Source organism: Acinetobacter sp. ME22 (assembly GCF_022012315.1).
Lineage (GTDB): Bacteria > Pseudomonadota > Gammaproteobacteria > Pseudomonadales > Moraxellaceae > Acinetobacter > Acinetobacter brisouii_A.
Map to the genome: position 1 here is coordinate 1 of NZ_JAKLTL010000010.1, position 57,671 is coordinate 57,671.

51 protein-coding genes (1 of these 51 running past the window's edge) are annotated in these 57,671 nt (G+C 40.9%); 26 read left to right on the top strand and 25 right to left on the bottom strand.

Annotated elements, in window-relative coordinates:
* Positions 1–33 precede the first annotated feature (33 nt).
* The gene (locus tag LVY74_RS13090; protein ID WP_237815426.1) at positions 34–1,791 is read left to right on the top strand and encodes a GTPase; all 1,758 of its coding nucleotides are present in this window, start codon (positions 34–36) and stop codon (positions 1,789–1,791) included.
* Complete coding sequence (locus LVY74_RS13095) at positions 1,788–3,890, top strand: EAL domain-containing protein (RefSeq protein ID WP_237815427.1); 2,103 nt, start codon at positions 1,788–1,790, stop codon at positions 3,888–3,890. Before LVY74_RS13090 ends, LVY74_RS13095 begins: the two co-directional genes overlap by 4 nt.
* 71 nt (positions 3,891–3,961) lie before the next feature.
* Here the strand turns inward: LVY74_RS13095 and rpmE are convergent, their stop codons facing one another.
* The 3 genes from rpmE to LVY74_RS13110 all read right to left on the bottom strand — a co-directional run bounded on the left by rpmE (position 3,962) and on the right by LVY74_RS13110 (position 6,967).
* On the bottom strand, positions 3,962–4,189 hold the full coding sequence (rpmE, locus tag LVY74_RS13100; protein ID WP_151710265.1) for a 50S ribosomal protein L31: 228 nt from the start codon (positions 4,187–4,189) through the stop codon (positions 3,962–3,964).
* Positions 4,190–4,401: 212 nt separating this feature from the next.
* A complete protein-coding gene (gene gloA, locus LVY74_RS13105) occupies positions 4,402–4,803 on the bottom strand; it encodes a lactoylglutathione lyase (RefSeq protein WP_237815428.1) in 402 nt (133 codons plus the stop codon).
* 4 nt (positions 4,804–4,807) lie between these two features.
* Positions 4,808–6,967, bottom strand: a complete 2,160-nt coding sequence (locus LVY74_RS13110; protein WP_237815429.1) for an AmpG family muropeptide MFS transporter — start codon at positions 6,965–6,967, stop codon at positions 4,808–4,810.
* Between the two features lie 181 nt (positions 6,968–7,148).
* On the opposite strand from LVY74_RS13110, the gene LVY74_RS13115 reads away from it, so the two are divergent.
* Entirely contained in the window at positions 7,149–9,776 is a 2,628-nt protein-coding gene (locus LVY74_RS13115) for a Lon protease family protein (RefSeq protein WP_237815430.1), read from the top strand.
* Between the two features lie 70 nt (positions 9,777–9,846).
* Here the strand turns inward: LVY74_RS13115 and LVY74_RS13120 are convergent, their stop codons facing one another.
* Together LVY74_RS13120 and LVY74_RS13125 are read right to left on the bottom strand one after the other, a co-directional pair.
* Positions 9,847–11,085, bottom strand: coding sequence for a dihydroorotase (locus tag LVY74_RS13120; protein WP_237815431.1), 1,239 nt, complete (start codon positions 11,083–11,085; stop codon positions 9,847–9,849).
* Between the two features lie 11 nt (positions 11,086–11,096).
* Positions 11,097–12,113, bottom strand: a complete 1,017-nt coding sequence (locus LVY74_RS13125) for an aspartate carbamoyltransferase catalytic subunit (protein ID WP_237815432.1) — start codon at positions 12,111–12,113, stop codon at positions 11,097–11,099.
* A gap of 318 nt (positions 12,114–12,431) precedes the next feature.
* Here LVY74_RS13125 and rlmKL point away from each other — a divergent pair, with 318 nt between their 5' ends.
* Entirely contained in the window at positions 12,432–14,633 is a 2,202-nt protein-coding gene (rlmKL, locus tag LVY74_RS13130) for a bifunctional 23S rRNA (guanine(2069)-N(7))-methyltransferase RlmK/23S rRNA (guanine(2445)-N(2))-methyltransferase RlmL (protein WP_237815433.1), read from the top strand.
* 62 nt (positions 14,634–14,695) lie between these two features.
* Here the strand turns inward: rlmKL and LVY74_RS13135 are convergent, their stop codons facing one another.
* The 3 genes from LVY74_RS13135 to LVY74_RS13145 form a co-directional block, all read right to left on the bottom strand.
* Entirely contained in the window at positions 14,696–15,991 is a 1,296-nt protein-coding gene (locus LVY74_RS13135) for a DUF945 family protein (RefSeq protein WP_237815434.1), read from the bottom strand.
* A 161-nt stretch (positions 15,992–16,152) separates the two neighbouring features.
* Positions 16,153–18,735, bottom strand: a complete 2,583-nt coding sequence (gene clpB, locus LVY74_RS13140) for an ATP-dependent chaperone ClpB (protein ID WP_237815435.1) — start codon at positions 18,733–18,735, stop codon at positions 16,153–16,155.
* Between the two features lie 218 nt (positions 18,736–18,953).
* Positions 18,954–19,379 carry an OsmC family protein gene (locus tag LVY74_RS13145; protein ID WP_237815436.1) on the bottom strand — a complete coding sequence of 142 codons (426 nt, stop codon included), beginning with the start codon at positions 19,377–19,379 and terminating at the stop codon, positions 18,954–18,956.
* Between the two features lie 139 nt (positions 19,380–19,518).
* On the opposite strand from LVY74_RS13145, the gene crp reads away from it, so the two are divergent.
* A complete protein-coding gene (gene crp, locus LVY74_RS13150) occupies positions 19,519–20,214 on the top strand; it encodes a cAMP-activated global transcriptional regulator CRP (protein WP_151709861.1) in 696 nt (231 codons plus the stop codon).
* An 80-nt stretch (positions 20,215–20,294) separates the two neighbouring features.
* The gene (locus LVY74_RS13155; RefSeq protein ID WP_237815437.1) at positions 20,295–21,347 is read left to right on the top strand and encodes an NADP(H)-dependent aldo-keto reductase; all 1,053 of its coding nucleotides are present in this window, start codon (positions 20,295–20,297) and stop codon (positions 21,345–21,347) included.
* A gap of 40 nt (positions 21,348–21,387) precedes the next feature.
* Here LVY74_RS13155 and LVY74_RS13160 read toward each other — a convergent pair whose 3' ends face one another.
* From LVY74_RS13160 to LVY74_RS13180, 5 genes are all read right to left on the bottom strand, one after another.
* Positions 21,388–22,167: a M48 family metallopeptidase gene (locus LVY74_RS13160; RefSeq protein WP_237815438.1), complete on the bottom strand. Its 780-nt coding sequence runs from the start codon at positions 22,165–22,167 to the stop codon at positions 21,388–21,390.
* Between the two features lie 214 nt (positions 22,168–22,381).
* Complete coding sequence (locus LVY74_RS13165; RefSeq protein WP_151710717.1) at positions 22,382–22,699, bottom strand: hypothetical protein; 318 nt, start codon at positions 22,697–22,699, stop codon at positions 22,382–22,384.
* A gap of 129 nt (positions 22,700–22,828) precedes the next feature.
* On the bottom strand, positions 22,829–24,148 hold the full coding sequence (locus tag LVY74_RS13170; protein ID WP_237815439.1) for an adenylosuccinate synthase: 1,320 nt from the start codon (positions 24,146–24,148) through the stop codon (positions 22,829–22,831).
* Positions 24,149–24,218: 70 nt separating this feature from the next.
* Entirely contained in the window at positions 24,219–25,385 is a 1,167-nt protein-coding gene (locus LVY74_RS13175; protein ID WP_151710712.1) for an ATP phosphoribosyltransferase regulatory subunit, read from the bottom strand.
* A gap of 129 nt (positions 25,386–25,514) precedes the next feature.
* Positions 25,515–26,072, bottom strand: coding sequence for a cysteine hydrolase family protein (locus LVY74_RS13180; protein WP_237815440.1), 558 nt, complete (start codon positions 26,070–26,072; stop codon positions 25,515–25,517).
* 115 nt (positions 26,073–26,187) lie between these two features.
* Between LVY74_RS13180 and LVY74_RS13185 the strand changes: the two genes are divergently transcribed.
* Together LVY74_RS13185 and LVY74_RS13190 are read left to right on the top strand one after the other, a co-directional pair.
* On the top strand, positions 26,188–26,595 hold the full coding sequence (locus LVY74_RS13185) for an Lrp/AsnC family transcriptional regulator (protein WP_237815441.1): 408 nt from the start codon (positions 26,188–26,190) through the stop codon (positions 26,593–26,595).
* A 174-nt stretch (positions 26,596–26,769) separates the two neighbouring features.
* On the top strand, positions 26,770–27,279 hold the full coding sequence (locus tag LVY74_RS13190) for a hypothetical protein (protein WP_237815442.1): 510 nt from the start codon (positions 26,770–26,772) through the stop codon (positions 27,277–27,279).
* A 62-nt stretch (positions 27,280–27,341) separates the two neighbouring features.
* Here LVY74_RS13190 and LVY74_RS13195 read toward each other — a convergent pair whose 3' ends face one another.
* Positions 27,342–27,797: an Lrp/AsnC family transcriptional regulator gene (locus LVY74_RS13195; RefSeq protein ID WP_237815443.1), complete on the bottom strand. Its 456-nt coding sequence runs from the start codon at positions 27,795–27,797 to the stop codon at positions 27,342–27,344.
* A 153-nt stretch (positions 27,798–27,950) separates the two neighbouring features.
* Here LVY74_RS13195 and LVY74_RS13200 point away from each other — a divergent pair, with 153 nt between their 5' ends.
* Positions 27,951–28,697, top strand: a complete 747-nt coding sequence (locus LVY74_RS13200) for an AzlC family ABC transporter permease (RefSeq protein WP_237815444.1) — start codon at positions 27,951–27,953, stop codon at positions 28,695–28,697.
* The gene (locus LVY74_RS13205) at positions 28,694–28,993 is read left to right on the top strand and encodes an AzlD family protein (RefSeq protein WP_111892553.1); all 300 of its coding nucleotides are present in this window, start codon (positions 28,694–28,696) and stop codon (positions 28,991–28,993) included. Before LVY74_RS13200 ends, LVY74_RS13205 begins: the two co-directional genes overlap by 4 nt.
* Positions 28,994–29,016: 23 nt before the next feature.
* Here the strand turns inward: LVY74_RS13205 and LVY74_RS13210 are convergent, their stop codons facing one another.
* Positions 29,017–29,322, bottom strand: coding sequence for a hypothetical protein (locus LVY74_RS13210; protein ID WP_237815521.1), 306 nt, complete (start codon positions 29,320–29,322; stop codon positions 29,017–29,019).
* 15 nt (positions 29,323–29,337) lie between these two features.
* Positions 29,338–30,366 carry a type I glyceraldehyde-3-phosphate dehydrogenase gene (locus tag LVY74_RS13215; RefSeq protein ID WP_237815445.1) on the bottom strand — a complete coding sequence of 343 codons (1,029 nt, stop codon included), beginning with the start codon at positions 30,364–30,366 and terminating at the stop codon, positions 29,338–29,340.
* A gap of 127 nt (positions 30,367–30,493) precedes the next feature.
* Here LVY74_RS13215 and LVY74_RS13220 point away from each other — a divergent pair, with 127 nt between their 5' ends.
* The 4 genes from LVY74_RS13220 to csrA all read left to right on the top strand — a co-directional run bounded on the left by LVY74_RS13220 (position 30,494) and on the right by csrA (position 36,084).
* Complete coding sequence (locus tag LVY74_RS13220) at positions 30,494–31,267, top strand: hypothetical protein (protein ID WP_237815446.1); 774 nt, start codon at positions 30,494–30,496, stop codon at positions 31,265–31,267.
* A 346-nt stretch (positions 31,268–31,613) separates the two neighbouring features.
* The gene (gene alaS, locus LVY74_RS13225) at positions 31,614–34,250 is read left to right on the top strand and encodes an alanine--tRNA ligase (RefSeq protein ID WP_237815522.1); all 2,637 of its coding nucleotides are present in this window, start codon (positions 31,614–31,616) and stop codon (positions 34,248–34,250) included.
* Between the two features lie 60 nt (positions 34,251–34,310).
* Positions 34,311–35,591, top strand: coding sequence for an aspartate kinase (locus LVY74_RS13230; protein WP_237815447.1), 1,281 nt, complete (start codon positions 34,311–34,313; stop codon positions 35,589–35,591).
* A 238-nt stretch (positions 35,592–35,829) separates the two neighbouring features.
* Entirely contained in the window at positions 35,830–36,084 is a 255-nt protein-coding gene (gene csrA / locus LVY74_RS13235) for a carbon storage regulator CsrA (protein ID WP_004753025.1), read from the top strand.
* A 78-nt stretch (positions 36,085–36,162) separates the two neighbouring features.
* Here csrA and rnhB read toward each other — a convergent pair whose 3' ends face one another.
* Together rnhB and LVY74_RS13245 are read right to left on the bottom strand one after the other, a co-directional pair.
* Positions 36,163–36,732 carry a ribonuclease HII gene (gene rnhB, locus LVY74_RS13240; protein ID WP_237815448.1) on the bottom strand — a complete coding sequence of 190 codons (570 nt, stop codon included), beginning with the start codon at positions 36,730–36,732 and terminating at the stop codon, positions 36,163–36,165.
* Positions 36,733–36,744: 12 nt separating this feature from the next.
* Entirely contained in the window at positions 36,745–37,134 is a 390-nt protein-coding gene (locus LVY74_RS13245) for a hypothetical protein (protein WP_237815449.1), read from the bottom strand.
* Between the two features lie 219 nt (positions 37,135–37,353).
* Between LVY74_RS13245 and LVY74_RS13250 the strand changes: the two genes are divergently transcribed.
* Positions 37,354–37,911: a cytochrome b gene (locus LVY74_RS13250; protein ID WP_237815450.1), complete on the top strand. Its 558-nt coding sequence runs from the start codon at positions 37,354–37,356 to the stop codon at positions 37,909–37,911.
* A gap of 64 nt (positions 37,912–37,975) precedes the next feature.
* Here LVY74_RS13250 and LVY74_RS13255 read toward each other — a convergent pair whose 3' ends face one another.
* The 4 genes from LVY74_RS13255 to prfA form a co-directional block, all read right to left on the bottom strand.
* On the bottom strand, positions 37,976–38,974 hold the full coding sequence (locus tag LVY74_RS13255; protein WP_237815451.1) for an adenosine deaminase: 999 nt from the start codon (positions 38,972–38,974) through the stop codon (positions 37,976–37,978).
* Between the two features lie 62 nt (positions 38,975–39,036).
* Entirely contained in the window at positions 39,037–40,356 is a 1,320-nt protein-coding gene (locus LVY74_RS13260) for an NCS2 family permease (RefSeq protein ID WP_237815452.1), read from the bottom strand.
* A gap of 277 nt (positions 40,357–40,633) precedes the next feature.
* A complete protein-coding gene (prmC, locus tag LVY74_RS13265) occupies positions 40,634–41,455 on the bottom strand; it encodes a peptide chain release factor N(5)-glutamine methyltransferase (protein WP_237815453.1) in 822 nt (273 codons plus the stop codon).
* On the bottom strand, positions 41,455–42,543 hold the full coding sequence (gene prfA / locus LVY74_RS13270) for a peptide chain release factor 1 (RefSeq protein WP_151776892.1): 1,089 nt from the start codon (positions 42,541–42,543) through the stop codon (positions 41,455–41,457). The genes prmC and prfA overlap by 1 nt, the downstream gene beginning before the upstream one ends.
* A gap of 379 nt (positions 42,544–42,922) precedes the next feature.
* On the opposite strand from prfA, the gene LVY74_RS13275 reads away from it, so the two are divergent.
* The 3 genes from LVY74_RS13275 to LVY74_RS13285 all read left to right on the top strand — a co-directional run bounded on the left by LVY74_RS13275 (position 42,923) and on the right by LVY74_RS13285 (position 45,240).
* Positions 42,923–43,363, top strand: a complete 441-nt coding sequence (locus tag LVY74_RS13275) for a glycine zipper domain-containing protein (RefSeq protein ID WP_237815454.1) — start codon at positions 42,923–42,925, stop codon at positions 43,361–43,363.
* Between the two features lie 65 nt (positions 43,364–43,428).
* Complete coding sequence (locus LVY74_RS13280; RefSeq protein ID WP_237815455.1) at positions 43,429–44,433, top strand: LLM class flavin-dependent oxidoreductase; 1,005 nt, start codon at positions 43,429–43,431, stop codon at positions 44,431–44,433.
* A gap of 96 nt (positions 44,434–44,529) precedes the next feature.
* Complete coding sequence (locus LVY74_RS13285) at positions 44,530–45,240, top strand: YcbK family protein (RefSeq protein WP_237815456.1); 711 nt, start codon at positions 44,530–44,532, stop codon at positions 45,238–45,240.
* 34 nt (positions 45,241–45,274) lie between these two features.
* Here the strand turns inward: LVY74_RS13285 and cybC are convergent, their stop codons facing one another.
* A complete protein-coding gene (gene cybC, locus LVY74_RS13290) occupies positions 45,275–45,655 on the bottom strand; it encodes a cytochrome b562 (protein ID WP_375804546.1) in 381 nt (126 codons plus the stop codon).
* A gap of 185 nt (positions 45,656–45,840) precedes the next feature.
* Here cybC and zigA point away from each other — a divergent pair, with 185 nt between their 5' ends.
* The gene (gene zigA / locus LVY74_RS13295; protein ID WP_237815457.1) at positions 45,841–47,040 is read left to right on the top strand and encodes a zinc metallochaperone GTPase ZigA; all 1,200 of its coding nucleotides are present in this window, start codon (positions 45,841–45,843) and stop codon (positions 47,038–47,040) included.
* Positions 47,040–47,951: a GTP cyclohydrolase FolE2 gene (gene folE2, locus LVY74_RS13300; protein ID WP_237815458.1), complete on the top strand. Its 912-nt coding sequence runs from the start codon at positions 47,040–47,042 to the stop codon at positions 47,949–47,951. Before zigA ends, folE2 begins: the two co-directional genes overlap by 1 nt.
* Here folE2 and LVY74_RS13305 read toward each other — a convergent pair.
* Complete coding sequence (locus LVY74_RS13305) at positions 47,937–48,401, bottom strand: Lrp/AsnC ligand binding domain-containing protein (RefSeq protein WP_237815459.1); 465 nt, start codon at positions 48,399–48,401, stop codon at positions 47,937–47,939. The two genes, folE2 and LVY74_RS13305, sit on opposite strands and share 15 nt — an antisense overlap.
* 142 nt (positions 48,402–48,543) lie before the next feature.
* Between LVY74_RS13305 and LVY74_RS13310 the strand changes: the two genes are divergently transcribed.
* On the top strand, positions 48,544–49,797 hold the full coding sequence (locus tag LVY74_RS13310) for a D-amino acid dehydrogenase (protein WP_237815460.1): 1,254 nt from the start codon (positions 48,544–48,546) through the stop codon (positions 49,795–49,797).
* A gap of 74 nt (positions 49,798–49,871) precedes the next feature.
* On the opposite strand, the gene ppsR is transcribed toward LVY74_RS13310, so the two are convergent.
* Positions 49,872–50,708 carry a posphoenolpyruvate synthetase regulatory kinase/phosphorylase PpsR gene (gene ppsR / locus LVY74_RS13315; RefSeq protein ID WP_237815461.1) on the bottom strand — a complete coding sequence of 279 codons (837 nt, stop codon included), beginning with the start codon at positions 50,706–50,708 and terminating at the stop codon, positions 49,872–49,874.
* A 154-nt stretch (positions 50,709–50,862) separates the two neighbouring features.
* On the opposite strand from ppsR, the gene ppsA reads away from it, so the two are divergent.
* The 5 genes from ppsA to cyoC form a co-directional block, all read left to right on the top strand.
* A complete protein-coding gene (ppsA, locus tag LVY74_RS13320; protein WP_151709523.1) occupies positions 50,863–53,241 on the top strand; it encodes a phosphoenolpyruvate synthase in 2,379 nt (792 codons plus the stop codon).
* A gap of 71 nt (positions 53,242–53,312) precedes the next feature.
* Positions 53,313–54,074 (top strand): RDD family protein, encoded by a 762-nt coding sequence (locus LVY74_RS13325; RefSeq protein WP_237815462.1) that lies wholly within the window; start codon positions 53,313–53,315, stop codon positions 54,072–54,074.
* Between the two features lie 266 nt (positions 54,075–54,340).
* Positions 54,341–55,354, top strand: coding sequence for a ubiquinol oxidase subunit II (gene cyoA, locus LVY74_RS13330; RefSeq protein WP_237815463.1), 1,014 nt, complete (start codon positions 54,341–54,343; stop codon positions 55,352–55,354).
* A 2-nt stretch (positions 55,355–55,356) separates the two neighbouring features.
* The gene (cyoB, locus tag LVY74_RS13335; protein WP_237815464.1) at positions 55,357–57,348 is read left to right on the top strand and encodes a cytochrome o ubiquinol oxidase subunit I; all 1,992 of its coding nucleotides are present in this window, start codon (positions 55,357–55,359) and stop codon (positions 57,346–57,348) included.
* Positions 57,349–57,352: 4 nt separating this feature from the next.
* Positions 57,353–57,671, top strand: the 5' portion of a protein-coding gene (gene cyoC, locus LVY74_RS13340; RefSeq protein ID WP_151709527.1) for a cytochrome o ubiquinol oxidase subunit III. The gene runs 305 nt beyond the window's last position; the window shows 319 of its 624 coding nt (coding positions 1–319); it begins with the start codon at positions 57,353–57,355; its stop codon lies off the right edge, out of view.

Consider the following 57,671-nt stretch of genomic DNA (forward strand, 5'->3'; position numbering starts at 1 on the left):
TTATATGGAACGCCTATTTTTTAGTGGTGACGTATGACAACAATAAACCAAAGTGACTTTTTTACAGCCCCGATCGAACAATATCGGTCTGAATTAAGTTTCTGCACAGCAAGCGTTAAAGGCATGCAAGAATGGCTTTTGCGCTTGCCATCGATTCATTTGGGAGATTCATCGAAATCATTACTGAATGCTGTCATTGAGATTTTAGAGCTTAAATGTGAAGAGCAACTCCGCTTTGATTTAATTCAAAGCTTACATTTATCTTTAGAACAAGTCTTGGGCACATTAGAAAAATATTTTCTCAGCGATGTCGCTTCTATCATGAATCACAATGAATCCATTGTAGAGCTGGCTCAACAGTTTCGCTGTTATATCGCACGTATTTATATTCATATTGCTTTTGAGGCACATACTCAACTCAATTCCAAGCAATTCTCACTTTTTGCTTTTCGACAAAAGAAACAACTACAAGAAATCCGTAGCTTAAGTACCTACTATGCCTTACAACAGCTTAGCCTGTTAAAGTTTCAACAACTGGTACTCTATAAAAGCAGTTTAGTAGGTCAATGGCGAATTGGTCATCAGTTATTTATCTTGGCTGAATATAACGATTTTCATCTTGAAGACATTAACCATTTGCATGGTTCAATCAATCAGTTGACCAATATTTATCAACTCTATACCCAAATTAACTTACTCGATATTTTAAATACACACCAAATTCGACCAATTGAAATTCAAGCATTGTTCCAATGTTCCTACCAATGGGTTCAATTAATTCAAATCATCAATAAAGAATCAGCTAACTCTCGTTATATTATTGATCCAAATAAAGATTTCCCACCTGTTCTCAATAACACTCAGTTAAAGAAAGGTGAAGACTGTTATTTTATTGAAACACAAGCATTACTTGAACATATTAACTTGGCAAATTTGCCACAAAACAAACAAATTTCACCGACTGAAAAGCATTATTTAAGTTCGTCTTTAATTTTCCACGTTCAGAATCTACTTAACAATATTCCTGAACGTCGTTATGAACGTTATGATTATGTTTCTAATATACAATTAGCCTTTGGCTTACAGAGTGCACATTACTATTTATCTCATGCAACACATTTTGAAGATACGCTTCTACTTGAAAGTAAAGTGCATTTACAGCAAAACAATTCAAAATTTATGACCAGTTGGAGCAATGATTCCACGCCAACAAATAGTAAATCGCTTTATCCAACACTAGACCAAGACACGAAACAAATTCATAGTTGTACGATTATGGATATCAGTATTAATGGTTATCGTATTCGTTGGACAGGACATGTACCTAAACAGTTACGCACAGGGGAGTTTATTCTCGTTCAGGAAAATGCGCAAAGTCCTTGGCGAGGTGGTGTAATCCGCTGGATAAAACAGGCATCGAATAAACATCTAGAATTTGGTGTTGAAATTTTGTCGCAAGATCTTACACCCTGTGCAGTACAACTTAGTGCCGATCGTAATACTGTCTTTTTCCACCCTGCGATTTTATTATGTAATGAAGTCCTGAACAAAAACCACTTGACCATCGTGGTTCCTGGACATCAAACTTTTAAACCACAGCAGGGCGTTAATCTACGCCTCGCCAATAAACAGATCAAAATTTATCTGAATGATGCAAAGTTGATTAGTCAAAGCTTTTCACAATTTAACTTTGAGTTATTAAATGATGATGAACAAGGTATACTTGAACAACATGTTCGCCAACATGCTGAAACCATTAAAAAACAAGATGTATGGGAAAGTCTAAAATGAGAAATGCTTTTTTATCCAACAAGCTCAAACAAATTAAGACACGTTTGCTCATTATAGATGACAATCAAATTCGCTATAATCAAATCGTCGACCTATTAACCTCAAAAGGGCACCAAGTCGATGCATTTCTGCTAGACGATATTAAAAGTTTTGAAAAACAACTCCGCACCCACTGGGATGTTGTTTTATTTGGGCGAGCTTATGATTTAAAGGTTGAACAAGCTCTCGCCCTCATTCACGCATCCAATCAGCCACAACTCCCATTATTACTACTCAATCCTGAAGGTTATCATCCGTCCCAATATCTAAACTATATCAATAAAGGGGTTTATGATTTATTCAATCTGGACTATCCAGATCGTTTCTATATTGGTCTTGTGCGTACCTTATCTTATAGCCGCTCTTTACAGGCTCAGCAGCATTTACTCAAAGAACTAGAAATTGCTGAAACTCATATTCAAACACATGCTCATGATACTCATAAAGCACTTGCTGTAATCCAAGAAGGCATTCATGTCAAAGCCAATCGTGAGTACTTGAACCTATTTGGATTTAACAAAGAAGATGAAATTTTAGGGTTACCTTTACTCGATATTTTACAACCTGAACAGTTACAAGATTTTAAACAACGTTTTAAGCGTATCTCTCAACGCAACTTCGATCAGGCACGGTTTGATTTAAAATCTCTTAATCCAAATATCAAACAACCAGATCATGCCTTACGTCTAGAATTCTTACCTGATACAACGCAATTAGATGCTGTACAGATTTCAATTGAAACTGAAACATCATCACAAATTAAAGCATCATCTACAGGTTCAGAACTCACGAATTCGAGTAGCCGTTTTTACGAACAAATCAATCGTAAAATGCTCAATGAACCCGCAAATAAAAATGCCATCGTGATGTTTTTACTTACAGGATTTCATGACCAAGTTGCACATTTAGATCAAGGCAAAACCATCACCTATATCAAATCTGTACAAGAATTTATTCAAGAGCAGATTCATAGCACTGTTATTAAAATTGCCCCTGCCCTATTTGTCGGTCTTTGCCAAGCTGCCAATGAAAACTTGCTTTACTCTAAACTTCAGGGTCTAAGCCCACTTCTAAAACCACAACTACTTGATGTTGATGCAGAAAACTACTCTGTACAATTTTCTATTGGTTATAGTGAAATTGAGGGGGCAATTCAAAATCAAGAGCAATTTGACTTTCTCATCGTACATGGTCTATCACATCCGATTCAGCATAAAAAAGTTGAATCGCATGAAATTCAATTCTCCAACTTTGAATCACATGAGCTACCACCTGCTATGGTGCTTGGTGCCGAATTAGATCGCGAACAACAATTAATTAAAGAGTTACACAGCATTGTTGAACAAAATGCAGTGCATTTAAAATATCAACAACTTTACGACAAGCAAGATACTGAGCTATATACCTACGAAGTGAGTAGTGGTGTTATTTATGAAAAACAGTGGCTTTCTCTTGAAGATCTCGCTGAGCTTCGTAAAGATACTGAGTTAGCTGTTAAATTAGATCGCTGGATTTTGGTTGAAGCTTGTAAACAGCTATATAACTTTATCACTCAGTATCCAAATGCGAAGTTAATCATCAATTTAAATATTTATGTTTTATTGCATGATAAACAAGTTGTAAATTTAATTGAGAAACTCTTTTCAATTATTCGAAACACCAAAAATCATCCACTGATTTTACAGTTTTCAACGCACGATCTGCTCCAATATGCGGAACAGGTTACGCCCGTACTCAAACAGTTACGCGCTCAAGGTGCTTTAATTTCTGTACGTCATTTTGGTGTTGATGATACATGCACCAACCTTCTTAGCAATCAAGATATTGATCTTTATCGCCTAGATTCAAAACTGACTCAAAGTTTAAATGATGACAAGGAAATGGCTGAGTTACAGTTACAGGTTCAAAATTATCAAGAAATCCGTGAAGTTGATATGATTTTACCAATGTTAAATAACATGAATACCTTTGCCAATGCGTGGAATATTGATGTTCGTTATTTACAAGGTGATTATTTTCAAAAGAAGCTCGATCACTTAATTGATGGACAAGACCACTAAGGTCTTGTCATATCGACATATACAAGCATAAAAAAAACGGGCAAATTGCCCGTTTTTTACATCCTGTCGGATTAACCACGTTTAACTGAACGTGACATACCCGCAAAACGTTGTTTGAACTTGTCAATACGACCGCCAGTGTCTACATTCTTTTGTTTACCAGTATAGAATGGGTGGCAAGCTGAACATACGTCAAGATAAAGTGTTTCTTTACCAACAGCAGAACGTGTTTCGATCACATTACCGCAAGAACAAGTTGCAACTAATTTTTCGTATTTTGGGTGAATATCGGCGCGCATGGTCGATTCTCCTAGGTTAAGAAAGGTTATGCTGTCATCGCAATTGACCACTCTCATCACGAGAATCTCGCTATGAGGAATGCAAAAAGCAGGTCAACACCATCACAGACCATTCTTTTGGCTCACCGAAACTCTAAGTTAGGGCTAAGCTCAACAAGTCGGCGTATTATACAGGAAAAAATAGACTGATACGACTGCTTTATTGCGATCTGTTAATTATTGCGCGCGTTCTGATCTTGCTGAATCAACTCAATTTTATAACCATCTGGATCTTCAACAAAAGCAATGACCGTAACACCACCTTTCATTGGACCTGCTTCACGCACCACATTGCCACCACGTGCTTTGATCTGTTCACAGGCTTGGTAAGCATCTTCAACTGCAATGGCGATATGTCCGTAAGCATTACCCAAATCATAGCTTTCAGTATCCCAGTTATGGGTCAGCTCTAAGACTGTATTATTTTCTTCGTCACCATAGCCAACAAAAGCCAGTGTGAAACGCCCTTCTTCATAGTCACGGCGACGTAGTAAAGTCATACCGAGTACTTCAGTGTAGAATGCCAATGAGCGCTCTAAATTGCCTACGCGTAACATGGTATGTAACATGCGCATACGATTAATCCTCTTGTGAAGTTTGTATGGATTGATGATCTCTTAATAATTTTGCTACCCAAATGACCAATGCTAAAATCGGGATTCCAATTAAGGTCGTCATTAAGAAAAACTTTGGATAACCAATATGGGTCACAATCGTACCCGAATATCCACCTAAAATTTTAGGGGTCAGTGTCATCAATGAACTAAAAATAGCATACTGAACTGCTGTAAAAGAGACACTGGTTAAGCTAGATAAAAATGCAATAAATGCGGCTCCTGCCAAACCTGAAGCCAAGTTATCAATCACGATCGCAAAGTACAACCACAATTGACTATAAGGTTTAATCACCTTACCTTTAATTTCTGTTGTGGCTTGATCTGGCTGCACAACACTTAAAGGCTGTAAATCAATATCTAGCGGTGTAGCAGAGCTTCCCAGTGTATAACGCTGTTCAGCCCGAACTACAGGAATAGAAGTCTGATTAAAGTTTAACTGTGCAATCAGATGTTTAGAAACTGATTTAGACAAAACAGCGCCATCTATTGCTGTACTAAACAGACCTTTATCATCCAGTTTTGCTGGATATTTTTGACCATCCAACAAAATTGTAATAGGTGTATCTGTTTGCAACTGGTCAGCGTCCACACCCGAAACTTGTCCTTTCACCACGATACTATCTTGCTGCTCTTTAGGAGAAAGTACGCCATCGCTTGTTACAGGTAAAAATTGAATTTGTGGCTTGGAACTCGCTTGTAGGTAAGGCAAGTTCAAGTTAATTTTAGAATTGGCTTGATCTGCAAACTGCGTTTGGATTTGAATTTGATGAGATTGGGCTAAAACTTGATTGGGTACTTTCACTGACCAGTATCCGACATCGTCAGGTTGAACCTGATAATGTTGCTGCCCTACAGTCAGCTCAACCTGTCCAAGTGGTTGCCCTGATTTGACCAATCCAATAAAAATCAGATTGGTACTACTCGCAAAAACAGCACCAACAAACATCAGTTTCATGATGTTCATGCGCTGTGCCAGTAAGCCACCACAAAATCCACCAAACAATGAGAAAATTACTCCATAGACTTTGACAGCTTCAGCAATCTGCTCTTTGGTAAAATTCAGGTCTTGATAGAATACATTGGAAATCACCCCTGCAATAATGTCAGAAATGCGATAAAAACCAATGAGAAGCAATAAAAATAGCGCAAGTTTTACACCGTAGCGCTGAAAGAAATCTTGAATCGGGCTAACCCATGTGTCCATCGCCATTTGACGATTGACCACGCCTGCTTTCACCAGAACAGTCCCAACCAGTAAAGCAACTGCTCCCGAGCCGAGAAAACGGATTGCTTCAAAACAGAACAATAAAAAATTGTCCTGAATTTGCCAGCTTTTTTCTAATGCAACCACAAGATCATCTGAGAAAACATAGCTCAAAACAAAGCTAATGACGGCTAAAAAGAAAACGCAGACCAGACGAAAATAATCCTGACGCTGATAATTTTTAGACACCCGCTTTACTTGGGGTTCTCGAACCAACAATGTCGTGATGATGCCAACCAGCATCACCGCAGCCATCGTCAAATATGTGTATTTCCAAGCACTATAAATATAGTTGCCTTTGGATGTCCCTAAAGATGCCGCCAAAAATAAAGCGCCCGCACCTGCAACAATCATCCCGATACGATAACCTGCATTATAAGTCGAAGCCAAAACGGTTTGCATTTCCGTTTCAGCCAACTCAATCCGATACGCATCAATCACAATATCTTGTGTTGCGGCAGAAAACCCTAGCAGTACAGCACCAACTGCCATTTGAATAAGATAGTTTTGCCCCAATGATGGATCTGAAAAAGCCATGATACAAATGGCACAAATAATGAGGCACTGGGCAACTAGCAACCAGCCACGGCGATGCCCCAAGGCTTTGGTTAAGACAGGCACAGGCAACTCATCAATCAAGGGTGCCCACACGAATTTAAAGGAATATCCCAATGCAGCCCAACTAAAAAAAGTCACCGCGCTTTTGTCGATGCCCGCCTCGCCCAACCATAGGGATAAGCTCGAAAAAATTAGCAGAATAGGTATACCCGCAGAAAACCCCAGAAACAGCATAATCAAGGCACGGCGATCTAAAAAAGCACGAAAGGCTTGTGTCCAGTCTTGGCTTTGCGAAGTCATTGTGCTGAGGGTTTCCATGCGATTTAAAGCTGCTATTTGAAACCTTTAGCTGCAATGTTGCAACCTGATTCCATAAGAATCTTGCTTTTTTCATGTTAATTTTTATATGTCGCTTGATCTTTAATGGCAAAACTGTATACCTTTAAATTGCCAATCAACTGTTGTTGTGGATTTAAAAACCGTGACCCAAAGACTCGATCAAATGAATTCAGTACTCTCTGCAAACTCTTTAACTAAAAAACAACTTCATCAGGACAACCCTATCTCCGCGTTTGATCAACCCGAAATACAACAAACATTACAAAAGACGGAGTTAAAACCAGAACAACTCACGCATATCCCTGATTTTGAAAAAATCCCTGCATCCACTAAACGTATCAAGCCATTAAACAACTTTTTAGGACAAGATCGTGCGCGAGCTTCTGTAGAAGCAGGGATTGCTCTCCCTTATGCGGGCTATAATATTTTTGCGGTCGGTACAGCAGGACTGGGTAAACGCACCATGATTAAGCGTTTGCTACAGCAACATGCCAAATCTATGCCTACGCCAAACGATTGGGTTTATGTCAATAACTTCCAAGTTGCTCGTCAGCCACTGGCGCTTTGCTTCCCTGCTGGTCAAGGTAATAAGTTTCAGAATGCCCTGCATCAAGCATGGCAAACCATTTTAAAACAGCTCGAACGCCGCTTTAGTGCAGAAACCTATCACAACCGCATTGAACGCATTCGCCAAGAAACTGGACAGGAACAACAAGAAGCGCTTGTCGAACTCACCAAAGAGGGTGCAGGCTTAGACCTTAAACTGATTTCTCGCAACGAAGAACATTGTTTTGTGCCTGTTCAGTTGAAAGATGATGTTCTACAGGAAATATCGCAAGAAGAGCTAGATGCACTGCCGAATAAACAACGTGCAGAGATTGCATCCAATATCCGTTATATGGATAAAAAACTAGAGCGCCTAGGTTTACATTTGGGTGATCTGGAAGATGATGCCCGTGATCAAGTTTCTGACTTAAACCGTGAAATTGCAAAACAAGTGGTCACGCCACGTATTGATCTAATTCTCAACAAATTCCAAAATATTCAAGGTTTAGAACAATATCTCAAACTCTATGCCAAAGACATTATTGAAAATGTTGAGTTGATTCTTGATCAGGACGAAGAAGACTTCTCACCTGCTCTCTTTAGCCGAGTTCCTGCACGCTATCAAGCCAATGTGATTGTCAGCAATACACCAAACAGTGGTGCGCCTGTAATTTTTGAAGACTTCCCAACCCATTACAATTTGTTGGGTCATGTCGAACAACTCACTCAAAATGGCACAATCACAACCGATTTTACCCTGATTCGTGCGGGTGCATTGCACCGTGCTAATGGTGGCTTCTTGATGCTCGAAGCCGAGCAACTTCTTGAACAACCCTACGCATGGCAAGGTTTGAAACGTGCTTTGAAATCTGGACAACTCAAACTGTCTTCTTTAGAGCATATGCTCACACTCACAGGCAGTATTTCTATCGAACCTGCCTCTATTCCAATTCAGCTGAAAGTTGTGCTTATGGCTGAGCCTGAAATTTACTATGAAATTTTAGAACTTGAACCAGAGCTTGGCAGTGTCTTTAAAATTCGTGCCGACTTTACCGATACGTTGCAACGTAATGAAAGTAACGAACAGGCGTATATGCATCTGATCGCCGATTATGTGCAAGCAGATAAATTGTTACCTTTTGATCGTAGTGCGCTTGCCGCATTACTGACTGACTCAAGTCGCCAAGCTGAAGATCAAAGCTCATTATCTTTGCATGCATCGACTTTAGGTGATTTGATTCGTGAATCACACCATCACGCCTTCCAAGCCGGCGATAAAATGGTGACGGATGCCCATATCAATACCGCCTTGCAACATCGCCAATATCGCTTAGGCTATCTCAGAGAATTGTACTGGCAAGACCTGTCTCGCGGTACGCAACTGATTGAAACTCAAGGCTATCGCTTTGGTCAAATCAATGCCCTGTCTGTGATTCACTATGCTGATGTCGAATTTGGCTTACCCTCTCGTCTGACTGCTTCAGTGTATCAAGGTGGCGGTGATATTCTTGATATTGAACGTAGCGTTGAACTCGGTGGCTCCTTGCACGCCAAAGGCGTACTGCTCATGTCAAGCTTCTTAAAAGCGCATTTTGGTCGTGAACAGATTCTTCACTTCTCGGCTGCGCTTGCTTTTGAGCAAAGCTACGGTCAAGTCGATGGTGACAGTGCGACTGTTGCTGAACTGTCTGCGCTCATCTCTGCGATTAGCCAATTGCCGATTGATCAGTCTTGGGCCATTACAGGTTCGATGAATCAGTTGGGTCAAGTGCAACCGATTGGTGGTGTCAATGCCAAAATCGAAGGCTTCTATGATGCATGTAAACTGCAAGGTTTAACGGGCAAACAAGGGGTGATTATTCCTCGCCAGAACATGCAGCATCTTATGTTGCGTCAAGATGTGATTGATGCCGTTGCTGAAGGTCAGTTCCATATTCATGCGATTAGTACCATTGATCAAGCACTCGAAATTTTGATGGGACGTCCTGTTGGCAAGCTCGATAAAAAAGGCAATTACAGCAAACATTCGATTTATGCAGCCGTCATGGAGCAGCTCGAGTACTGGCAAGCCATTGAAGATGGCACGATTGAGGAAGAGGAAGAAAAAGCCAAGAAAAAGAAAAAAAAGAAAGTGAAAAAAGACGACAAAAAAGCCAAAACTGATGAGCTAGACATTGTCGTTGAAGAAGCCCAAGAAATTGAAATGGCATTAAAGAATAAATAATTCTTTACGCCAAACAATAAAGCCAGTCACATGACTGGCTTTATTTTTATCTGAATCACTACAGACTGAATTATTTTACATAGAAAGTTTCAAGCACTTTGCCCTGTAAAGTTTGCCCGATCAGTGGTGTATTTTTACCTTGAGAAAGAATCGTGTCTTTAGACACTTGCCATTCTAGCTCAGGGTCAACCAGTACCCAGCCCGCTTCTGCTTGCCAGCGTTCAAGCATTTTTGCAACACGTGCAGGTGCAGTCGTGACTTTTTCAACCCATTCAAGTGGAGTGAACACACCTTCACGAACCAACTGCGTACCTAAAGCCACATAAGTATCGAAAGCTGTGATGCCTGGTTCAGTTTCTGCAAATGGCATCATTTTCGCTGAACTGCTCAATGGTTCATGGTGCGTACAAATTGCATCAATCACACCCGATTTTACCGCTTCACGAAGCTGTGCTTTGTCTTGTGCTGCACGAAGTGGTGGACGCACATGAGCAAGTGAGTTAAAGCCATCAATCAAAGCATCGGTTAAATGCAACTGGTGCATGGCAACATCTGCTGTCACGGGTAAACCTTTGGCTTTTGCAGCAGCAATCAATTCAACTGAAGCGCCGCTTGAAAGCAAGCTAAAGTGAGCACGAACGCCTGTTACTTCAATCATCAGCAGGTATTTAGCAATCGCAACCGTTTCCGCAATAGTCGGAATCATGGGCAAACCTTGACGTGATGCCACAAAACCTTCATGCACACAACCATCTTTCGCCAATTGTGGTTCTTCAGGATAGAACACCACAGTTAAACCTAAACCCGCTGCATATTCTAAGGTACGAATCACGACATCATCGTCTTGGAAAGCTGCATTGGCATTAGTCACCGCAGTACAACCACCTTTTTTCAAGGCTGCCATGTTGGCAGGCTGTTTACCATTGAGACCTTGGGTTTGCGCGCCAATGATATGCAAATGAATTTTGCCATCTTGCCATGCTTTTTCCACCAAACCCTGAATCAAAGCACCATTGTCTTGCACAATCGGTTTTGAATCTGGCGGGGTAATAACATGCAAAATCCCATTTTCACGCGCAGCCTGACCTTCAGATTTTAATGTCCCGTGTTGCTGCTGACCTGGTTCACGCAAACGTGCACACAAATCCACCATACTTGGCATGAGCCATTTGCCTTGACCGTCAATCACCTGATCAACTTCTGTCAATTCGGCAACACGTTTACCCTGATCTAAATAAATTGTTTCGACGTGGTCTGTTTGTTGAACTGGATCTAACACACGTACATTTTCAATTTTTACACGACTCATGTGTCTCGCCCTTATGCCGAAATTGCTTCAATTAAACCCTTGTCTTGCAACTGACCTTGCATCGCCAACGCCAGTACAGCCATACGTACGGCAATACCATTGGTCACCTGATGCAAAATCACCGACTGTGGACCATCGGCAATGCTTGATGCAATTTCAACACCACGGTTCATTGGGCCTGGGTGCATGACGATACAATCAGGTTTTGCCATCGCAAGGCGAGCTTCATTCAAGCCGTACATTTTGTGGAATTCAGATTGTGATGCCAGTGCAGGCGAATCAATACGTTCATTCTGAATACGCAAAGTAATGATCACATCACAGTCTTTAATGCCTTCGTCCATATTGTTGAACAGGCGAACTTCGCTACCGTACTCTTCAAAACCTACTGGCAACAATGTGTTTGGCCCAATCACACGAATATCTTTACAGCCTAAAGTCTGCAAAGCAGCAACGTCAGAACGCGCCACACGTGAGTGTTTAATATCGCCAATAATCGCCACACTTAAAGCTTCAAATGGCTTTTTGGTTTCACGGCGAATGGTGAGCATGTCGAGCATGGCTTGGGTTGGATGTGCATGACGACCATCACCCGCATTAATAATCGCAACATGTGGACAAACATCTTTGGCAATAAAATGCGCTGCACCTGAAGATGAATGACGAACCACAAAAATATCGGCTGCCATGGCTTCAAGATTCCACAGCGTATCGCGCAGCGTTTCACCTTTTGAAGTACTTGAACGTGCAATATCAATATTCAATACGTTGGCAGAAAGACGTTTTGCTGCCGCCTCAAAAGTGGTACGGGTACGAGTCGAGTTCTCGAAGAAAAGATTCATGACCGTGCGCCCTTCTAAAAGTGGCGAGGTAATCAATTGATTATTTTCGTTGATAAAGGTCTGTGCTGTATCAAGAATTTTGGTGAGGGTCTGTTTGGAAAGACCTTCGATGGTCAAGAAATGCTTAAGATTGCCATGTTCATTGAGTTGAATCTGACTCGGACTATGCAATGCAGCCAAATGCATGAGAGATTCCTTGTACATTAAGTTAACGCATTATACAGATAATTTTATCTCGCGGGCAGTTGAAGTTTTCAACAATTAAATTTTTATCACCAAGATCAAAGGCTTCTAATGCTGAATTCTCATTCACATCGAAAAAATGATGCTTTTAAAGGCGTATTTTTAACCACTGATTTTTGAGAAAATACAGCTTTAAAACCGAATTATTCCACCAAGATTCACCTCATTTTTAAAAAATCGGTTCTGTCATTTTAATCCACAAGTTTTCCTGTAAAAAATACGTTAAAATAGCCGTTTGCTTTGCTGCTTTTGGAAATTTACATGACTTCGAAACCTCGTCTTTCTACATATTGGGTTACCTGTGCAGATGGACTTGAAACCTTACTCCAAGAAGAATTACAAGAGTTGGGGATTCAAAATATTGAGCGCCTAGCTGGACGTTTAATTTTCAAAGGCACATTGGAACACGCCTATCGCATTTGCATGTGGTCACGTTTGGCTTCTCGTGTCCTCTTGCCTATTCATACCTATGAACTTGAACATACTCACGATGCCCGTGATGTTGCGGAAGAACTCTATGAAGGTGCGATCAGCTTTGACTGGTCTTTAATTTTTGCACCACAAAGCACGTTTGCCATTCGTTTACACGCTGAACGTGAAATTAAGGTCAACACGCAGTTTGCGACTTTGCGCGTGAAAGATGGTGTCGTTGACAGCTTCATGGAAGCAGTCGGTCGTCGTCCAAGTATTGATACCAAACAGCCAGAAATTACCTTGTATGTTTTGGCAGGTAAAACAGAACATACTTATTGCCTAGATTTGTCGGGTGATTCACTGCACAGACGTGGCTACCGTCGTTATATGACCGATGCCCCAATTAAAGAAAACTTGGCAGCAGCAATTTTAAATAAAGCCAAACTGGCACAGCGTCGCCCTGAAATTTTCCTTGATCCAATGTGTGGTTCAGGCACATTTATTATTGAAGCATTGATGATTTTAACCGATCGTGCGCCGGGTTTAGTTCGTCGTTTTGGTTTCAACGGTTGGCATGGTCATGACCATGAATTGTGGATGGGCATTAAAGCGGAAGCAGCAGAGCGCCATGAAGCTGCACTCGAACAGCCTTTACCGCAGTTCTATGCGTATGATGCAGACTGGGAAGCCGTGAAAGCAACGCGTCAAAACATCATGGCAGCAGGTTTTGAAAAACTGCTTGATGCAATTCAAATTGAAGAGCGTACTCTTGCAGACTGGCCAGAGTTTGACAGCAGCAAATCTGCGATGATCGTGACCAACCCACCATATGGTGAGCGTTTGGGGGATAAAGCGTCTAACCGTGCTTTATATCTGGGGTTGTCTGCAAAATTACAGGAAACTTTCCCAAATCAATACGCAGCCGTGATTGCTTCTCAGGTTGAACAAGCCGATGTGTTGGCATTTAGCCAACCTGAAACTTTGCGTTTAATGAATGGTAAACTTCCAATTTACATTCGTTTAGGTCAAATCAAGCCACAAGTTCATACGCAGCCTTTCCTTGCAACGTGGCAGCCACAGCAGTTTGAAGAAATTGAAGGCGCACAAGATTTTGCCAATCGTCTACAAAAAAATATGCAAGCCTTAAAAAAATGGGCAACCAACGAAAATGTCTATTGCTTACGTCTGTACGATGCAGATTTGCCAGATTTTAACGTGGCAATTGACGTTTATGGCGACCGCTTGCATGTTCAAGAATATGCGCCACCGAAAAAAATTGACCCTGAAAAAGCCAAAAAACGCTTTAACCTTGCGCTTACTGCGATTCGCGCAGTGACAGGTCTTGGTCGTGATGCGATTTTCATTAAAACTCGCGCCCGCCAAGAAGGTAAGACGCAGTACACCAAACAAAGTACTGCATCTAAACGCTTTATTGTAAAAGAAGGTAAAGCCAAGATTTTAGTCAACATGACGGACTATCTGGATACAGGTCTGTTCCTCGATCACCGTCAAATTCGTTTACGCATTGCCCAAGAAGCCAAAGGCAAACATTTCTTGAACTTGTACAGCTACACCTCTACCGCAAGCCTGCATGCAGCGCTTGGCGGTGCAGCAAGTACAACCAGCGTCGACCTGTCAAACACTTACATCAACTGGTCAAAAGAAAACTTTGTTTTAAATGGTCTTACTGTAGATCATGCTGATGAACAACATGCGTTCTTTATCAGTGACTGTTTCGAGTGGCTCAAAGAAGGTCATGAGCAATATGACCTGATCTTTATTGACCCACCAACTTTCTCAAACTCAAAGAAATTCTATGGCACATTTGACGTACAACGTGACCATGTTTCTTTGATTAAACGTGCCATGAACCGTTTAAGCTCAGATGGAACATTGTACTTCTCGAACAACTATCGTGGCTTTGAGCTTGATGAAGAAATTGAAGCGATGTTTGATATCCAAGAAATCACCAATGAAACCATTGGTCCTGACTTCAAGCGTAATCAGAAAATCCACCGTGCGTGGAAAATCCAGCATTTAGTTAACTAAACGAGCCGTATCAAAAAAAATGCCAAGCAATTGCTTGGCATTTTTTATTTTATCTGCAAAATTTAAGGATAGGTCGTCTGACCATTTTCATATTTCACTGCAAAATCAATACTATTTGCATTTACTTTAGCATGTACTACCTGTGCTGCCTGAGTCACTGCACGGTCATAATCTTGCTCAGACATTCCTGAAGGCATTTTTCCTGATGCCATCATCATACTGCGTAATAGTTGCTTATCGACACTGGCTTTTGCATCTAATTGGAAAACTTGCGGCACTTTGACACGTAATTCATCTAAGTTGGCATAACTATTTGGTAGAAACTTACCATTAAGATCTGCGGTCATTTTGCCATTACCAAATTCAATTTGGTTGCCTTTTGATTCAAAACTAAACCCATGTGCCAAGATTTTTAATAACTGATTCTCTAAGACCTGTTGTTGACTGTTCTGAGTTGCATTACATACTGCCGACTCTTGATTTGCTAAGCGCACAAATTCTGCTAATGCGGGTGTATCAATTCCCATATAATTGATATTAAAGCGCATATTGGTCAGTTTTTTCGTATCGGCAGATATATTATCGATCGACATTACCATCTTGAGCATGGTTTCTTTGTCTTGAACATCAAGATCTATATTTAATTTAAATTTGTCTATGTCGAGATTCAGATGCTTTCCTGCTCTTTGATCTAACACAACCATTTTTTGAATAGAAAATTCTGTTTTTCCAGACTGCAGCTTATCTGTGAGCAAACTATGATCGGTCTTCAACTGCATACTTTGTAAACTAAAATAATTGTTACCATTGCGTACAGTAAAACCAGGCATATTAAGATCAGCTTCGGTCATCGTATACTGACCATTTTCTTTTTTTAATTTTGCCGTGCCATTAACCCCATTCCAAACAAACTGGAAGTCATCACGTTGTTCATCAATTGGAGGGCTTGTGATTTTCATATTCACTGTACCCAACCAATTTAGTTGAGCATCTAACTTAAGTAGTGCCTGATTTTTTAATACCCAGCGATAAATATCTGCACTTTTCTTGCCCTGTAATTCCGCATTAATATCAGACTGAATATGATAACCGTTCCAAGAGCGCTGAATATGATCAACCCCTTTAATCACAACTGAATTATTTGGCTGGCATGGATTGGGAACAATTTTATAAGACCAATGTGCATCGCCTGAGAATAACCCCATATTGAGCTGAGCATCCTGTTTCTGAAATATGCCGTTATTTTTATTGAGTTCAGCATAATACGTTTTTAGACGGTGATCTGCGTAAAAATTTGCACCTACTGCACCACTGACCAAAATTGCACCCAGTGCAACAATCATTCCTTTTTTCTGCATAGTCAAGATTCTCTAAAAATAATATGCTTTGTTTGATTATGTTTATGGCTATAGCATACGATATTTTTACAAAAATACAACTTTTGTTCTTATTTCATCCACAATAAAAAGTCCATACTCAAATTTTTGAGTATGGACTTTATATTTCTCAGCAAGGCATATTAGCTCAGTTTGAGCTTACTAAATTGTAAATGTCCATTTTCAGAGCCAATCAGAATATTGTCACCTGGCAAAAATTCGCCTGACAAGATCTTTTGCGCCAAGCTATTTTCAACTTGCTGCTGAATAGCACGTTTCAGTGGACGCGCACCATAGATTGGATCAAAACCAGCATCAATCAATGCATCAAATGCACTGTCTTCAACCGTTAAGCTCATATCTTTATCCGCCAAGCGACTGCGTAAACGACTAAGCTGAATATCCGCAATACCACGAATTTGCGCTTTTTTGAGTGAATGGAAGATCACCAATTCATCAATACGGTTAATAAATTCTGGACGGAAATGCTGACTGACCGCATTCATAACTACCGTACGAATTTCATCGTCTTTCGCATGCTCACCTAACTCACGGACATCTTGTGAGCCTAAGTTTGATGTCATTACAATGACAGTATTTTTAAAGTCCACCACTCGGCCTTGCGAATCAGTTAAGCGGCCATCATCCAAAACTTGCAATAAAATATTGAAAACATCTGGATGGGCTTTTTCAACTTCATCAAACAGCACCACACTATACGGCTTACGACGCACAGCTTCTGTTAACACACCGCCCTCTTCATAACCGACATACCCTGGAGGTGCACCGACCAAACGGCTCACAGAGTGTTTCTCCATGAACTCACTCATATCAATACGAATCATGGCATCGTCACTATCAAACAGGAAGTTTGCCAATGCTTTGGTTAATTCAGTTTTACCCACCCCTGTTGGCCCTAAGAACAAGAACGAACCACTTGGTCGGTTTGGATCGGACAATCCAGCACGTGAACGACGTACCGCATTCGATACTGCGACCACAGCTTCATCTTGTCCAACCACACGGTTATGTAAAAACTCTTCCATATGCAGGAGTTTTTCACGTTCACCTTGTAGCATTTTAGACACAGGAATACCTGTTGCAGCACTGACTACTTCCGCAATTTCATTTTCAGTGACTTTATTACGCAACAGTTTTGGTTCTTCGGCCTCTTCTTCAACCGCTTCGTCTTGTGCCAACTGTTTTTGTAACTCTGGAATCACGCCATACTGTAAACGGCTTGCTTCTGCCAAATCACCATCACGAATGGCTTTTTCTAAAGCAACACGCGCTTTATCTAACTCAACCTGTGCTTTTTTATCACCTTCTGCTAAAGTTTTTTCAGCTTTCCAGATTTCTTCCAAATCATTGTATTCTTTTTGAACTTCAATAATTTGTTTCTCTAAATGAGCAACTTCTGCTTTGCTACCTGAATCCTCATCTTTTTTCACAGCTTCAAGCTGCATTTTGAGCTGAATTAAACGGCGATCTAGTTTATCCAAAGCTTCAGGCTTAGAATCAAGCTCCATTTTAATCCGTGAAGCTGCTTCATCAATTAAGTCAATTGCTTTATCTGGCAGTTGACGGTCAGTGATATAACGATGTGACATTTTCGCTGCTGCAATAATCGCGGAGTCAAGAATTTTTACACCGTGATGCACTTCATAGCGTTCTTTTAAACCACGTAAAATCGCAATGGTATCTTCAACGCTCGGTTCATCGACCAGAACTTTTTGGAAACGACGCTCAAGTGCTGCATCTTTTTCAATATATTGGCGATATTCATCAAGCGTGGTTGCACCGACACAACGTAATTCACCACGTGCCAACGCAGGTTTCAACATATTCCCTGCATCCATCGCACCATCAGTTTTACCCGCACCAACCAAAGTATGTAATTCATCAATAAATAAAATGACTTGCCCTTCTTGTTTGGCCAAATCGTTTAAAACAGCTTTTAACCGCTCTTCAAATTCACCACGATATTTCGCACCTGCCAACAGTGAACCTAAATCTAAAGATAAAACTCGTTTACCTTTCAGACTTTCGGGTACTTCACCATTAATAATGCGCTGTGCCAAACCTTCAACAATGGCAGTTTTACCTACACCTGGCTCACCAATCAGCACTGGATTGTTTTTAGTACGGCGTGACAACACCTGAATGGTTCGGCGAATTTCATCATCACGACCAATCACTGGGTCAAGCTTGCCTGACGCTGCACGTTCAGTCAGGTCAATGGTATATTTATTTAAAGAGTCACGTTGATCTTCGTGATTATTGCTCATGACTTTTTCATTGCCTCGAATCGATTCGATTACTTTGCGCAATCCTTCAACGGTTACGCCTACACTCGTTAAAATGGTTTTGGTAGAACCTACTTCAGCTAAGGCCAGCATCACCCAATCCGTTGAAATAAACTCATCCCCTGCTTTTTGTGCATATCGATCTGCCAAATTCAGCATTTTGACCGCATCGGGATTGAGATTAACATCTCCTGTTGGATTAGATATTGTTGCAGCATTGCTTAAAGCTTGCTCCAACTTCTGTTTCAGTTCTGGTATACGTGCACCTGCTTGCTGTAACAGGCTGAGATTTGAAGCCTCTTCAAGCAGTGTCACCAAAATATGGATATTATCGATTGCAGTATGATCTTTGCCCATTGCTAGAGATTGTGCATCGGATAGAGCCTGTTGCAATCGATTGGTAAATTTTTCAAAACGCATTATTGTTATACCTCATCATTCATTTACTACTTAATGTATAAATGGGAATAGTTCGATAGATTTCAAATTATTTTTTAATATTTTTCATATATTTATTTTAAAATAATCACGTGTAATTCAGTGTTAATATGTGGCTAGCCTTAAACATTTTCAAGCCTATTTTCTAAATTTTTTGCATCAAAAAAAACCAGTTCAATGTGAACTGGTTTTTTGGTTGCTCATTCGGCAGTTTCGACAATTTCAAAGTCGTGAGTAATTTCTACGCCACCACTTGAGAGCATTTTGCTGGCTGAGCAGTATTTTTCTGCCGATAATTCCACAGCTTTTGACACTTGTTTTTCTTTGAGCGCTTTACCTGTCACCACAAAGTGGAGGTGAATTTTAGTAAATACGGCAGGAACTTCATCTGCACGTTCTGCTTGTAGCTGACATTCAACACCATCAATGTCCTGACGGGCTTTTTTTAGAATGGTTACAATATCAAACGATGCGCAGCCACCGAGTCCCATTAAAATCAGTTCCATAGGGCGTGCACCACGATTTTCACCGCCATAAGCAGGTGCCCCATCCATGATTACGCTATGACCACTCTCAGACTTTGCTTCAAATGCAACATTCTCGAGCCATTGAACTGTTGATCGCATTGCAACTACCTAAAAAAAAATATAGATTACTGTGTGCTAGTACACTAACACAATTTATTTAGAGAAGGAATTTTCCTACATATATTAACAGAGACCAAAAGTTACCTTTTGCTTTTTTATTTTTTTGGAACAAAGAATCATGTCGGCTAATCTCTTTCCATTCGCGAACGATGCACTTTCTCCTAACCATTTGCCAGAATCGGTTAAGGCTTTATTAAAACGCGCATATATTAACCGTTACCCGAAGCGCATGAGCATCGTTGAGGTAGGTAGCGAATCGAAATCTTTATATTTAATCCTAAAAGGTTCTGTTTCTATTTTACTTAAAGAAGACGACGATCGTGAAATCGTGGTTGCTTACCTCAATGCAGGTGATTTTTTTGGCGAGATGGGATTATTTGAAGCTGAACCGCTACGTACCGCTGAAGTCCGTACTCGTGAAGTCTGTGAAATTGCAGAAATTTCGTATGAAAATTTTTTAGAGTTAAGCAAACAGTATCCTGACCTAAGCTATGCTGTTTTTGCTCAATTGGCACGCCGCCTGAAAAACACCACCCGTAAAATGACCGACTTGGCATTTATTGATGTGACAGGTCGTATCGCACGTTGCTTAATTGAACTTGCCAATCAACCTGAAGCAATGCTACTACCAAATGGTCGTCAAATCCGCATTACACGTCAGGAAATCGGACGTATTGTCGGTTGTTCTCGTGAAATGGTTGGGCGAGTCCTTAAATCTCTTGAAGATCAAGGAATGATTGAAACTGAGGGTAAAGCGATTCTGATTTACGATAGCGCACTAGAAAATTCTGAAAACTCCGATCATTCTGCATAATCAGTTGATCAGCTAAAGCAAATCTTCGGATTTGCTTTTTTATTTAAGCCTAATAATCACAATTAGACAGAGGTATCTTCATGAAATTCAATCCACTTGCCCATACAGGTATCCAACTTCCCGAGATTTGCTTAGGCACCATGACCTTTGGTGAGCAAAATACTCAAGCCGAAGCTTTTGAACAGCTTAATTATGCGCTTGATCAGGGCTTGTATTTTTGGGATACCGCAGAAATGTATCCTGTACCACCAAAAGCTGAAACACAAGGTGCAACAGAACAGATTATTGGCAACTGGATTGGACAACATGGCAAGCGTGAGCAACTTTTTCTCGCTTCAAAAATTGCTGGACCAAGTTTTGGTGGCAGCTCCATTCGCCAAGGTCTAACCCGCTTTAACCACAAAGATATTCAACAAGCTTTAGATGACTCACTCAAGCGCTTACAAACCGATTATATTGACCTGTATCAGTTACACTGGCCAGAACGTCATACTAATTTTTTTGGGCATCTTGGTTTTGGCAATCAGCTCGCCGCCAAACATGAACATGACCTGACTGCTTTAGAAGAAACACTTGATGCACTGCATCAGGAAATTCAAAAAGGGCGTATTCGTTTTATTGGTTTGTCGAATGAAACACCTTGGGGGACGATGAAGTTTCTGCACTTGGCAGAAAAAATGAATCTCAGCAAATTTGTGACTGTACAAAACCCATATAGCTTATTGAACCGAACCTATGAAGTGGGCATGTCTGAAATTGCCAAATATGAAGGTGTCGGCTTACTTGCCTATTCGCCACTGGCTTTTGGTATGCTCACAGGAAAATACCGTCATGGTGCAAAACCTGACAATGGTCGTATTACCTTATTCTCACGCTTTAGCCGTTACACCAACCCTGAGTGTGAATGGGCGACTGAACAATATGCACAAATATCAGAAAAACATGGTTTAACACTCACTCAACTCGCACTTGCATTTATCAAACAACAGTTTTTTGTGACCAGTACCATTATTGGTGCGACCTCTATGTCACAACTCAAAGAAAATATTGCTGCGTTTGATCTCGAACTCAATGAAGAAATTTTGCTAGAAATTGAAGCTATTCATAAACATCAACCGAACCCTGCTCCATAAAAAAAGGATGCTTTTGCATCCTTTTTTAATTTTAGTGCTGTTATCGACGGCTATTATATACAGCCATTGCAGCAGGCAAGTTCTTACGCATTGCATCAATACGTTGTGAATTTGAAGGGTGCGTCGACATAAATGCTGGACCACCTGCACCCTCTAACTTATTCATTTTTTCCCACAAAGTAATCGCAGCTTGTGGGTTATAACCTGCTTTCGCCATCAACATTAAACCGCCATAATCAGCACGACTTTCTAGGCTTCGAGAGTAAGGTAAACCTACACCCACCTGACTGCCAAGATCTAAAGCTGTAGCACCTAGACCACCTGCGGCATCCCCCACATAAGATTTACCTACATTCACAGCTAAACTGGTCAATGCCTGTGCACCCAGTTTATTTTTAGAATGTTCTTCCAAAGCATGAGTCATTTCATGCCCCATCACTGCGGCAATCTCAGCATCGGTCAAGTTAAGTTTATTGACGATGCCTGTATAAAACACCACTTTGCCACCCGGTGCAACATAGGCATTAATCTCATCGGATTTTAAGACCGCCAGTTGCCACTGGAATGCTTGCCCTGTCTGGTTCGCCTGATTGGCATATGGTTGCATTCTTAACAGTACGGCATTAATACGTCGATAAGTATTTGAAGAGGTATCTAGCTGACCTTTTTGCTGTGCTTCGGTTCTCATTTTTGAGAAAGTAGTTGCAGCATTTGCATTTAACGTTGCTGAATCTGCACCACTCATATCTGCAATAGTCGTACATCCAGAAAAACTGACGATTGTGACCAACCCTAAGCTCAAAATGAGTTTATTGTTCATGTTAAGAACACTCCAATTTTAAATTTTTTATACTCAAATAGCTGAATATTCAAACATTAAATTTATTTCATAATTCCTGTGCAGCTTTATAGGCTGTATTGAAATATATTTCAGCTTTGCTCTGATCTAAGCAATCATGAAAGAGGTTTATTATATAAGATGCTAAATCATCAAAATATTAGCTTCTTAAATAAAATATTATATTTATGTAAACTTAAATCATTTTAAACATAAATAAAATCCAGAAAATCAGACAACCAATATTTAAAGCAAAATAAATATTAGATAAACCTTTAAGCCGATCTTCCAATTTTAAATTACGACGCTTAGCCAATAAAAATGTATTTTGTATCAATACAATGGGTACAAAAATACAGACTAACACTACACTCAAGCCAACAAAGGCAGACATTAATAGATGTGGATCACGGGTCTGTTGTGATGCAATCAACATCGCAAGCGTTGGCGCACCACCCAAAGCAAATAAAAAAGAATAAAAAATCGTTTTAGAAATATTCGGCTGTAATTGCATTGGCATCCCTATCCAATTTATACGGTTTTATTGGAGTGTTATACAGAATGATCACTAGATAAAGTGAACTTTGGTCGAGCCAAAAAAAACCGCGACTCAAGATCGCGGTTTTTAGTCAACATCTATGCATTATGCAGAGAATGGATGACGTAAAACAATTGTTTCTGCACGGTCTGGACCAGTTGAAATAATGTCAATTGGACATTCAATTAACTGCTCGATACGTTTGATATAAGCCACCGCATTTGCAGGAAGCTGTTCGAAGCTTGTCGCACCTACAGTTGACTCAGACCAACCTGGAAGTGTTTCATAGATTGGTTTTAAAGTTTCGTATGCAAGCGCATCAGAAGAACCAACACAACCAGAATCTGCTGCTTCATAGCCTACACAGATTTTTACTTCTTCCAAGCCATCTAGAACGTCAAGCTTCGTCAAGCAAATACCAGAAAGCGAGTTTACGTCTACCGAACGGCGTAGGATTTCAGCATCGAACCAGCCACAACGACGTTGACGACCAGTTGAAGCACCAAATTCATGACCTACAGTACCCAAATGTTTACCGATTGCATCGCCTTCATCTGCAGCTGCATTGTAAACAAGTTCTGTTGGGAATGGACCTGCACCCACACGTGTTGTGTAAGCTTTGGTAATACCAAGCACATAGTCTAAATGTAATGGACCAAGACCTGAACCTGAGCTTACGCCGCCAGCAGTGGTATTTGAAGACGTTACATACGGATATGTACCGTGGTCAACATCAAGAAGTGAGCCTTGAGCACCTTCAAACATGATGTTTTGACCATTTTTACGGTAGTTATGCAATTCAGTTGTTACGTCCATAACTAATGGAGCAACCACTTCACGCCATTGATCGCAAAGTGCAAGCACATCTTCAAGTTTAACTGCTTCTACACCGTAGAATTGGGTTAACTGGAAGTTATGGTATTCAAGCAACTCAGTTAATTGTGCAGTAAGATGCTCACCACCACGAACCAAGTCAGCAACACGGACAGCACGACGAGCAACTTTATCTTCGTATGCAGGGCCGATACCACGACCTGTTGTACCGATTTTTGCATTACCACGTTTTTTCTCACGTGCTTGGTCTAATGCAATATGGTTTGGAAGAATCAGTGGACAGTTTGGAGAAATACGTAGACGTTCTTTAACAGGCACGCCTTCTTTTTCCAAAATGCTCATTTCTTCAATCAATGCAGCAGGCGAAAGCACAACACCGTTGCCAATTAAGCACAATACGTTTTCACGTAAAATACCTGATGGAATGAGGTGCAATACAGTTTTTTTACCACCAACGACAAGTGTATGTCCTGCATTGTGTCCGCCTTGATAACGAACGACCGCAGCCGCTTGATCTGTGAGCAGGTCAACGATTTTACCTTTACCTTCGTCGCCCCATTGGGTACCGAGTACCACAACATTCTTGCCCATAATAGCCTCATTACATCATGCTGTTAAAATTGAAAACTGAATCAAGTGACATGAACACCTGATTGAGCGATTAAATTTTCTCGATGGTCCACTGACCTGCAACCTGCACCAACTGGTGAGTTGCGTATGGCACCGAGTTTAAATCATCATTACCCAACAATTGAATTACACTTAAGCCTTGTGCTCGAGCCTGTCCAATTGCTTCTACCAAATCTGCATCAATTCCTTTCGGCGCAACCACAGTGGTCACCTGCTGAAACTGACCTGCACATAGTGCATACAAGTCACAACTAAAACCAGTTGCAGGACGCGCACGACCGAAGTGCTCACCAATTCCGTCATAACGTCCACCTTGAGCCAGTGGTGCAGCACGGTTTGGTGCATAAACTGCATACATTAAACCTGTATGATAATGATACGAACGTAACTCAACGACATCGATACCAATATTCAGGTTTTTCCAGCGTGCACGAATTTGTGCATGCGTGGTAATGACAGCTTCTAGTGCCTGTTTAAACGCTGCATCAGCCAAGATTGCAGGGCTTAAATTCGCTTGCAATGCATCTAAATCACTTGAATAACGTCCAAGTGCATAAAAATCTGAGCCAAAGCTGATTGACTGGGTAAATTCTGCCAACTCAGGCAGTGCTTTACGCTGATAAAGATCAGACAAATGTCGTTCTGTTTCTTTATTCAATCCAGCAAGTTTCACCAAACTACGGAATAATCCAACATGCCCTAAATCTAGATGCACGCTTTCAATCAGTCCAGCAGTTTCGATCAAACTCAACATGACATCAACCATTTCTACATCGGCATCAATACTGTCATGTCCAAACAATTCTGCACCTAGCTGTAAAGGTGCGCGGGAGGTATTAAACCCTTGTGGTTTTGTATGTAATACCGTACCTGCGTAGCAATAACGCGCTACACCTTGAACTGGACGCACATGCGCATCGATACGTGCCACTTGTGGTGTCATATCGGCACGAACACCCAGTAATCGACCAGAAAGCTGATCAATCACTTTAAATGTGGCTAAGTCTAAATCTTGATTCGATTCGGAAAGGGAAGATAAAGATTCGATGTATTCGATAAATGGCGTGTACACCAGCTGATAACCACGCGATGCGAGGAAATCTAATGCTTTACGACGCAAAGCTTCTACGACTTGCGCTTGTTCCGGTAATACATCAGCTACACCATCAGGTAATAACCATGTCTCTGAAATGGGCATGTTGTAAACCTAAATTTTGTCTGCGCGGAAATGATCCGCATAAAAAAATCGGGAACACACCCGATTTCTCCTAGTCTAGCACGTAAGATACACACATGCACTGAGATTTTTATCTTTTGATTATTTTAATCATGCTGTATGACTCAAATATTTCTGTGTCGTTTCAATTTTTGCAAACATTTGAAAAGATGACAAATATGCAGTTTGCACATCATTGGCAATCACTGTTCGCCCTGCATATTCTAAATCTTTTGTCGCCGTTGCATCGGCAATTACAATCGGCTGATAACCATATTCAGCCGCAGCACGCGAGGTCGCATCAACACACATATGCGTCATCATGCCTGTAACGATCACCCGTTCAACCCCCAATTGATCCAAGATTTCTTTTAAATTCGTCCGAAAAAAGCTATTTGGAAACTGCTTTTCAACAATGATAGATGCTGAGTTGATTGCCAAATCTGCATGCAATTTGACACCATGAGTGCCCGCAACAAAAAATGGGGCTTCAGGAGAAGCCGCAATATGTTGAATATAAATAATCGGCGCTTGTGCCTGATGAAATGCTTTTTCTAAACGCTGAATATTTTCCAAGGCGTGTTCAGGCGCAAAAAGTGCCATCTTACCTGCTGAGAAATAATCATTTTGAACATCAATCACCAATAATGCAGTCTTTTTCACATTCATTTCCTCAATCTGTTGAATCTACCTGTAGATTAAGGAAATGCACTAGCGAAACGCAGATCCGCATGAAAGAATGTATGACTCATTTCTTTCATCTTGAAAATTATCAGGCTTTCACATGTCTTTAGATCCCATTGACACCAAAATCTTGACCATATTAAAAAATGACTCCCGCCTGTCGCATAAAGAAATTGGAGAAATGGTGCACCGAACAGGACAAGCCGTTGGGCAACGCATTGCCAAAATGCAAGATGAAGGTTTGATTCAAAAATACAGTATTGTCATTCAACACCATGCAACCCAGTTTATCCGTGTGATGATGCAAAATAATCGATTTGCTGAATTTGAAGCTTTTACTCAGCAATTTGAACAGATTGAAAGCTGTTTTAAAGTTTCAGGCTCAGCGTGTTATATGCTGGTTGGGCATTTCGAGCATTCGGCACTCAATCATTTTATTGAACAGCTTTCAGACTGGGGACAATATTCTGTGGATAGCGTTGTCCGTCAGGTCAGTCCAACTGAGTAGATCAACAATACGACATCCTCTCAACATTTGATCTTTTATCAAATCTATATAATAGTTTATGTTGATTTTAATTGACTTCAAAAAATATCATCTTTATTTTTTATAATTTAAATAATACACAATTAACAGTAAAAAAGCGGTTTGGCTCCTACAGCAAATTTTTAGAGAACAGATATGGAACTGCATAGCAATTTGTATTACAAACACCCTGATACTCAAATCATGGCGAAATTAAATCGTTTATTGACAGAACATCATGGTGATTCAGGACAATTCATTCAACTGGCAAGCGAAATTCATTCTGAAGAAGGTTCTGAGCTTGCAACTGACATTTTAGATCTTGTAGACAGTCTAGGGGACGATCTGAGTCCTGAAAGCCTATCAACCATCTCAGGCTTTTCGATTGCACATTTTGTACACGGTTCTTCTGGTGATGAATTTATGGAAGAAATTATCCAATTTATCAAAGCACTTGTACCTGAAATTCATATTCAAGCTTGGGGCTGTGGCGATGATGATCCATGGGAATTTTGGTTTAAATTTGAGGGTGATGAATTAATTCGTGAAGATGATGAACCCTTCAATGATCCTGAACAAGATCAAGAGATTAAAAACAGTATTTATACATGGTGGCATGCTGACCTACCTGAAGATATTCAGGAAGGCTTTTTAAACCGAGAATAATTTCATCAATGCTTGAAGACTATGCCCCCCTTCAAGCATCGATCTACAGATCATCATTTAACTTAATAAATCGGCAACTCTGTGGTTAACTTTAGCTTCTGTAAAGGAATCTCGGTTTTCACATTTTGAATGCCTGTAATCTTATTAAGCCGCTGAATCTGAAATTGACGGTAAGCCTCCAAATCAGATACCACAATTCTCAAGAAAAAATCACAATCTCCCGCCATGAGCTGACATTCCACCACCTCAGGTAAATCCTTAATGGATTCAACAAAATGATTGACTGTATAGGCCGACTGTTCTTTTAACCAGATACGTGCAAATACAGTTAAGCCCAAATTGACTTTAGCTGGATCAATCAACGCCACATATTTTTCAATCACACCATCATCTTCAAGCTGTTTCACACGTCTCAAACATGGTGATGCGGACAAACCGACCCGCTGAGCCAATTCGTTATTTTGTAATTTTCCATCATGTTGTAATGCTTGCAAAATTCGTCTATCAATTTGATCCATCACAGCCTCAGCATTTTAATACCAAAATTTGTTATTTTATTAGCATAATCTACTAAATTAAATAAAATCAACGCTAAATTTAGCTCCAAATGCTGTCAGCATTACCATAAACTGTTTTTCAGTTTTTTGGTTCCCCCAATTAGGTATATGGACATGTTGACGCTTAAAAATACCGCGCAAAGCTTGAATGATTCGAGTGAGTTTGTTGACTTTAAACGTGGCTTAAAAGCGTCAATTCCCATTCTAATTGGCATGGTTCCCTTTGCCATGGTTCTCGGCACGCAAGCCACTCAGAAAGGTCTGAGCCTGCTCGAAATTCCATTACTCACAGGTTTGAATTTCGCGGGAGGTTCAGAGTTTGCTATTTTGGAAATGTGGACCAATCCACCGCAAATTTTCATGCTGATGTTTGTCACATTTTTAGTGAACAGCCGTCATCTACTGATGGGGGCGAGCCTTGTTCCTTATCTAAAGCATTTACCCAATAAAAAAGTCTTACCTGCTTTATTTTTCATGTGTGATGAAAGTTGGGCGATGGGCATGGCCAATGCTCAGCAAAACTCACAATACCCACTCAGCCAACGATTCAATATGGCTTTTTACTCAGGAATCTGTTTTGCCTTATATGCGATGTGGATTTCCTGTACAGCACTTGGTGGCGCAGTTGGCCCTGTCATTGGCGACATTACGCGCTGGGGCTTTGATATGGCATTCCCTGCAGTGTTTTTAGTGCTCATTCGTGGCATGTGGCAAGGTGTTGCAGCAGCTCGACCATGGTTAGTCAGTTTAATTGCAGCCGTCATTGCTTATCTGTATTTGCCAGAAGGCTGGTATGTGCCAATTGGCGCAATTTTCGGGATTGCTTCAGCATTCTTTTTTGTAGGAGATGATGCAGAATGATTCACGGTATGACGTTATTAGCCATTATTTGTGTCGCATTAACCACTTATTCCACACGTGTGCTTGGCTACATCTTACTTAAAAACAGAACGCTAAGCGCCCGTCAAAAACGAATTTTAGAAGTTGTTCCGGGCTGCGTACTAATTTCGGTCATTGCCCCTTATTTTGTTCGAGACAATATTGTGGATGTGATTGCAATGGCGATTACGCTATTGGCAGCATCGCGTTTCTCACTACTGCCCACCGTTATTGTGAGCATGCTTTCTGCTGCAGCATTGCGTATGGTTTTGTTATAGCGATTAGAATCAAAAACACCTACTCATTTTTGAGTAGGCTGTACCATTTTGCTTAAAATATTCACCATTTCAATTTGCTGTTTCTCTAATTTCTGAAGCTTAGCATTGGTATGATCGAGCGCTTCTTGCTGTACATGCATTTTCTTGGCAAGATCCTGCATAATCTCCAACGTCTTTTTCAAATGATCTTCCAAATGTGCTACTTGCTGTTTTAACTGATGATTTTCACTCAAATCACTTAAATCCTGACGCTGATTTTTGACTTGCAACCAAACCAGCACCATGACCACAACCATTAATAGAATGGTTAATCCCCAAAGCCACATCATCATTCAATATCCTATTTATTGTTCAGTAAATGACTCACACAAATCCAGTAAGCGATTTGCATAACCCCATTCATTATCATACCATGCAAAGACTTTTGCCTGACGTCCAACCACCATAGTTTGAGTAAAATCAACAATTAATGACTCTGGTGAATGATTAAAATCGCTCGACACCAAGACCTCGTCGGTGACCGACATAATCTCAGCATAATAAGTATCGGCAGCATGTTTTAAAACATGGTGAAGCTGCTCAATGCTCACCGCTTTTTGAGCGACAAAACTTAAATCAATCGCAGCCACATTAATGGTCGGTACACGAATTGAATAACCATCAATTCGATCAGCCATTTTTGGCATCACCCGTTTTAAAGCACCCAAAGCACTCGATGTGGTTGGAATAATATTGTGTCCTGCTGCACGTGCACGGCGCAAATCGCGGTGAGCGTGATCCAGTACCGACTGATCGGCTGTCACTGCATGTATCTCGGTCATCAATGCCGTTTCAATCCCAAAATGATCATCCAGAATTTTGACTAATGGCACTAAAGCCTGTGTAGTACACGACACACTCGAAATAATCTGATCGCTGGCTTTGACATCTAAATGGTTCACACCATACACCACCGCAATATCAACACTATCAAACGGTGCAGCGCCAATAATCACACGCTTTGCGCCTGCATTTAAATGTCGAGTTGCTGCCTCGCGGGAACGGAACAAACCTGTACATTCCAGCACAACATCAATATTGAGTTGATCCCATGGTAATTGTTCTGGCTGTGAACCACGGAAGACTTGAATTTTTAAGGATTGCCCTGCGCTCTGTACTGCTAAAAAGTGATCACCCTGCTCAGTAACAATTTTCGCTTTGCCTTTAAAACGCCCGTGTGTTGAATCGTATTTGAACAAATGCAGCAAGGTTTCAATATCGGCAATATCATTGATGGCAACAATATCGAAATGAAATTGTTTTGGATTTTCAAACCATGCCCGAATAACATTGCGCCCTATTCGCCCAAATCCGTTAATTGCGATTCGTTGCATGATCTTGATTTCCTAATAACCCCAAATTGAGTCCGTTATCTTAAAACATTCAAGATGGTGATGATAGCTGAACAACCTATTTTTCAAATATAATTCAAAAACAATTAGCTACATGCCGATAAAAACAATGAAAAATATTTTCCTGTGTTGTTCCCTTCTGCTTTTATGCCATTTGAGCTTTGCAGCAGAAGCTTATTCACTCTGCTCCCAAAGCCAGCAAACCCAGCTACTCCAAAAATACCACCTCAAACAAAGTCGAGATTCAGAAGATAATGACAATTATATCAGTTGCTTAAACCTTGATTCAAAACAGCAAAAAGTTGCTTTGGCAATTAGTCGCTTAACTTCTACTCCACCACATAACGAAGATGATGTCCTAGAAACTTTTAATTTAACGCTTTACCTGATTGATCCCACATTATCACAGCCAATGAGTCACACAGTGATCGAAAAAAATATTGAATCTGATGCTTTCGAGTTTACAGGCATTGAATTTGATCCCCATCATTTTTCTAACTTAACAAACCAAGATGTACTTGGTATCAGGTTATCTCACAGGGTATATGGAGGAATCAAAGCTCAAGAAGATCGTTTATTACTGCTTCAGTTACAACCTAAGCAAAAAATTAGAAAAATTTTAGACCTGATGACAAATGATTCATCTGAAATAGAAATTGGCTGCGGAGGCGTATTTTCAGCAGTTGATCGAATTTTGATTTTAAATCCACAAACACATTTCGGTTTACAGGACATTCGTATTCAGGCGACAAAAACGATCAACACAGTGGATAGAGAAAGTTGTCAATCACAAAAACAAATCATCAAAAAACGCTATAAAATCCAATTTAATGGCACATATTATGTGATCCAAGATGATGGATTGGTGCATGAAGCACTCTAGATATTTAATTTTGTATCATTAAGATAAAATATTTTAAAAATCAATTTTTTATCTTGAAAAATACAAACCACTCTTTTATTTTCGGTTTGAATAAAGCAATTTCTTTAAAATCAGGAAAAATGCTCACAATTTACTCACCGAAAGCATATAACAAACATAGACTTATTTTCATAGATTTGTCGTGATTTATAGCTAAAATCGTTGGTCATACCCTGATTTTTCGTTATAATTTGGCGTTTTTAAATTATCAGCCTCGTATTAATCAGTTTTACTATTCTAAAAGATTTGATTTAATGCGTTTAGCCAAAATGATTAGATGGAGTGACTTGTTGTGAGTACACGTTTTATGACGTCCGCTGAAATTCGTGAAGCCTTTTTGCATTTCTTTGAAACAAAAGGTCATACACGTGTCGCATCGAGTTCTCTCGTTCCCGCGAATGACCCAACATTACTATTTACCAATGCGGGTATGAACCAGTTCAAAGACTGCTTCTTGGGTCTAGAAAAACGTGATTATGTCCGTGCGACAACTTCACAAAAATGTGTTCGCGCAGGTGGTAAACACAACGACTTAGATAACGTTGGTTATACTGCACGTCACCATACTTTCTTTGAAATGTTGGGTAACTTCTCGTTTGGTGATTACTTCAAACGTGATGCTATTACCTATGCATGGGAATTCTTAACCTCAGAGCAATGGCTCGGTTTAGACAAAAGCAAACTCTATGTCACTGTTTACCATACAGACGATGAAGCCTATGACATCTGGAACAAAGAAGTTGGTCTAGCTGCTGAGCGCATTATCCGTATTGGTGACAACAAAGGCGAAAAATACGCATCAGACAATTTCTGGGCAATGGGCGATACAGGTCCTTGCGGTCCTTGTTCTGAAATTTTCTACGATCATGGTGATCATATCTGGGGCGGTTTACCAGGTTCTGCCGAAGAAGATGGCGACCGCTATATCGAAATCTGGAACAACGTCTTCATGCAGTTCAACCGTACTGCCGATGGCGTATTACATGCACTGCCTGCTCCTTCTGTTGATACAGGTATGGGCTTAGAGCGTATTTCTGCCGTTTTACAACATGTAAACTCGAACTACGACATCGACTTGTTCCAACACCTCATTAAAGCTGCGGCTGAAATTATTGGAACAGAAGATCAAGGACAACCGTCTTTACGTGTGGTTGCTGACCATGCTCGTTCTTGCTGTTTCCTGATTGCTGATGGTGTTAACCCATCGAATGAAGGTCGTGGTTATGTGTTACGCCGTATTATCCGTCGTGCGATTCGTCACGGGAACAAACTTGGTGCAACTGGCACATTCTTCTACAAAATGTTGCAACCTTTAATTGACGTGATGGGTGAAGCTTATCCGCAATTGATCGAAAACCGCGAACGTATTGAAGCAGCGCTGATCAAAGAAGAAGAACAGTTTGCCAAAACCCTTGAACAAGGTTTGAAAGTTCTTGAAGGCGAACTCAGCCAGTTAAAAGGCAATGTCATTCCAGGTGAAGTCGTGTTCAAACTCTATGACACATACGGCTTCCCTGCTGACTTGACTGCGGATATTGCACGTGAACGTGAACTGACTATTGATGAAGCTGGCTTTGAAACTGAAATGGCTGCTCAACGTCAACGCGCGCGTGATGCAGGCAAATTCAATGTTGACTATAACAGCATTGTGAAAGTGGACAGTGAAACTCAATTTGAAGGTTACACTGCAACTCAAGGTCAAGGTCAAATCGTTGCAATCTATAAAGATGGCGAACAAGTTGACGAAGTGGTTGAAGGTGACGAAGCCCTCATCGTACTGAACCAAACACCTTTCTATGCAGAAAGCGGTGGTCAGATTGGTGATACGGGTATCTTCAAAAATGAAACTGGTATTTTTGAAGTTCAAGACACCAAAAAATCAGGTGCGGCATTTGTTCACCAAGGTATCGTAACCATGGGTAGCCTAAAAGCTGCTCAAAATGTGGAAGCGACTGTCAAAGCTGACTTGCGTGAAGCAACTGCACGTAACCACTCTGCAACTCACTTGTTACATGCTGCACTGCGTCAAGTTCTAGGTGCTCACGTTCAACAAAAAGGCTCATTGGTTGCTTCTGACATTTTACGTTTTGATTTTGCCAACGACCAACCTGTCAGCTTCGAGCAACTTCAACAAGTTGAACGTTTGGTCAATCGTGAAGTGATTGCCAATACTGCGGTAACAACTGAAGTACTAGACATCGAATCTGCAAAAGCCAAAGGCGCAATGATGCTGTTTGGTGAAAAGTATGGCGATGAAGTTCGCGTATTATCAATGGGTTCGATCATTGATGAGAAAAACTTCTCTATCGAGCTTTGTGGCGGTATTCACGTTCAGCGTACAGGTGACATCGGTCTGTTCAAAATCACCTCTGAAGGTGGTGTTGCCGCAGGTGTTCGTCGTATTGAAGCAGTTACAGGCACCAAAGCGCTTGAAGTTGTACAAAAAACCGATGCAACCATTCAACACATCAATGGTCTATTGAAAGCTCAAAAAGACCAAACCCTAGAAAAAGTTCAAGCAACTGTTGAGCATGCATCTAGCTTGCAAAAACAGATTGAACAGTTGAATCAAAAACTTGCAAATTTCCAAGCAAGTGAATTGATCAACCAAATGCAAACGATTGCTGGTCGAGCTACTTTGATTAGCAGCGTTCAAAACGTCGATGCGAAAGCATTACGTCACTTACACGACAGTATCAAGTCCAAATTCGACAATGCTGTAATTGTTTTAGCGGGTGTTGAAGCTGACAAAGTGAGCTTATTGGCATCAGTTGCGAAAGAATTCACAGCAACCTTGAAAGCGGGTGATATCATCAAGCACTTAAGCCAAGAGCTTGGTGGCAAAGGCGGTGGGAAACCAGATCTAGCACAAGGCGGGGCACCACTCAATGACAAGTTTGATCAGGTTATGGCAGCACTCCCTGCTTGGCTTGAGCAAAAATAATCTCACTTTTTGTGTAACTGACCCTGTTTCAAGCAGGGTCACGGCTTGTATGGAAAAATTATGGCATTAATCGTACAAAAATATGGTGGTACCTCAATGGGAACACCCGAGCGCATTTTAAATGTAGCTCGTCGCGTGAAGCGCTGGCATGATCATGGTCACAAGGTGGTTGTGGTGGTGTCTGCAATGAGTGGTGAAACCAACCGCTTGTTGTCTCTCGCGAAAGCCATTACCGAGACACCTGATCCTCGTGAACTTGACCAAATGGTATCAACGGGTGAACAGGTTACTATTTCCATGTTAGCGATGGCACTCAATTCAATTGGTGTTGAAGCTAAATCTTACACAGGTCGTCAAGTGGGTATTAAGACCGACAGCGCCTTTACCAAAGCCCGTATTGAAGCAATCGATACCGATGTCATGACTGCCGATCTAGATGAAGGTCGTGTCATTGTGGTTGCTGGCTTCCAAGGTGTAGATGCGCTTGGCAATACCACAACGCTTGGTCGTGGTGGTTCAGATACGACAGGTGTTGCACTTGCTGCCGCGCTACGTGCAGATGAATGCCAAATCTACACAGACGTTGATGGTGTATATACCACTGATCCACGTGTTGCACCAAAAGCGAAGAAAATTGATCGTATCTCTTTTGAAGAAATGCTTGAAATGGCATCTTTAGGCTCAAAAGTTTTACAAATTCGTTCAGTTGAATTCGCAGGAAAATATCAGGTTCCGCTACGTGTCTTGTCAAGTTTTGACAACGACAACGACGGCCTATTTGATGATGAATTCAAACAAAACGTAGGTACACTCATTACAACTGAAGCGGAAGACACTATGGAACAGCCTATTATCTCTGGTATCGCATTCAACCGCGATGAAGCTAAATTGACTATTTTAGGTGTACCTGATGAACCAGGTATCGCTTCAAAAATCTTATCTCCAATCGGTGCTGCCAACATCGAAGTCGATATGATCGTACAAAATATTGAAGAAGATGGTACAACCGACTTCACTTTCACTGTAAACCGTACTGACTTCGCAAAAGCAAAAGCAATTTTGGACAATATTGCGAAAGAAATTAACGCACGTGAAGTGACTGCACGTGATGACATCGTTAAAGTGTCTATCGTGGGTGTTGGTATGCGTTCTCATGCGGGCGTTGCAAGCAAAATGTTTACAGCGCTTGCTGAAGAAAACATTAACATTTTGATGATTTCAACTTCTGAAATCAAAATCTCTGTGTTAATTGAAGAGAACTACTTAGAGCTTGCTGTTCGTAGCTTACACACTGCTTTCGGTTTAGACCGTGAACATGGTGAAAGTAGCGCACGTGCTTAAAGCCTATTCACCATCTTCAATTTTTTAAGAAGATGAGTGAGAAAAAAATCAGAGCCGCTCTATGGAAACTAGAGCGGCTCTGCTATATTAGCAAAGAATATTTAGAAAATATTTAACAATCACGGTATCATACTGTTTCTTAGTAGTTACCACTTGCTGTTAAAATATTTTTTCTGAGGTTGTGGTTTAATTTTTGCATAACAGCAATGCAGGTTTAGCGCTTAGCAAGGAGACAAACATGCTGATTCTGACTCGTCGTGTCGGAGAAACTTTAATGATTGGGGATCAAGTCAGTGTGACAGTACTTGGTGTTAAAGGCAACCAAGTTCGCATTGGTGTGAACGCTCCCAAAGAAGTATCAGTGCATCGTGAAGAAATTTATCAACGCATTCAACATGAACGCGCTATGCACGAACATCTTCAAAACATTGATCAAGACTATCAACCATCATTTTACGATGATGAGTTTAATCAAAATAAGTTTAACCGTTAATTTACAGATGGCGTATTGCTATGTGGTCTGTAAAAATATTAAAAGCGATCTGTTGGTCGCTTTTAATATTTTAAATGATTACTCTAAGCCTAAAGCCTTTCTCACAGGCTTATAGCTACGGCGATGTTGTTCAATGACACCAAATTCGGCAATTGCGTCGAAATGTGCTTTGGTTGGATAACCTTTATGTTTTGCAAAAGCATATTGCGGATAGTGTTGGTCAAGTTCCAGCATTTGCCGATCGCGTGTCACTTTCGCTAAAATACTGGCCGCACTAATTTCAGCGTGCGTTGCATCTCCCCCAACAATCGCTTCACAAGCAATCGTTAAACCTTTCGGAACCTGATTACCATCGACCAACACCTTTTCAGGTTGGATAGATAAACCCTCTACCGCGCGTCGCATTGCCAAAAAAGTCGCCTGTAAAATATTCAACTGATCAATTTCTTCATGGCTTGCTTCAGCAATTGACCATGCCAAAGCCTTTTCTTGAATTTCAGCAAATAATTTCTCACGCTTCTTTTCGGTCAGTTTTTTTGAATCATTTAAACCTTCAATCGGATGATTTGGATCCAAAATTACAGCAGCAGCGACGACTGAACCCACTAATGGCCCACGTCCTGCCTCATCTACTCCAGCAATGTTCATGTATTTAACCTATTATCGTTTTAATGTTTCAGCAACACACTGATTTAACGTACGTGTCACAGCATGACTAACAATTTTTGCGCGTGCAGTAGGATCAATTGCAGCAGTTGCCAAATCAACCGCCGTAATATTTTCAAGCGCTTTATCACTCACACAACCACAGACATTACTTTGCACCGTCTGCTGCTGTTCTGCGGTCATGGTACGGCTCACGATTTGCCAAGCTGGTTGATTATTAATTTCTGTCGTACATTTGGCATTAATTGCAATTTTGATTGCAGTCACACCAAGCTGTTGCGCAGTCGTAGCTTGAGTATTCCCCCCTGTTGCCAATGTTCCATCGGTAGCACAAGCACTACACAGTAATGAAATCACAGTAAGTATGCCCAGTTGTTTTTTCATGATTATTTCACCTTAGATTGATCAGAATATTTTGCCTTAAGTCTTCTGTAAATGAGGAATTTTTTACCATCAATACGAGTACCTGTACAAAATCACATCGAATTGATTGAGATTGTTCTATATTTCATACAACACTGTTACGCATATTGCATTTTAAGCTAACACCTTCACTTTTTATAATACAAAAATCTTTAAACAGCTTCCCATTGAGAAAGCTCTATGAATAGACAATCAACTTATTACACGCGTACAGCCCAGTTCTTACATTGGCTGATGGCAATTATTTTTATTAGTGCATGGGTCATCGGTTTTTATAGTGGCAACTTCCTTAGCTATGAAATCGATGGCGAATTCAAAGGCACTGTTATCACTCTGCATAAGAACATCGCAACCACGATTTTATTTTTAGTGGTGATTCGTATTTTTTGGCGCTACACCCACCCTGCACCGCAGCTTCCCGATACCATGTCTGCAGGTATGAAAACCTTAGCACATTTAGGGCATTTAGCTTTGTATTTCATGTTGCTGGCATTACCCATTACGGGCTGTTTATTTAGCTGGAGTGCGGGACATCCTGCGCCTGTTTTATATTTATTCAATATTCCGCAGCTGATTAATGAAAACCCAGATATTATGGCGATTGTAAAACCTGTTCATATCTATTTGTCTTGGGCTGCAGGTTTATTGCTGGTTGGGCACATTTTGGCAGCACTTAAACATCATTTTATCGATAAAGATACCGTTCTTCTGAGTATGACTCGTCAACCCAAAAAGTAATGATTTCAAATAAAAAAGGAACGCATTGACGTTCCTTTTTCAAACTTAAAAATCGAAATCTTACTTACAAAGCGTGAATCTGGTTAATCCATTTTTCTTTTTCCGCATCATTCAAGAAAGATGCTTCAAATGAATGAATCGCCAATTTTTTCAATTCATCTTCCGTCAGATTCAATGCATTTGCAATCGCAACAAAGTTGTCATTCATATAGCCACCAAAATAAGCTGGATCATCTGAATTGACTGTCACACATAAACCCTGCTCAAGTAGGCGTTTAATATTGTGGTCACGCATATCATCAACCACACACAGTTTTAAGTTACTGAGTGGACATACAGTCAATGGCATACGTTCTTTTGCCAAACGTTGCATTAAAACAGGATCTTCTTCTGAGCGAACCCCGTGGTCAATACGGTTGACTTTGAGCAAATCCAATGCTTGCCACACGTATTCTGCTGGGCCTTCTTCACCTGCATGAGCAACGATCAAGAAGCCAGCTTCACGTGCCTGTGCAAAAACTCGTTCAAATTTTTCTGGTGGGTGTCCCACTTCACTTGAGTCCAGTCCTACACCAATAATTTTGTCTTTAAATGGCAAAGCTTGCTGAAGTGTTTCAATCGCATCTTCTTCACTTAAATGACGCAGGAAGCACATAATCAGTTCTGAACTAATACCCAGTTTGGTTTTCGCATCATCACATGCACGCACTAAACCATTCAACACTGTTTCAAATGCAATTCCACGTACCGTGTGGGTTTGCGGATCAAAGAACATTTCCGTATGAACAACATTGTCCTGTTGGCATTTTTCAAAATATGCCCAAGCCAGATCATAAAAATCTTGCTCATGAATCAGGACATTGGCACCTGCATAATAAATATCTAAAAATGATTGCAGATTATGAAAATTATAGGCTTGCTTCACTTCCTCAATCGTTTGATAAGGAATAGCAACTTGATTGCGTTTCGCAATCGCAAACATGAGCTCAGGCTCAAACGTACCTTCAATATGTACATGCAGCTCTGCCTTTGGCAAAGCACGAATGAGATCAAGTTGACTCATGTTATCTCCTAAAAACAAAAAAGGGTGCAAACCGAGTTTACACCCCAAATTTTAATGAAAAATTAACCGCCAAAGGCAATAAACTTAATCACCCAAAGCACTGCCACAATCCATACCATATAAGGCACACTACGTGCTTTTCCTGTGAATAGTTTGATTAATGCATAGCTGATAAAACCCATTGCAATACCATCGGCAATTGAATAGGCAAATGGCATGAACACCAAAGTCAAAAAGGCTGGAACAGCTTCAGTAATATCATCCCATTCAATATGGGTGATACCCTGAATCATTAATACACCGATAAACAACAATGCTGGTGCTGTTGCAAAACCAGGAACTGATTGCGCCAGTGGAGCAAAGAACAGACATCCTAAAAATAGGATCGCAACCACAACTGCTGTTAAACCTGTACGTCCACCTGCTGCAACGCCCGATGCCGACTCGATATACGGTGTTGTTGAAGATGTACCCAGTGCAGCACCTGCAATGATGGCACTTGAGTCAGCAAACAAGGCTTTTTTCAAACGTGGCAACTTACCATCTTGTAACAAGCCAGCGCGGTGTGCAACACCCACCAAGGTTCCTGTCGAGTCAAATAAATCCACCAAGAAGAAGACAAAAATAACGCCAACCATACTTGCAGTGAACAGACCTTTAAAGTCCATTTGTAAGAATGTTGGTGCTAATGATGGTACTTCACCGACGACACCTTGGAACTTGTTTAAGCCCATTACGGTTGAAATCGCAGTGATGGCTAAAATACTGATAATAATTGCGCCGCGTACACGGAAGTGATGCAGAATCACAATCATTAAAAAGCCAAGTAAAGTCAGCAAAACAGTGGGTTGCTTAATATCACCTAAACCCACTAAAGTTGCGTCATTATGTACAATAATGCCCGCATTTTTTAATGCGATCAGCGCCAAGAACAGACCAATACCACCACCAATCGCAAATTTAAGTGACATTGGAATTGCATTGACAATCGCTTCACGAACTTTTAAAAAGCTAATTAAAACAAAGACAAAACCTGAGATAAACACCGCAGCCAAAGCAGTTTGCCAATGCACATGCATACCTAAACACACTGAATAGGTAAAATATGCGTTGAGTCCCATACCGGGTGCAAGTGCAATCGGATAATTTGCAATTAATCCCATCACCAAGCAACCAATGGCTGCAGCTAGACAGGTCGCGACGAATACCGCGCCATGATCCATTCCAGTCGTTGAAAGAACCAATGGGTTAACAATAATGATGTAACACATGGTGATAAATGTCGTTACACCAGCAAGCACTTCTGTTCTAAACGTTGTCTTGTTTTCACTTAACTTAAATAAACGCTCAAGTACACCTGATGAAGATTGAGGAGTCGCCATATACAGCCCTTGAAAAAAATGTCGATTGCGTGCTGATACACACCAACATTCACGAGAGAATTCGTAAAACAACACAGATCAAGGATTGCCAAGAACCAATGCACAATCCATCTATGTAAACCACCTTAACCGTTGCAAATAAAATTAAAAAAGCCGCATTTCTCGATGCAGCTCATTTAACAATTTGGCAAACAGTTAATGCTCAGCCAAAAAACCATGCTTTAGTATAACATAAGTCTGCAAAATGTTGCATTTTGTGATGATCTTGTCAGTTCTGTTATTCACCCAACCACTGCGCCAGAGTCACCCGATCATTTTGCCCATAGTCTTGTACAGTACGAATCTGATCAAAACCTGCTTTTGCAAAAATTTCGCGCACTGCAGTGCTCTGATCATAGCCATGTTCTAGAACTACCCACGCTTTGGGATTCAACCAATCTACCGAGTGCTGCACAATGGTCTGCAAATCTGCCAATCCATGTTCATCGGCAACCAATGCACGTAAAGGCTCCGCAGCCAGTTGTGCCATATGCTCATCTTCAGGATCAATATAAGGCGGATTTGACACAATTAAATCAAACTTTTGCGCTGGAATTGCATCAAACCATGCTCCGCAGGCAAACTTCACTTGCTGTAAATGATGGCGCTGCGCATTTTCCTGTGCCACCTGCAAAGTCGGCAAATAAATATCGGTTGCCAAAACCTGCCAATGCGGACGTTCACTGGCGAGAGCCAAAGCAATTGCACCTGTCCCCGTTCCCAAATCCACCATTGAACACTGTTCGGGCAAATCAAGATTGAGTACAGTTTCCACTAAAATTTCGGTATCAGGTCGTGGCACTAAGGTATCCGCAGTCACTTTCAAATCTAACGTCCAAAATGGCTGCGAACCTATCACGTAAGCTAATGGTTCACCCTGCTCTAAACGCAGCAGTCCTGACTTGTATTGCTGAAGTTGATCTTCGGTCAGATCTTGTTCACCACGATATTTAAGCTCTAAGGCGCTCATGCCGACAATATGCTCAAGCAGCCAGATGGCTTCCTGACGCTCGTAACTATCGGCATCACCTCGCAGATTTAAAGCTTCTGCAATCTTCATTAGCCGCCATTTTCCTGTGCAAGCATGGCTAACTGATCCGCCTGATATTCACGATGCAAGCTATCTAACAATTCAGTCAAATCACCTTCCATAATCGCATCCAACTTATATAAAGTCAGGTTAATACGGTGATCAGTCATACGACCTTGCGGATAGTTATAGGTACGAATACGTTCCGAACGGTCACCAGAACCGACTAAATCACGGCGCATTTCAGAGGTTGCTGTTTCTTGCGCTGCACGTTTGGCATTTTCCAAACGCGACACCAAGAGCGCCATCGCTTTGGCTTTGTTTTTATGCTGTGAACGCTCGTCCTGACATTCCACCACAACACCTGTTGGAATATGGGTAATACGCACAGCTGAATCGGTTTTGTTAATGTGCTGACCACCCGCACCCGATGCACGGTAAGTATCGATTCGTAAATCGGCAGGGTTAATTTCAACCGTCGTATCTACATCAACCTCAGGTAAAATCGCAACCGTACATGCTGAAGTATGTACGCGACCTTGCGATTCAGTGGCAGGTACACGTTGCACGCGGTGTGCACCACTTTCGAATTTTAAGCGACCATAAACGCCATCGCCATTCACTAAACAAATGACTTCTTTATAACCGCCATGCTCACCTTCATTTTCAGACAGGATTTCAATACGCCAACCTTGTGTTTCAGCGTATTTGCTATACATACGGAACAAGTCACCTGAGAAAATCGCAGCTTCATCGCCCCCTGTTCCTGCTCGAATTTCCAAATATGCCGAGTTGGCATCATTTGGATCTTTTGGAATCATGAGAATATTCAGATCAGCTTCAAGTTGCTCAATTAAGGCTTTATTTTCTTTGATTTCTTCTTGAGCCATGTCCTTAAAATCAGGATCACTGAGCATACTTTCTGCGGTTGCAATATCTTCTTCAGCTTGGCGATACTTTTGCCATACTTCGGTAATTTCAGATAAATCGCTGTGTTCACGGGATAATTTGCGGAATCGCTTATTATCAGAAATCACTTCTGCATCCGCCAATAATGCGGTTAACTCTTCATGACGGTCAGAGAGTTGGTCTAATCGTAAACGCAACGATTCTTTCATTGTAAAAATATCTCAATAATAACAGTGCTAAAACTAGCAGAATTTGAACTGCACATAGTTTAACGCATTCTTATCAGAAATAAACCTCAGCCTTTTTATATGTAAAATCGATGAACTATCAGATGTGTTGAATGCCTACTTCAACCTAGGATCAAGAATAAATATTCGGTTTTATTGTGAGTGCTACGGAAAATTGCGATAAGGCTGCACTTTCACTGCACAAGTCGCACAATTGATCATTTAATGAATTATTTTAATATAAAGCATACAAACATTAACTAAAGCATCGTAAGGGTGTGTGAATTCTTCATGATTACTCTGAATTATCTTGTTACCTTTGTCAGCAATGAAGAATGTCGTCGGACATGGAGTATCAACAATGAAAAAATTTGCAATGATCTTAATGAGTGCCACTTTGGCAACGTCAGCATTGACTGGTGTAGCACATGCAGGAAACTCAACCAATGTAGCACTCACCAGTGCGCTCGGTAGTGTTGTCGGCACATCAGTCGGTCGTCATATTGGTGGTAACAGTGGCGCACTTGTTGGCTCTGCGATTGGTGGTGGTGCTGGTGCAGCCGTTTCAAGTAACCGACATAATCGTACCTCTGCCGCAATTGGTGGCGCAGTCGGCGGTGCAGCAGGTTACTCTGTCGGTAAAAATGTCGGTGGCTCTCGTGGTGGACTAGTTGGGGCAGGTTTAGGTGCAGCAGGTGGTTCTGTACTGGGTAATAAAATTGCCAACGATAAACGTGCTGACCGTAACTACTACTATAGCCAGCAACGTCATCATAAACATCGCCACCATTACTACCGTTAATCATCTTTCAATTAGGTAAAAATGGAGTATTATTGAATGATTATTATAATAACTTCATTTTTACTATGACTGATTTCGCCAATACTGCGTTTTCTATTTTAGAGCTTGCTGCAATACGTGAAGGACAAAGCATTCAAGCCACGCTACAGCACAGCCTGCAACTCGCACAATATGCTGAGGAGTTAGGCTACTCTCGTATGCTACTGGCTGAACATCATAATATGAATGGAATTGCGAGTTCTGCAACTTCCATTTTACTTTCTTATTTACTTTCAAATACTTCACATCTTGTTTTGGGCTCAGGTGGTATTATGCTGCCAAACCATTCCCCCCTAGTGGTTGCAGAACAATTTGGTACTCTTGCCACTTTATTTCCAAATCGAGTGGTGCTAGGTCTAGGGCGTGCTCCCGGTACTGACCCCATGACGATGCGTGCATTACGTCGTGGTAATCAAGGTTCTGAAGATCAATTTCCTCAAGATGTTTTAGAAATCTTGCAATATTTCAAAAAACCACGCCCCAATCAGCAAATTATTGCCACACCCGGACAAAATACCTATGTTCCCGTTCTACTCCTTGGTTCAAGTTTATTTAGCGCACAATTAGCTGCCCAATTTGGCTTACCTTATGCTTTTGCCTCACACTTTGCACCGCGTTTTTTAGAAGAAGCCATTAAAATTTATCGAGAAAATTTTCAGCCTTCTGAATATCTCAGTGAGCCTTATCTTGCGATTGGTGTTCCAACTGTCGTTGCAGAAACCGATGAAGAAGCTGAGCATTTGGCAACAACAGCCTATCAGCGTATTTTGGCTTTACTGCGAGGGCATAGTCTAAAGCTCAAGCCACCTATTTCATCCATGCAGGGTTTATGGTCTGCTGGCGAACAGCAAGCTGTTAAAAATTTTTATGGTATTGCCCAAATTGGCTCAATCAATAGCGTACAACAAGGTTTAATTGAGTTAGCTGAACGATATCCTATCAATGAATTTATTTTTACCTGTGATATTTATGATATGCAGAAGCGCTTGAACAATTTTAAATATTTGATGCAAATCAAACAAAATGTTTGATGTGTATAACAGATTTCTACGTTTTTTATCTCTAAAGCTACATTGTTTTTGTACATTACTGTTATGATATAACATCAAAAATATTGAGCTGTTTTTATGCTGTTAAAGCGGATAGGTGTATTACTCACAATTTCTTATAGTCTGATTGGTTGTAGCCAAGCTCCCCGACAAACACCTACAGTCTCTCAAATTCCAATGACACCGACTCCACCAGCACCATCTCAACATTATGACTATATGCTCCCGCCAAATTCTTATCAAATCTGGCGACTACAAGGGGATCATCAATATAAAGTACAAGCCTATAAAAACTTTTTAGCACAACAACACGTTCAATTCGTAGTACCAGATTTTGAAATGTTTCGTTCAGCCCGTGACTGGCAACAATGTAATTATGATGAATACGATGTTCCTGATCCATCCGTTTGGCAAAATGCTGTGCCGACTTTACGCTTACTCAAACAACTCGTGGATGAAGGGTTAGTTCATGATATTGAAGTCACATCAAGCTACCGTTCCCCCTATCTCAACCACTGTGCGGGCGGTGCAAAATCATCAAGCCACTTACGTAATTCAGCGATTGATTTTCGTATTGGTTCGATTCAACCAGATGAGCAAGAACAGCTAAAAATTCATACACAAAAACTAAAATTGTGTAAATTTTGGCAGCAACGTGGTCAAGTACTCAATATGGGCTTAGGCATCTACAATACAGGGCAAATTCATATTGATACTCAAGGTTATCGGACATGGGGACCTGATCACTCTTGGCGAAGTTCATTATGTGGGGAAATTATTCCCGATTAAAAAAATATCCGCCAATTGGCGGATAAAATCTCAATTAACGAAATTTTTTATGATTGACATCCCGAATATCTAACAGTTTTTTACCTTCTTGCTTAGCCTGTGCTAACTGCCCTGCTTTCACCAAAGCATTGGTTTTATCAATTTCTACAACCAACTGATCAAAGCCTGCTTCATACGCTTTAAGCTGCTGTGGGTCTTTTTTCACTTTGGTTGGTGCTAGTTTCTTAGAATCCAATGCAGCTGTACGCATCTGATTGAGTGCAGCGCTTGCTTGTTGTGGATTGCTACTTCCATTAAAATTTTTATAACCAATTGCAAGCGTATGCATATCATCTTCTAAAGTTGCTGCAACACTCCACTGGCTCACAAGTAAGCTTGATACTGCGAGTACACCACTTAATACCATTTTTTTCATCATCACGTCCCTATTGGTTATTGGGTAAGTTGTCTTGACTTGGCAAGCATGCCATAACTTTGAAATAGAAGAGAAGTAGAAAGTCCATGATCATGTTGAATTTAAGTAAACTGATGTTAAGCACTTGCATTAATGTTATATGATAACATAACATTAATGCATTCATTGTGTTTAGGACATTCGCTATGCTGACCCCAAAAAAACTTCCTGTGACTGTTCTCTCAGGTTTTTTAGGTGCAGGCAAAACCACTTTACTTAATCATATTTTAAATAACCGAGAAGGTCGTCGAATTGCGGTGATTGTCAATGACATGTCCGAAGTCAATATCGACGCAGCATTGGTCAAGCAAGGAGGAGCCGAACTCTCCCGTACAGATGAACAACTGGTCGAGATGAGCAATGGCTGTATTTGCTGTACTTTGCGAGAAGATTTATTACTCGAAGTAAAACGCTTAGCCTTAGAAAATAAATTTGATCAGATTGTGATTGAATCTACAGGAATTTCTGAGCCTTTGCCTGTTGCCGAAACTTTTACTTTTGAAGATGAACACGGCGTTTCTCTCAATCAGTTTGCACAACTCGATACGATGGTTACAGTCATTGATGCATTTAATTTCCTCAAAGATTATGCATCTATGGATATGCTGCATGAACGTGGAGAATCACTCGGTGAAGAAGATGAACGTTGCGTGGTTGATCTGCTGATTGACCAAATTGAATTTTGTGATGTCCTGATTATTAATAAGATAGACTTAATTAATGCCGAAGAACAGCAACAACTATTAGCGATTCTGCACCGTCTAAATCCACGCGCAAAAATTCAAATTGCTGAGTTTTCTAAAGTACCCCTAGACAGCATTTTAAATACACACTTGTTTGACTTCGAACAAGCTGCTCAGGCACCAGGTTGGTTAAAAGAGTTACGTGGTGAACATACGCCCGAAACTGAAGAATATGGCATTCACAGTTTTGTCTATCGCGCTCGCCGCCCATTTCACCCTGAACGCTTTTATCAACTCACTCAAAATGAATGGCAAGGCGTGATTCGCTCTAAAGGTTTCTTTTGGCTGGCTAGCACTCCAACTATGGCTGCATCTTGGTCGCAAGCAGGTGCTATGGCACGTCATGGCATGGCAGGCTATTGGTGGGCAAGTATTCCACCTGAACAATGGCCACAAGATGCTGAATCACTAGCAGAAATTCGGAAATACTGGGATAAACAGGTTGGGGATGCACGTCAGGAAATTGTCTTGATTGGAATGGATATGGATCAACAACAATTAACTGCTGAATTCGATGCTTGCCTGCTCAATGATGATGAAATGGCGCTTGGACCTCACGCTTGGCAAAGCTTTAACAATCCATTTGAAGGCGGGAGCGTTTGATGATAAATCAAAGTCTGCCTGACATTTCACAAACTCAGCAGCCGAATGACTCAAGCCCTTTGGCTTGGGTCGGTATGCAAGGCATTGATCTACCATTACAACTTGAACAAAGTACAGGCACGTATCCAATCCAGTGTAAAGTCAATGCTACAGTGAATTTGCCCCGTGCAGATATTAAGGGCATTCATATGTCACGTTTATATCAGCACTGCAATCAACTGCATCAACTCAACACTTTAGAAATCTCTCAACTTTTACAAAAGATGGTCACGAGCCATCAAGACTGTGGCTCATCTTCAGCCCAGTTTGAATGTCAATTTGAGCTGCTTTTACAACGCCATGCTCTTTCAAGTTCAGAACTGTCTGGCTGGAAAGCCTATCCTGTCAAGCTTCATTCAAAACTGGAAAATGGGAAATTCACGCTTGAACTGGGTGTCGAAGTCAGCTATTCATCCACCTGTCCATGCTCAGCCGCACTCTCACGACAGGTTATTCACGATGCATTTCTTGCCGATTATTACAAAGATCTAAGCATCAATACGCAACAGGTGGCGGAGTGGTTATTACGCAAGGCGTCCCTTGCCACACCACATAGTCAACGCAGTTTGGCTCAGGTCACGATTCGTCATCACTCAACAACTCAAGACTTAAAAATTGTTGAGCTGATTGATCTCGTCGAAGAAACCTTACAGACTGCAACACAAACTGCGGTCAAGCGGATTGATGAACAAACCTTTGCCAAGCGTAACGGTGAAAACCTGATGTTTGTAGAAGATGCTGCACGGCGTTTAAGTCATGCTTTAGCACAACATTATACAGACTGGTCACTTAAGGTTGACCATCAGGAGAGTTTACATCCACATAATGCGGTTGCGTATCAGCATTCGGAACATTGGTTAACCGACATCTAAATATAAAGTTTCTTTCACTTCTTCCATGACCACATAGCTGTGTGAAGACGCTGAAGCGGGTAATTTTTTCAGTAAATCACCTAATAAACGGCGATAGGCACTCATCTCTTTCAGGCGGGCTTTCACCAAATAATCAAACTCACCTGAAATGAGATGACATTCCAAAACTTCAGGAATTTGTGCTAGATCATGCGCGACCCGATCGAAGACATCTCCAGATTTTGCCGAAAGCTTAATCTCAAGGAAAACCAACAAATTTTTATCTACTAATGCAGGGTTAATACGCGCATAATAACCCGTAATGATCCCGTCTCGCTCCAAGCGTTTCACACGCTCAGAACAGGGCGTAGTGGATAAATTCACACGAGTTGCAAGTTCACTGATGGCAATACGCCCATCTCTTTGCAAAATATCCAAAATGAGGCGATCTGTACGGTCTAATGGTCGCATAGATTTTTTCCTTCCCTAGAAGTCATTTGTCAGCGAAAACTCATAGAATTCACTATATTTTAGCCTTAAAAATAGTGAAAAAAACTGATTATCTATCTCTATACTAGCAAAATCAACTAAGGATTTACACAGAGGGTTTGTGATGCATGTCATCATTCTAGGCAGTGGCGTTATTGGGGTAACCAGTGCTTATTATCTCGCAAAACAAGGGGCTAAAGTGACTGTGCTTGACCGCCAGCCAAACCCTGCTGAAGAAACAAGTTTCGGCAATGCGGGACAGATTTCTCCTGGCTATTCAACACCTTGGGCTGCACCTGGCATTCCATTAAAAGCCATTAAATGGATGTTCCAACGTCATGCACCATTGGCAATTCGTTTAGATGGCTCTTTGTGGCAACTCAAATGGATGTCACAAATGCTAGGCAACTGTAATGCTGAGCGCTATGCCATCAACAAAGAGCGTATGACGCGTGTTGCTGAATATAGCCGTGACTGTTTACGTGATCTTCGTAAAGATACAGGTATTAGCTATGAACACCGTTCAGGCGGCACATTACAACTCTTCCGTAATCAAGCTCAAATCGAAGCTGTACAACGTGACATTAAAGTGCTTGAAGAGTGTGGCGTACCTCATCAACTTCTTACACCTGATCAATTATCGAGTGTTGAACCTGCTTTAGCAGGTGCTAAAGATCGTTTGACGGGTGGTCTACGTTTACCAAACGATGAAACTGGTGACTGTTACTTATTTACCAATCGTCTTGCCAAAATTGCAGAAGACATGGGCGTTGAGTTCCGCTTTAACCAAAATGTTGAATCTTTGCTTTGGGAAGGTGACAAAATTACAGGTGTTAAAGTTGGCAATGAAGTCTTAAAAGCTGATCAATTCGTTTTAGCTTTTGGTAGTTATAGCCGTGATTTTATTGCACCACTTGGCTTAGATGTTCCAGTTTACCCAGTAAAAGGCTACTCCATTACAGTACCTATTGTGAATGCTGACCTTGCTCCGCAATCAACGGTACTAGATGAAACTTATAAGATTGCTGTCACCCGTTTTGACAACCGTATTCGTGTTGGCGGTATGGCTGAGCTTGGTGGCTTTGATTTACGTCTCAACCCAAATCGTCGTGCAACTTTGGAAATGGTTGTGAATGACTTGTTCCCAGGTGGTGACGTGTCTCAAGCAACTTTCTGGACAGGCTTACGTCCAATGACGCCAGACAGCACACCGATCATTGGTGCAACAAAATACAAAAACTTATTCATGAACACAGGTCACGGTACGCTTGGCTGGACGATGTCTTGTGGTTCAGGAAAATTACTCAGCGACATTATTTTTAATAACAAAACAGAAATTAGTACTGAAGGTTTAGCAATTAGCCGTTACGGACATTAAGTTTCCTGCTCTCTCCCACTCTCTCCCAACTAAAAGAGCTGACCTCGGTCAGCTCTTTTTTTATTCCAAATCTCTTAACCGATACGACGTTTAAGACCTGTCATTTGCAAAATACGTGTAGAAATTTCTTCAATCGACATCTCAGAAACATTCAAATACGGAATGCCTTCAGAAATGTAAATTCCTTCTACTGCACGCAGTTCCATTTGGCATTGGTTAAAACTGGCATAGCGACTACCCGCTTTACGTTCTGTACGAATCGCCACAAGACGCTCAGCATCAATCATCAAACCAAACAGCTTACTTTTATGCTGCTTGAGTACTGCTGGCAAGCGGTTATCATCTAAGTCTTCTTCAGTGAGCGGATAGTTCGCAACACGAATACCAAATTGCAAAGAAAGATAAATCGACGTTGGGGTTTTTCCTGAGCGCGACACACCAATCAGAATAATATCGGCTTTGTCATAATGACGGGTACGCGCACCATCATCATTGTCTAAGGCAAAATGTACCGCATCAATACGGGCTTTATAATACTCAGAGTCAGTTACCGCATGGGTCTGACCAATCAAAGTCGTTGGTGGGGTTCCCAACTCTTGTTCAAGTTTACTAATCAAACCTTCAAATACATCCAGATTGACCGCATTGGCTGTATTAATAATTTCACGCACATTTGGATCGACCAAAGTGTCAAAAACCAAAGGTAAATTACCATGATCATTGTGCACACGATTAATCTCTGCCACGACCTTCATTGCTGCCTCTTCAGTCGTGATATAAGGGATAATATGAATATCAAAATCGACATTCGGAAACTGCGCCAATAGTGAATGCCCCAAGGTTTCCGCAGTAATTGCTGTTCCATCAGAAATGAAAAACACCGTTCTTTTAATTTGTTTGCCTTCAGGCATTAAAAATCTCCTCAAATGTTTGTCTTAGTGGCGTATATTCTTTATAGTAAACCCATCTTACAGAACTGTCGCTTAGTTAATACCAAAAAACTAAGTGCTTAGTGTTTTTGACATGATCGAATAAATCACATATTGCAAAAGTGGAGAAACTACTTTGGAAGCGCGCGTAATAGGTCTAGAAAAATTAGGGAAACATGATGTTGAACTCGTTGGCGGCAAAAACTCATCTTTAGGCGAGATGATCAGCCACCTTTCTAATGCAGGAGTATCTGTTCCAGGTGGTTTTGCAACCACAGCCGCTGCTTATCGTGAATTTCTTGAGCAAAGTGGTTTAAATGCAAAAATCCAAGCTGAACTTGAACATTTAAATGTTGATGATGTAAATACCTTAGCCATCACAGGCGCAAAAATTCGCCAATGGATTGTAGAAACTCCACTAACTAAAGAATTAGAAAAAGAAGTGCGTGAAGCATTTGCAGAACTTTCAAACGGCAACCCTGATATCGCGGTTGCCGTTCGTTCTTCTGCGACTGCTGAAGACCTTCCAGATGCATCTTTTGCAGGTCAACAGGAAACTTTCCTCAATATCCGTGGTATTGATAACGTTCTGATTGCAATCAAAGAAGTTTTTGCATCATTATTTAATGACCGTGCAATTGCTTATCGTGTACACCAAGGTTTTGATCATAAATTGGTTGCTCTTTCTGCGGGTATCCAACGTATGGTGCGCTCAGAAACGGGTGCAGCGGGTGTAATGTTTACCCTTGATACTGAATCTGGCTTCCGTGATGTTGTTTTTGTGACAGCATCTTATGGCTTAGGTGAAATGGTGGTACAAGGTGCGGTTAACCCTGACGAATTCTATTTATCTAAACCATTACTGAATGATGGTAAACATGCTGTTATCCGCCGCAACTTGGGCGCAAAACACCAAAAAATGATTTATGGCGAAGAAGGTGCGGCAGGTAAATCTGTTGTTGTGGTTGATGTTGAAAAGCAAGATCGTCAACAATTTGCATTAAATGATCATGAATTACATGAACTTGCAAAACAAGCACTGATCATCGAACAACACTACGGTGCGCCAATGGACATCGAGTGGGCTAAAGATGGGGATGATGGTTTACTTTACATCGTTCAGGCACGTCCTGAAACCGTAAAAAGCCGTCAAAACGTGGGCACGATGGAGCGTTATCTGCTTAAACAAAAAGGTACTGTTCTTGCTGAAGGTCGCTCAATTGGTCAACGTATCGGTTCTGGTAAAGTACGTATCGTTTCTTCAATTAAAGAAATGGATAAAGTTCAGGATGGTGATGTATTAGTTTCAGACATGACAGATCCTGACTGGGAACCTGTAATGAAACGTGCTGCCGCAATTGTAACTAACCGTGGTGGTCGTACTTGTCACGCAGCAATTATTGCCCGTGAACTTGGTGTTCCTGCAATCGTTGGTTGTGGCAATGCAACTGAAGTCCTCACTGATGGACAAGATGTAACTGTTTCTTGTGCTGAAGGTGACACAGGTTTCATCTATGAAGGTGCTTTAGACTTTGAAGTACAGCGTAACTCAATTGAGTCTATGCCAAAACTTCCGTTTAAAATCATGATGAACGTGGGTAACCCAGACCGCGCATTTGACTTTGCTCAAATTCCAAATGAAGGCATTGGTTTAGCACGTCTTGAATTCATCATTAACCGTATGATTGGTGTGCATCCAAAAGCATTACTCAACATTGACAGCTTACCACGCGAAACACGTGCAGCAGTCATGACGCGTACTGCAGGCTATGCATCTCCTGTAGAGTTTTATGTTGAAAAACTGGTTGAAGGTATTTCAACACTTGCTGCCGCATTTGCAACAAAGCCTGTCATCGTGCGTATGTCAGACTTTAAATCAAATGAATATGCAAACCTGATCGGCGGTAAACTTTACGAACCTGAAGAAGAAAACCCAATGTTGGGCTTCCGTGGTGCAAGCCGTTACGTTTCAGAAAACTTCCGCGACTGTTTTGAGCTTGAATGCCGTGCACTGAAAAAGGCACGTGATGAAATGGGTCTGACCAACATTCAAATCATGATTCCATTTGTGCGTACCGTTGCTGAAGCAAAGCGTGTTATTGAACTACTTGCGCAAAATGGTCTAAAACGTGGTGAAAATGGTCTAAAAGTCATCATGATGTGTGAATTGCCAACCAATGCGCTTTTGGCTGAACAATTCCTTGAGCATTTCGATGGTTTCTCTATCGGTTCAAATGACTTAACTCAGTTAACACTTGGTCTTGACCGTGACTCTGGTATTGTTTCTCATTTATTTGATGAACGTGATGCTGCGGTCAAAGCGCTTCTTTCTATGGCTATTCATGCTTGCCGTAAAGCAGGTAAATATGTAGGTATCTGTGGTCAAGGTCCTTCTGATCACCCAGATCTTGCAAAATGGCTCATGGAACAAGGTATCGAATCAGTATCATTAAACCCAGACTCTGTACTTGATACATGGTTCTTCTTGGCTGAAGAAAAAATTAAACAACTTTAAGTCACTGTGAAAACATGATAAAAAAGACCCTTTCATGGGTCTTTTTTATTGAATATTGAGATAAGAGTGTTATGCAAATCTATTTAGCGCGGAATAATCAACAAGCAGGACCTTATACCTTAGAACAAATCAATCAAATGCTCGCTAATCAACAAGTTTTATTGACTGATCTTGCATGGCATCAAGGTATGACTGAATGGAAGCCCCTAGGTGAACTTACTCATGGTCAGCTTTCTTATTTACCTCAAGGTTATTCTGAACCGCTACAATCCCAAATTTCTTCTGTCAGTTTATCCAAACAATCTATTCACTCTGCAAACAGTATTACGGCAACACTCGCACCTATCAATAAGCGTGCTATCGCCAAAGCGATTGATCTTGTTCTTTGGTTGCCTGCATTTTCGATCCCGTCATTTTATATGGATAATGCCAGTAAACAGAAAATGATTGCGCTGCAAGAACAAGGGATCAATGCCAGCACACAAGCAGATATTTTAGCATTAGTTCCTACTGATGCTTGGCACATCATGTTAGTTTATGCTTTGATTTTACTCATAATTCAGGCATTTCTACTCGCAAGATCTGGACAAAGTCTGGGCAAGCTCGCCACAAAAATTCAAATTGTAGATGATGAAAATGGGACAAACGTTGGTCTAACGCGAGTTTTTTTACTACGCAGCATGGTATTTATTATACTCAATCTTCTTTTTATGCCTTTTATCACCATACTAGATTTTGCTTTTGGATTTGGTGAGAAAAGACAAACTTTACATGACCGCTTAGCTAAAACTAAAGTTATAAATCAGATAAAAATCAAGAATAAATCGGAATAATTGTAAATAGTCACATTTAATTAGCTGCATGATTTTACATATTTTTTTAATTTTAAAATCTTAAATCCAACTTAATTTGTTGGATTTAAATAACTTATTTTTGCTTACTGTAAATATAGCTTAGTTAAACAATATAGGGCATAATGCCCTACAAAGTAGCGGTGCCCTATGTTTTAGAGGGAAAAATTCTTTCTACAACATAGGGCACTATAATCGCTATCCCATATTCTAAGTATGTAAATGGGACTCTTCACCGAGGTTGTAAAATGAGACAAACGATATTAGCTGTATTGTCTTTATCTACGATTTCTGCACTCTTAACTGGGTGTGGTGGTGATTTAGTACTTCTAAACTCAAAAGGTCCAGTCGCTCAAGGTCTTAGCGGACTCATGATGACTGCGATCTATCTTATGCTATTGGTAGTAATTCCATCTATCATTATGGCATTGTGGTTTGGTTGGAAATATCGCGCGTCGAATAAAGATGCAGACTATAAACCTACATGGGCACACTCAACTGCAATTGAAATCGCAGTTTGGGGTATCCCTATCATTATTATTGCAATTTTAGCATATATCGCATGGTGGGGTTCTCACCAATACGATCCATATCGCCCGCTTGATGCAGAATCAACTAAAAAACCTGTTGATATCCAAGTTATTGCAGAGCCATATAAATGGGTATTTGTGTACCCAGAGCAACAAATTGCAACTGTTAATGAATTGCGTTTCCCAGAGCAAACACCGGTACATTTCCATATTACCTCTGACTTTACAATGAACTCATTCTTCATTCCTTCGTTAGCTGGTCAAATTTATGCAATGGCAGGTATGCAAACCCACCTACACGTTCTTGCGAACGAGCCAGGTGTATTCCGCGGTTTCTCGTCAAACTATAGCGGTTACGGTTTCTCTCAAATGCGTTTCAAAGCGCATAGCGTAAGCCAAGCAGACTTTGACAAATGGGTTGCTGATGTAAAAGCTGGTAATGGTAGTCGCTATTCTGCTGTTCAAAAACAAGATTTGGACTTTGCAGGTTTACAAGCACTACGTGATGGTGAGCGTTCTGAGCATCAAATCGAAGGTATGATCGCAGATGCGAAAACACCTGAAGAAAAAGCTGCTGCTGAAGCACTTGAAAAGCTAGGAACTTATCCGCACCACCCTCATCCTGTAACTTACTATTCTTCAGTTGAACCTCAACTGTTTAAACAAGTTATTGGGAAATATATGAGCAATTACCATGGTGCAGAACAAGCTCACGCTACTGCAGGGGAATAAACATGGATATGCTATTAGGTAAACTTGGATGGGGTGCCATCCCGAAAGAACCAATTGTCATCGTGACTACGATCATCATGGCTCTTGGCGCAATCGCTGTTCTAGCAGGTATTACTTACTTTAAAAAGTGGAATTACCTCTGGAAAGAATGGGCTATGTCTGTAGACCATAAGAAAATCGGTATCATGTATATCTTGGTATCTGTGGTCATGTTATTACGTGGTTTCGCAGATGCATTCATGATGCGTCTTCAACTATTCCTCGCAAGCAATGGTGGTGAAGGTTACTTACATCCTGACCATTATGACCAGATCTTCACTGCCCACGGCGTGATCATGATCTTCTTTGTAGCGATGGGTCTAGTTGTTGGTTTATTCAATATCGTTGTACCTTTACAAATTGGTGCACGTGACGTTGCATTCCCTTTACTTAACCAGTTCAGTTTCTGGGCATTTGCTGGTGCTGCTGGTCTAGTCATGGTTTCTCTTGTTCTAGGCGAATTTGCTGCAACAGGTTGGTTAGCATACCCTCCTCTTTCAGGTATTCAATATTCTCCTGGTGTAGGTGTGGACTACTGGATTTGGGCACTTCAAGTTTCTGGTTTAGGTACGCTTTTAACAGGTGTTAACTTCTTTGTTACCATCATCAAAATGCGTGCACCTGGCATGAAACTTATGGACATGCCAATTTTCACTTGGACTGCATTATTTACCTGCGTTCTTATTGTTGCGACTTTCCCTGTATTGACTGCAACAATTGCAATGTTAACGCTTGACCGTTACTTCGATTTCCATTTCTTCACCAATGAGCTTGGCGGTAGCCCAATGCTTTATGTGAACTTGATCTGGACTTGGGGTCACCCTGAAGTATATATCTTGGTACTACCTGCATTTGGTGTGTACTCAGAAGTTGTACCTGTATTCTCTCGCAAAGCATTGTTTGGTTATAAAACAATGGTATATGCAACTGGTGCAATTGCCGTTCTTTCTCTTATCGTTTGGTTACACCACTTCTTCACCATGGGTGCAGGAGCGAACGTTAACGCGTTCTTTGGTATTATGACCATGATTATTGCGATCCCAACTGGTGTGAAAATCTTCTCTTGGTTATTCACCATGTATAAAGGTCGTATTACCTATACATCTCCAATGCTTTGGACACTGGGCTTCCTTGTGACTTTTGGTATTGGTGGTTTGACTGGCGTACTTATGGCGGTTCCACCTGCGGACTTCTTAGTACACAACTCTTTATTCCTCATCGCTCACTTCCATAACGTTATTATCGGTGGTGTTGTATTTGCGATGTTTGCTGCAATTACTTTCTGGTGGCCAAAAATGTTTGGTTGGAAGTTAAATGAAGCATGGGGTAAAGCATCTTTCTGGTTCTGGTTCATCGGTTTCTATTTTGCATTCATGCCGCTTTATGTCCTTGGTTTCATGGGTATGACTCGTCGTTTGAATACATATGATAACCCTGAATGGACACCTTACCTATCAGTTGCAATGATTGGTGCAGTATTGGTTGCAATCGGTATTCTTTGCTTCGTAATGCAAGTTGTTGTTGGTTTCTTACAACGTAACAACCACATTGATCATACTGGCGATGCATGGGATGGCCGTACATTTGAATGGGCAACATCTTCTCCAGCACCATTTTATAACTTTGCTTATATTCCAAATGGCGAACATATCGATCGCTTCTGGTTAGACAAAGAAAATGGCGTTGCATACGTTAAACCAACAAAATATGAAGATATTCATATGCCTACAGACCGTGTCGCTGGTTTTGCTCTTGCAATCCTGATCACTGTCATGGCATTTGCGTTGATCTGGCATATCTGGTGGTTGGTCATTGCATCTTTTGTTGCAACAATCATCACGTTCATCAGAAGCTCGAATACCAAAGTTGTTGATTATTACGTCCCTGCTGCTGAAGTTGAACGTATTGAAAACGAACGCTTTGCGATTCTTGAAAAACACTTGAAGAAGGACTAAGACAATGGCTGACGTACTTCATCACGATAGCCACGGGCATGACGATCATCATCATCACGATGATACCGATCTGACCACCTTTGGTTTCTGGACTTACTTGATGAGTGACTTGGTTCTATTCGGGACACTCTTCATTGCTTACGTGGTTTTGCATACGCATATTCCTGCAGGCACGCCTAGTCCAAAAGAGTTATTCAGCGAATCTTTAGGTTACGTTTTAATTGAAACCTTTGCGCTTTTGATTTCTTCAGTAACTTTTGGTTTTGCTGTTCTTGCACGTTATAAAAATAACGTGAATGGCGTAATTACTTGGTTAATTGTCA

What these genes read in the sequence shown, in the direction of transcription:
- cyoA (WP_237815463.1), top strand. Translation starts at nt 54,341, where the DNA reads ATGAGACAAACGATATTAGCTGTATTGTCTTTATCTACGATTTCTGCA.
- LVY74_RS13245 (WP_237815449.1), bottom strand. Translation starts at nt 37,134, where the DNA reads ATGAAAAAACAACTGGGCATACTTACTGTGATTTCATTACTGTGTAGT.
- LVY74_RS13215 (WP_237815445.1), bottom strand. Translation starts at nt 30,366, where the DNA reads ATGCAACGAATCGCAATTAACGGATTTGGGCGAATAGGGCGCAATGTT.
- LVY74_RS13200 (WP_237815444.1), top strand. Translation starts at nt 27,951, where the DNA reads ATGTTGACGCTTAAAAATACCGCGCAAAGCTTGAATGATTCGAGTGAG.
- rlmKL (WP_237815433.1), top strand. Translation starts at nt 12,432, where the DNA reads ATGACTTCGAAACCTCGTCTTTCTACATATTGGGTTACCTGTGCAGAT.
- LVY74_RS13220 (WP_237815446.1), top strand. Translation starts at nt 30,494, where the DNA reads ATGAAAAATATTTTCCTGTGTTGTTCCCTTCTGCTTTTATGCCATTTG.
- LVY74_RS13145 (WP_237815436.1), bottom strand. Translation starts at nt 19,379, where the DNA reads ATGCGATCAACAGTTCAATGGCTCGAGAATGTTGCATTTGAAGCAAAG.
- prfA (WP_151776892.1), bottom strand. Translation starts at nt 42,543, where the DNA reads ATGAAAGAATCGTTGCGTTTACGATTAGACCAACTCTCTGACCGTCAT.
- LVY74_RS13165 (WP_151710717.1), bottom strand. Translation starts at nt 22,699, where the DNA reads ATGCAATTACAGCCGAATATTTCTAAAACGATTTTTTATTCTTTTTTA.
- LVY74_RS13195 (WP_237815443.1), bottom strand. Translation starts at nt 27,797, where the DNA reads ATGGATCAAATTGATAGACGAATTTTGCAAGCATTACAACATGATGGA.
- folE2 (WP_237815458.1), top strand. Translation starts at nt 47,040, where the DNA reads ATGATAAATCAAAGTCTGCCTGACATTTCACAAACTCAGCAGCCGAAT.
- gloA (WP_237815428.1), bottom strand. Translation starts at nt 4,803, where the DNA reads ATGCGCATGTTACATACCATGTTACGCGTAGGCAATTTAGAGCGCTCA.
- LVY74_RS13325 (WP_237815462.1), top strand. Translation starts at nt 53,313, where the DNA reads ATGCAAATCTATTTAGCGCGGAATAATCAACAAGCAGGACCTTATACC.
- crp (WP_151709861.1), top strand. Translation starts at nt 19,519, where the DNA reads ATGTCGGCTAATCTCTTTCCATTCGCGAACGATGCACTTTCTCCTAAC.
- csrA (WP_004753025.1), top strand. Translation starts at nt 35,830, where the DNA reads ATGCTGATTCTGACTCGTCGTGTCGGAGAAACTTTAATGATTGGGGAT.
- LVY74_RS13160 (WP_237815438.1), bottom strand. Translation starts at nt 22,167, where the DNA reads ATGAACAATAAACTCATTTTGAGCTTAGGGTTGGTCACAATCGTCAGT.
- zigA (WP_237815457.1), top strand. Translation starts at nt 45,841, where the DNA reads ATGCTGACCCCAAAAAAACTTCCTGTGACTGTTCTCTCAGGTTTTTTA.
- LVY74_RS13135 (WP_237815434.1), bottom strand. Translation starts at nt 15,991, where the DNA reads ATGCAGAAAAAAGGAATGATTGTTGCACTGGGTGCAATTTTGGTCAGT.
- rnhB (WP_237815448.1), bottom strand. Translation starts at nt 36,732, where the DNA reads ATGAACATTGCTGGAGTAGATGAGGCAGGACGTGGGCCATTAGTGGGT.
- LVY74_RS13310 (WP_237815460.1), top strand. Translation starts at nt 48,544, where the DNA reads ATGCATGTCATCATTCTAGGCAGTGGCGTTATTGGGGTAACCAGTGCT.
- LVY74_RS13125 (WP_237815432.1), bottom strand. Translation starts at nt 12,113, where the DNA reads ATGCATTTGGCTGCATTGCATAGTCCGAGTCAGATTCAACTCAATGAA.
- clpB (WP_237815435.1), bottom strand. Translation starts at nt 18,735, where the DNA reads ATGCGTTTTGAAAAATTTACCAATCGATTGCAACAGGCTCTATCCGAT.
- LVY74_RS13260 (WP_237815452.1), bottom strand. Translation starts at nt 40,356, where the DNA reads ATGGCGACTCCTCAATCTTCATCAGGTGTACTTGAGCGTTTATTTAAG.
- LVY74_RS13175 (WP_151710712.1), bottom strand. Translation starts at nt 25,385, where the DNA reads ATGCCCATTTCAGAGACATGGTTATTACCTGATGGTGTAGCTGATGTA.
- LVY74_RS13170 (WP_237815439.1), bottom strand. Translation starts at nt 24,148, where the DNA reads ATGGGCAAGAATGTTGTGGTACTCGGTACCCAATGGGGCGACGAAGGT.
- LVY74_RS13280 (WP_237815455.1), top strand. Translation starts at nt 43,429, where the DNA reads ATGACTGATTTCGCCAATACTGCGTTTTCTATTTTAGAGCTTGCTGCA.
- LVY74_RS13305 (WP_237815459.1), bottom strand. Translation starts at nt 48,401, where the DNA reads ATGCGACCATTAGACCGTACAGATCGCCTCATTTTGGATATTTTGCAA.
- LVY74_RS13185 (WP_237815441.1), top strand. Translation starts at nt 26,188, where the DNA reads ATGTCTTTAGATCCCATTGACACCAAAATCTTGACCATATTAAAAAAT.
- LVY74_RS13205 (WP_111892553.1), top strand. Translation starts at nt 28,694, where the DNA reads ATGATTCACGGTATGACGTTATTAGCCATTATTTGTGTCGCATTAACC.
- rpmE (WP_151710265.1), bottom strand. Translation starts at nt 4,189, where the DNA reads ATGCGCGCCGATATTCACCCAAAATACGAAAAATTAGTTGCAACTTGT.
- LVY74_RS13250 (WP_237815450.1), top strand. Translation starts at nt 37,354, where the DNA reads ATGAATAGACAATCAACTTATTACACGCGTACAGCCCAGTTCTTACAT.
- LVY74_RS13090 (WP_237815426.1), top strand. Translation starts at nt 34, where the DNA reads ATGACAACAATAAACCAAAGTGACTTTTTTACAGCCCCGATCGAACAA.
- cybC (WP_375804546.1), bottom strand. Translation starts at nt 45,655, where the DNA reads ATGAAAAAAATGGTATTAAGTGGTGTACTCGCAGTATCAAGCTTACTT.
- ppsR (WP_237815461.1), bottom strand. Translation starts at nt 50,708, where the DNA reads ATGCCTGAAGGCAAACAAATTAAAAGAACGGTGTTTTTCATTTCTGAT.
- prmC (WP_237815453.1), bottom strand. Translation starts at nt 41,455, where the DNA reads ATGAAGATTGCAGAAGCTTTAAATCTGCGAGGTGATGCCGATAGTTAC.
- LVY74_RS13255 (WP_237815451.1), bottom strand. Translation starts at nt 38,974, where the DNA reads ATGAGTCAACTTGATCTCATTCGTGCTTTGCCAAAGGCAGAGCTGCAT.
- LVY74_RS13155 (WP_237815437.1), top strand. Translation starts at nt 20,295, where the DNA reads ATGAAATTCAATCCACTTGCCCATACAGGTATCCAACTTCCCGAGATT.
- LVY74_RS13190 (WP_237815442.1), top strand. Translation starts at nt 26,770, where the DNA reads ATGGAACTGCATAGCAATTTGTATTACAAACACCCTGATACTCAAATC.
- LVY74_RS13210 (WP_237815521.1), bottom strand. Translation starts at nt 29,322, where the DNA reads ATGATGTGGCTTTGGGGATTAACCATTCTATTAATGGTTGTGGTCATG.
- LVY74_RS13110 (WP_237815429.1), bottom strand. Translation starts at nt 6,967, where the DNA reads ATGACTTCGCAAAGCCAAGACTGGACACAAGCCTTTCGTGCTTTTTTA.
- LVY74_RS13180 (WP_237815440.1), bottom strand. Translation starts at nt 26,072, where the DNA reads ATGAATGTGAAAAAGACTGCATTATTGGTGATTGATGTTCAAAATGAT.
- LVY74_RS13120 (WP_237815431.1), bottom strand. Translation starts at nt 11,085, where the DNA reads ATGAGTCGTGTAAAAATTGAAAATGTACGTGTGTTAGATCCAGTTCAA.
- alaS (WP_237815522.1), top strand. Translation starts at nt 31,614, where the DNA reads ATGACGTCCGCTGAAATTCGTGAAGCCTTTTTGCATTTCTTTGAAACA.
- LVY74_RS13285 (WP_237815456.1), top strand. Translation starts at nt 44,530, where the DNA reads ATGCTGTTAAAGCGGATAGGTGTATTACTCACAATTTCTTATAGTCTG.
- LVY74_RS13275 (WP_237815454.1), top strand. Translation starts at nt 42,923, where the DNA reads ATGAAAAAATTTGCAATGATCTTAATGAGTGCCACTTTGGCAACGTCA.
- LVY74_RS13095 (WP_237815427.1), top strand. Translation starts at nt 1,788, where the DNA reads ATGAGAAATGCTTTTTTATCCAACAAGCTCAAACAAATTAAGACACGT.
- LVY74_RS13230 (WP_237815447.1), top strand. Translation starts at nt 34,311, where the DNA reads ATGGCATTAATCGTACAAAAATATGGTGGTACCTCAATGGGAACACCC.
- cyoB (WP_237815464.1), top strand. Translation starts at nt 55,357, where the DNA reads ATGGATATGCTATTAGGTAAACTTGGATGGGGTGCCATCCCGAAAGAA.